The sequence below is a fragment of the Nocardia vaccinii NBRC 15922 genome, assembly GCF_001613305.1.
In the GTDB taxonomy this organism is placed as follows: domain Bacteria; phylum Actinomycetota; class Actinomycetes; order Mycobacteriales; family Mycobacteriaceae; genus Nocardia; species Nocardia vaccinii.
In genome coordinates this window covers 1-55911 of the sequence record NZ_BDCC01000076.1, presented here as the reverse complement: position 1 = coordinate 55911, position 55911 = coordinate 1, and the positions used below count along the sequence as shown (strand labels likewise).

Sequence of the window (55911 nt, the reverse complement as noted above, 5' to 3'; positions counted from 1 at the left end):
TGGGTTTGATCATGATCCGGGTGAGCGCGTTGTGGATGCCGCCGCGTTTACCCTTACCGGGTTGTCTGCCCGGTGCGGCCCAGTCGAATCCGGGGCCGTCGGCGCCCGCGCCGCCGCCGGTGGATTCCGGTCGCCCCTCGATCCGTGGCACGCCCACCGCCCGGTCCTGGGCGTGATACATGAACACGGTGCCCTCGGGCATCCGGTGGCTGACGATCGCGCGCGCGACGACGATGCCGTTGCGGTTCACCGCCTCGATCCAATCGTTGTCCGCCACACCGATCTTCGCCGCGTCCCGGTCCGACATCCAGATCGCCTGCCCGCCGCGGGAGAGGGTCAGCATGTGCAGATTGTCCTGATACGCCGAGTGGATCGACCACTTCGAATGCGGTGTGAGGTACCGAACGGTGACGCCGTTGTCACCGACGGACCCCACGCCCGGTTCGCTGAACAACGCGCTCATGTCCAGCGGCGGGCGGAAGATCGGCAATTGTTCGCCGAGTTCGGCCATCCAGTCGTGGTCGAGATAGAAGTGCTGGCGTCCGGTGAGGGTGTGCCAGGGCTTGAGGCGTTCGGTGTTGATGGTGAACGGGGAGTAGCGTCGTCCGCCGGTCTCGCTGCCCGACCACTCGGGCGAGGTGATCACCGGTACCGGCCGGGACTGGGTGTCGGCGAAAGTGATTCGTTTGCCTTCGTGTTCGGCGGCCAGATCCGCCAGCTTGGTGCCGGTGCGTCGTTCGAGCGCCTCGAATCCCTCCACCGCGAGTCTTCCGTTGGTGGTGCCGGACAGCGCGAGGATTGCCTCCGCGGCGTGGGTGTCCTTGGCCAGCGACGGACGTCCCTGTGCCACACCGGAAACCACGGTGCCGTTCACGCCGGCGAGGTAGGCGACCTCCTCGTCCGGATAGGTCGTCACGCCCTTCGTGGTGACGCCGAGTGACTCGATCAGCGGGCCCAGCGCCGCCATCTTCTCCGCGATCTTCGGATAATCGCGTTCCACGACAACCAGTTTGGGCATGGTCTTGCCGGGTACGGGCTCGCACTCACCGGCTTTCCAGTCCAGCACCCGTCCGCCCGCTTGCGCCAGCGCATCGGGCGAATCATGTTGGAGTGGAACGGCGATGACGTCCTTGCGTACGCCCAGGTGTTTCTCGGCCATCCAGGAGAACCCGCGGGCGATGCGGTGGAACGCCTCGAAATCGGTCTTGGCCTCCCACGGCGGGGAGATGGCGGGGGAGAAGGAGTGCACGAATGGGTGCATATCGGTCGAGGACAGGTCGTGTTTCTCGTACCAGGTCGCCGCGGGCAGCACGATATCGGAGAACAGTGTCGTGCTGGTCATCCGGAAGTCCAGGGACAGCAGCAGATCCAGCTTGCCGGTCGGGGCCTGTTCGCGCCAGCGGAGCTCGGTGGGCCGCACACCGGTGCTGTCGGTGGTCTGCAGATTGGAGTCCGCGCCCAGCAGATGCTTGTGGAAGTATTCGTTGCCCTTACCCGACGAGCCGAGCAGATTCGCCCGCCACACTGTCAGGCAGCGCGGGAAGTTTTCCGGCGCGTCGGGGTCCTCACACGCGAAACGCAATGCGCCCGAGGTCAACTCGTTCACGATATGGTCCGCGGCCGGCTTCCCGGATTGTTCGGCCTCATCGGCCAGATCCAGCGGATTGCGGTCGAAGGTCGGATAGGTCGGCATCCAGCCCAGACGGCTGGCCAGCGCGATATTGTCCGCGGCGGTTCGGCCTGCGAATGCGCCCCGGCCCAGCGGCGAGGCGAACGCCTCCGCGGTGAACGGGTCGTAGCGCCACTGGTCGTTGCTCAGATACCAGAACACCGTGCCCTGCATCTGGCGCGGTGGTCGCTGCCAATCCAAGCCGAAAGCCAGTGTGGACCAACCGGTGACAGGTCGGCACTTCTCCTGGCCGACGTAATGCGCCCAGCCGCCGCCGTTCACTCCCTGACAGCCGGTGAGCAGCGTGAGGGTGAAGAAGGCGCGATAGATCTGGTCCGAATGGAACCAGTGATTGGTGCCCGCGCCCATCAGGATCATCGAGCGGCCGCCGGATTGTTCGGCGTTGTCGGCGAATTCGCGTGCGACCCGCTCGGCCTGGGCGCCCGGAACGCCGGTGATGGCCTCCTGCCAGGCCGGGGTGTAGGGCTGGGTGGCATCGTCGTATCCGCTGGGCCACGCGCCGGGCAGCCCGTCCCGGGCCACGCCGTACTGGGCCAGCAGCAGATCGAACACAGTGGTAACTCGTTTCCCGGCAACGAGTGTCGTCGGGACGCCGCGTAGCACGCTGCCGGGCACGTCGCTGTCGAACCGGGGCAACAACAGGGTGACTGCCTGCGCGTCCGGACGTCCGTGCAATGTCAGCAGCGGGTCCACGCCCTCGAGGTCCAGATTCCATTTCCCGACGTCCGCACCGGTGAAGCGGTGTCCCAGGGAACCGTTGGGCACCACCGGATTTCCCGCGCCGTCGAGCAGGACCATTTTGTGCTCGCTGCCCTCTCCGTCCTGTCCGATGTCGGCGGCGGTGAGGAATTTGCCCGGTAGCATGCCCTCGTCGTGATACCGGCCCTCGTCGTCCCAGCCGCCCGCCTCGTCCAGGCAGACCAGGAACGGCAGATCGGTATAGCGTTTGACGTAATCCTCGAATCGCGGCGTCTGCCGGTCGACGAAGAATTCTTTGAGCACCACGTGCCCCATCGACATGGCAAGTGCCGCATCGGTTCCCGGACGGGCGGGCAACCACTCGTCCGCGAACTTGGTGTTGTCCGCGTAGTCGGGGGAGACCACGACGACCTTCTGGCCTCGATAGCGTGCCTCGGTCATGTAGTGCGCGTCCGGGGTCCGGGTCACCGGGACGTTGGAGCCCCACATGATCAGATATCCGGCGTCGAACCAGTCGGCCGATTCCGGGACGTCGGTCTGATCGCCGAACACCTGTGGTGAGGCCACCGGAAGGTCGGCGTACCAGTCGTAGAACGAGAGCATCGACCCGCCGAGCAGCGAGATGAACCGCGCGCCGACCGCATGGCTGACCATCGACATGGCCGGAATCGGGGAGAATCCCGCGACGCGGTCCGGGCCGTACCGCTTGATCGTGTGAACATGTGCCGCAGCGGCGATTTCGGCCGCCTCCCACCACTCGGCCCGGACGAAGCCGCCCTTGCCGCGCGCGGACTTGTACCGGCGGGCCCGCTCGGGATCCTCGACCAACTCCGCCCAGGCGAGTACGGGGTCCTTCACCCGTGTCTTGATCTCCCGATACATCTCCAGCAGAACTCCGCGCACATACGGATACCGCACGCGCGCAGGAGAATACGTGTACCAGGAGAAGGATGCGCCGCGCGGGCAGCCGCGCGGTTCGTACTCGGGCTTGTCCGCGCCCACCGAGGGGTAGTCGGTCTGCTGCGATTCCCAGGTGATCACGCCGTCCTTGACGTAGATCTTCCACGAGCACGAGCCCGTGCAGTTCACCCCGTGCGTGGACCGCACCACCTTGTCGTGTGACCACCGATCCCGATAGAACTCGTCGGCCTCGCGCCCGCCCTGTTTGTGCAGGGTGCGCTGGTCGGCCGAGATCTCGCCGCGCTGAAAGTATCTGCCGAGTCCCAGCAGCGCGTCTCCGGCGTCCTCGATCCCGATGCGCGGAGCGGGGCCGGATGCCGATCCTCGGGCACGTGAGTTGACCATGATGCCCCTTCGAGCGGATGGCAGGCTGACGAATCCGACTGTAAAGACCCATCCGGAGCAGGTAAAACAGATCTCTCACACCCCATCCCGCCCGCCTGTGCGCTGTGAGGCCGCCGCAACCTACCGGTCACTACGGACCGTGGTGATCCTCGTCACCGCTCACCGGTGAACAGGCCCGACGCCCCCGAATCCCGGAAATCCGGGGCCGCGCCCCCGCCTCGTTCGACAACCGGTGATGGATTGGAAACTGCGCCTTCTCGGACGGTTTACATTAATTAACACGTTCACAGCGGGCTCCGAGCGGCGGATTTCGCCCGGCGCGGCCGAATTCGTCGGTGTCCACCGCAGTGGTGACCGTCCGGCGCGCGCCCGCCTCAGTGGCCGGCCGCGGTGAGACGATGATCTGCCTCGAGCAGCATCCAACCGCTGAGCTGGACCGACAGGTCGCGGCTCAAATTCGCCGTGGGAACGGTCGGTGAGTGCGTGAGCTGGGTGAAGGTGCCCGGGCGGTCCGGCACGGTGACCGGGCGGGTCCAATCCATCCCGAACAGGGGCAGGCCGCCCACCTCGGCGCGATGCTCCCAGGCCGCCCGCGCGGAGGCGTGCACGATATTCGCGGCGGTGGTGTCGCCGAGGGCGAGCGCGGCTTCGGCGAGATATCTGGCGAGGATGCCCATGAACAGCCCGGAGTCGTTCGCGGCGGCCGCCCGGATCACACCGGCGCTCGTGAGCCGATCGGCGGTCGCCGCGATCAGCTCCGCCGCACGTCTGCGGTAAGTCGGATCGCCGGTGCGCGTTGCCAATTCGGTTTCCAGTCCGATGGCCGCACCCTCGCAGTAGGTCGGCGTGGCGTGGTCCACGCGGCCTTCGGGTTCGTGCACGCCGTCGAGGATCAGGCCGCTGCGTGGGTCGCGCAAGCGCGCCTGTAGGAAGTCCGAAAGTGCTGCGGCGCGGGATAATTCGCCCGATCGGGCCATCGCGATACCGGTCGGGCCGATCGCGGAGGTGGAGTAATAGTTGTCGTGCGACCGCCACGGCACAGCACCGATGTCCGGCCGCCATCCGGCGTACAGGGCACTGTGCAGGTCCCCGACGGCCTTGCCGAACCGGACGCCGAGCAGTCGTTCGGCCCGTTCGAGCGCCAATATCAGCCAGGACATGTCGTCGTAGTAACCGTTGGTCCAGCCGGTGAGATTGCGGACCCGGATGCCGCGTGCGAGGGCGAAGATCCTGGCGATGCGTTCGGGGGTGCGGGCACGGACCGCGGCGTCCACCGCACAGTCGAGCAGATGGGCCTGCCACCAGTAACACCATCGCCCCAGCAACAGTTGCTCCCACACCGAAGCGGGCCAGACGAGGGTACCCAGTTGCACCTGCGGCTCACCCCAGAGCGGGCGCACATAACGCTGCACGATCGCCTGTTCTGCCAGGTCGGCCCGTTGCCCGGACTTCGTGGGGCCGGGTGGCGCCTCCCGGGTGATCATCACCGCCTGGGTCGGCTGTGCGGTAGCCGTCAATGCGATCCACGCCCCGGCCGCGACCAGGATGCCGCGCCGACCGATTCTGTTGTTCCGGCGATCCATCCGCTCGGACTCCCTCATACCCAACAACGATCACCGGAGCGGAAATAGTGCATTCCCATCGTATCGGGCAACGATCCGCGGCGCGCGGCGTCCCCGGCGGGCGCGGACCGACGCTCGTCCCTGGTGGCGGCCGGTCCGGATGTCGGTATCGGGGTCGTTGTCGGTCCATTGACGTACCCTCGGCGCGGCACCGATTCAGCGAGAGATCCGAGAGAATGACAGACCTGCCGACATTTCCCCTGCCCTTTCTCGACGCGTACAAGGTGGCGGTCGCGCCGCCCCGGACGCTGCGAGAGCTGCAGATGATGCAGCTGAGTGCCCAGATCCGTTCGAAGCCACAATGGTTCGTCAAGATGAACGACGCCGATATCATCGCCCGGTGGACCGCGGAGGCGGCCGAGCAGGGGCTGACCGAAGCCCAGATCCGTTATGTGCTGGCGGAATTGGCGTATTACGCCGAACTGCGGGATGAACGAACCGGTATCGAGGTGTCCGCCGTCGACGGGGTGTGGCAGTCGGATGCGTTGATCGACGACGAGTTGAGATCCCGGCTACGGGAAGCTGTTCGGGTTCTGGAGGAGGTGCCCGACAGCGAGCTGGACTGGCATCCGGGGTCGAACGGTCAGGTGCTGGATCTGGTTCATCCCTCGCTGTTCTGTCTCGTGCGCGGGGTGAGCGGCGTGGACGATACGGTGTGGCCCGCTCCCGGGACGGAGGGTGCGCGCTACGCGTATTCGGAGAAATTCCAGTGGCTGCCAACGGATCTCGATGTAGGCGCCGACGGCGAGGTGGTGTTCCGTTCGTACGTCGACAATGTCCATCCCGTGACTCATCGTGACCTCGATGCTGTCCTGCCGGACCTGTTCGCCCGGATGCGACCGCTGTTCGAGAAGGTGCTCACCGATCTGCGTCATCCGCGGCCGTTGCGTATCGAGGTCGACCCGTACACCTGGTACGACGACGATCCGGACAAGCCGGCCGAGCCCGCCGGTGACGACGAGGATGCCCGGAACGCCTGGTACGACGCCCTGAGCGACTGGCGCGACACGCGTCACCCGGTCCTGCCGGACGCCCCCGATTTCCTCGCACCGCCGCTGCCCAACGACTCGGCTCGGGTCGATCTGCGCGGTCGTCGGCTACAGGTCATCGTCAAGCTGGCCAATATCCACCTCACCCCCGACAATCCCGAATATGCCGGCGGCACATGGCATGTCGAGGCGATGATGAACGAACGCATCGTCTCGACCGCGATCTACTACTGGGACAGCGAGAACATCACCGACAGCCGGCTCGGTTTCCGTGCCGCATTGGAGGAACCCGAATACGAGCAGAGCGACTACACCGGCGTGGAAGAGGTCTACGGCCTGGCGGACGAGGAGCCGCTGGCTCAGGTCCTGGGCTCCGCAGCCACCCCCGCGGGCCGCTGCCTGGCCTTCCCGAACATCCTCCAACACCGCGTCGCCCCCTTCCGCCTGGCCGATCCCAGCCGTCCGGGCCACCGTAAAATTCTGGCCTTCTTCCTGGTCGACCCTGGCACTCGCATCCCGTCGACGTCCGACGTTCCACCCCAACAACCCTGGGCCCCGACCACAACCATGACCCTCGCCGAAGCGAAGGACTACCGCGATCAACTGATGCACGAACGAAAGTTCTTCGCGGACACCCACAACGAAGAAATCTACGAACGGGAATTCTCCCTCTGCGAACACTGAACCGCGAACCGGGCCCGCCGGTTGTCGCAGGCAGATGGTGTTCACGACGCCGTGAGGCACGCATCTGCGTCGACAACCGTCCTCTCGGCGTGGATGCCCTGCCGGGCCGTGGATGTCGCTGCCAGCGAGGAGTTTTCGTTGGCGAGATCGTGCAATAGGGGCTGACAGATCGGCTCTGCGCCCTGGCTGGCCCCTTCCGTCGGGCACCGGGCCTACGTGGCGGTGAAAGATCCGCCGAGGCTGTGGACGTCAGCGCACGACGTCGACGATGTTCTTCTGAATCCCGTTGGAGTACACCGCCGACTCGACCAGCTTCAGCTTCTGGGCGTCCTTGTCCGACTCGGAGAACAGCCGCTTACCCGCGCCCAGCAGCAGCGGGAAGATCAGCAGGTGGTAGCGGTCGATCAGGCCCGCATCCGAGAGGCTGCGGTTCAGGGAGACGCTGCCGTGGATGATGATCGGGCCGCCCTCGGTCTCCTTCAGCGCGGCGACATCGTCGATGGAGCGCAGGATGGTGGTCTCGCCCCAGTTGGACACCAGGTCGGCGTCGGTGAGGGTAGTGGAGACAACGTACTTCGGCATTGCCTTGTACCCGGTGAACTCCGCCATGTCCGGCCAGACCGGGCTGAACGCCGCATAGCTGACCCGCCCCAGCAGGATCGCCGTGGATTCCTGCTGCTCGCGGCCCTTGATCTCGTAGGCGTCGGCAACGAATTCGATGTCCTTGAAGGTCCAGCCGGAGTTGCGGTAGCCGGGCTCGCCGCCTGGGCCCTCCACGACACCGTCGAGGGAAATGAAGGCGGAGCTGATCAGAGTGCGCATGTTTATCCTTGATATCGGTTGTGTGGGTTGATGGTTCGCAACACTCGGTCGGATCAGCCGAGCAGTTCGGTGAGCCAGTGCTGCCAGGCCGCCTCTGCCCCGGTGGTGTCGGGGCCGAAAAGGTGATGGAACATCACAGACAGTCCGGTGGGAGCGTGGTGGAATGTGTAGAGCCCGTCGGCCGTGCGGATCTCGAACCGCTCGTCGTCGGCCCACGCGATCTCGCCGTCGAGCGGTGCAAGGCCGAGTGGTTCGGCATGCACATGCGCGCCCACGGCAATCGGCGTCGGCAGCGCGAGCGCTCGGGTGAGCCGTGCCCGCATTTCCCGACCGCAGGACCCTGTCGCAACGGCGAATACGGGGACACCGATCCGGCCCGGGAAGTAGGTGAGGTACTCGCGCAGCGTGTTCAGATGGAAGGGCCAGCCGCGGCGCAGTGCATCATATTCGTCCTGCCAGTCGTCGCCGAGCACTCCGCTGTGGACCACGCGCAGCACGGTGCTACCGCCTTCGCGTCCCTCGATCAGGTACTCGAAGGCCATGAACCGGCCATCCTCGTCGGCACCGGTCCGCGTGGCGAAGCGCTTGCCCGCCTCGTAGGCGGTGATCACCGCAGCTTCCCGCCGACCGCCGATCGTCATGGCGGAGACGCCTCCCTCGCAGCCCTCGATCTCGTTGTGCCCCATGAACCAGGAGTCGACTCCCGCGCCGGTCGCGATCGCCTCCCAGACCTGTTCCGGGTCGACGGGCAGGGTGGCCTCGAACTCCATCTCGAAGGGGTGACTCATTCTCAGTTCTCCTGCCCTGCTCCGGTTGCGGTGTCAGGGGCCCGGTCGGGAACCTGATGCATGCCGACGATCACCCGGTGGTTGCGGCCGCGGGGCGTGAATTCATCGTGGTAGCGGCTGACGAGAGTCGTCACCGCCTGGGTGAGCTCCTCGGTGAATGCCGCCCGATCAGCCGCGGAGGCGAATCGCACCTGCGCATCGATGCCGAAGCTCGCGACCCGCCGCTGCGTCCGGGCCGCCCCGGTCAGCAGCGCCCCGACCTCCTGCACCAACCGCGACCCCAGCGCTAGCAGCCATCGCGCCGACAACTGATCGGGTAACCGTGCCGGATCCGGGCTGACGGCACTCAGCGCGCTGGGCGAGATCACGTAGGACGCTGCCGTAGCACCATAGACCCGCTCGGTGACATTGCCCTTGCGGCGTTCCTCCACCAGTTCGACGAGCCCGTGCCGCTCCAACTCCTTGAGATGGTAATTGATCTTCTGCCGCGGCAGCCCCAGTCGCCCTGCCAGCATCGCGGCCGAGCCCGGCTCGACCAGGGCGGCGAGGATCCGGGACCGGATCGGGTCCAAGGACGCCTCGGCCGCAGCGGGTTCTTCGATCACAGCGACATCCAGCACGGCACAAGTCTTTCGCTAGCAGGAAAATTTGTCAAGACAATTTTTATTGTCGGTGACTGCGTATCGCGGGTGCGCCGGATCTGGTTGTGCGCAGGTCCTGGGCTGGATGCAATGCCGCGCAGTCAGGGCCAGTCGCGAAACCAGGCGTAACGTCCCAGGATTTCGAAAAGTATTGTGGTACAGGTGTTTTCGAGGTGACTGTGGCGGGCCTGGCGGCGAAGTTCGAGGCGTTGCTGTCGCATCTGGATGAGCGGCAGCGTCGGCTCGTGCTGGGCGCCGAGGCGCGGATGCTGGTTCGTGGTGGGGGCCGGGCGGTGGCGCGGGCTGCCTGGGTGTGTGAGGCGACGGTGTCGGAGGGCGCGTGCGAGCTGGAGGCGGGTGCATCGGTCGGCGCGGATCGCGAACAGCGGCAGCCGGGAACACCGGCGGGGCCGGTCGTGGTTGTTCGGTGCGAATCGGAAAAGGAGTGGTGATGCTGGCTATCGGTTTCGACGAGCCCGGGGGACCGGAAGTGCTGCGGGCGGTGCAGGTGCCCGAGCCGCATGCGGGGGAGGGGCAGGTTCGGATTCGGGTTGCCGCTGCGACGGTGAATCCATCCGACCTGGTGACCAGGAGTGGGGCGGCACACGATCGGTATCGCGAGGTGATGCCGCCGTATGTGCCGGGATGGGATGCGGCCGGTGTGATCGACGAGGTGGGTCCGGGTTCGCGGTGGCGCATCGGGGACCGGGTCGTCGCGATCACCAAACCTGTGTTGGAAGGGGGTGGTGCGTACGCGGAACGTATTGTGGTTTCCCAAGATTCGGTGGCGTCGATGCCCTCGGGAACCGATGCCGTCGCGGCCGCGACGTTGCCGATGAACGGGCTCACCGCCGCCCTCGCCCTCGATGCCTGCGCCACCGGCCCGGGCGGGACGATCGCGGTGACCGGTGCGGCGGGAGCGGTCGGCGGGTATGTGATCCAGTTGGCCGAGCATCGTGGGCTCACCGTGCTCGCCGACGCCGCACCCCGGGACGAACAACTGGTCGCCGACCTCGGTGCCGATGTCGTCCTCGCGCGGGGCGACGATTTCGCTCGCCGCGTCCGCGAGCGGGTACCCGGCGGTGTCGACGGCCTGATCGACTGCGCGTTGCAGGGCGGCGCGGCGCTGCCCGCCATCCGCGACAACGGATCCTATGTCGCGCTGCGACCGCCCCGGTTGAACGGAGCCGTCGAGTCGGAGCGCGGTATAGGCGTGGATTACATCATGGTCACGGACCGCGTCCACGACTCGGCCACGCTCACGGAACTGAGCCGCCTCGCCTCCGATGGGGTGCTGACTCTGCGTGTGGCCCAAACGTTCCCGGCGACGGAGGCCGCTGCCGCGCATCGCATGCTGGAAGCCGGAGGGGTGCGCGGCCGGATCGTGCTTACCTTCTGAAAAGGTTTGCCGGTGGTAGAGGTCGCATCGAACGCGAGAAACGTGACCGCTCTGGCGATCTCGTCGGGCAACGTCAGGGTCGAGCGTAATCGGTGAGGGCAGAGGCGATTTCGGCTGCCGCCTCGGCATCGCGTGCACTCTCGGGCAGGAAGTACAACCAGTCATCGATGGCTCGGATGAAGGTCCACGCCGCGGCCCGCTCCGGATCGAGTTCGGCGGCGTCCACCACGGCGGCCAGACGTCGGCGGATTGCGGCCGGCCCATTCATTTCATCGAAACGGTTGCGCAACAACGGGATAACGCAGAATTCGGGATCGCCGGTGAGTACTTTCGGATCGATCACCAGCCAGGGTTCCCGAGTGCCGCGCAACACGTTGAGGTAGTGCAGGTCCTCGTTGATCAGCAATGCCCCGGGCCGCATATCGCGACACAGGTCCACGGCGCGGTCGATCATCCCGGCGGGGACGGCATTGCCCAGACGCGCGGCCTCGGCGGGCAGCTCCGTACGCCACCGCTCGGCTTGTTCGGCGAGCGAACGCCGAACCGTCGGCGCGGGAACGCTCAGTCGCCGCAGTAGCCCACCCGCGACGGATATCGCGTCGTCGATGGGTTCGCGAGTCAGATCCCGATTCGAGTCGAGACGCTCGAGCAGCAGCACGAAATCCGCATCGTCGTGATCGAGCAGTTCGACCGCTCCCGCGCCCCGCCAGGTTGCCAGCGCCAATGCTTCGTCCTGCGCCTCGACATGCGGCCACGAGACCTTCAGGACGGCCGCGCGTCCAGCGGACAGCACCGGCGCCACGAGCCCGGAGTACCCGTGCATCGGCTCCCCGTCGAGCCGCAGCTCCCATCGCCGCAGATACCGCTCGATGAGTTCCGGTAGGTCCGCGAGCCAGCGCCGCTGCTCCGGAGTGCGAAACCGTGCAGCGAAAGTGGCTGGGACGGTGATCATTTGAATAATGTACTGCCCGGCGACGCTCAGCGTAGTTGCGGTGGGGTCCAGAGGCGCTGGAGTAGAGCGCGGAGAGTTTCGCGTTCGTCCGGCGTCAGCGGAGCGAGGAATCGATCCTCCAGCTCGTCGGCGAGTTCGTCTGCGCGCGCGGCGATTTCGCGGCCCGAGTCGGTGATTTCGACCGCGTTGCGGCGGCGGTCGCCGGGATCGCCTCGGCGGGTCACATAACCGGCCCGTTCGAGGCCGTCCACCAGGGTCACCACGGTGCTGGCGGCGGCGTTCATGGTGCGGCTCAACTCGTTCTGGGCGAGCGGGCCGTACCGGCGCAGCATGGTCAGGACGCCGTGCGCCTTGGTCGAAAGACCCAGTGCGGCGAGCTCTTTGGTCTGTACGTCGGTAGCCGCCCGGCCGACGACCGCGGTCAGGAAGGTGGTGCGGCGCAGGAAGCGTTCCGCATCGTCCGGTTGGGTGCGCACGACACATCATATCCGAACAATCCATTTCGACAGAGAACAGTTTCTGGCTGCATTGTTCGGCACCGAATTATTGAAATATGAAGGAAGCGGTGACGTGCTCCAAGCCTCCGTCCACCGGGCGTCCGGTCGTGCTGATCTGTGGCGTGCTGACCGAACTGGTGGTACTGCTGACAGCGCTCGACCTGATCGAGGCGGGCATGCGCGTCCACGTCGCGCTGGACGCCTGCGGCGGATTGTCGAACAGCACCGAGGCGGCGGCCCTGCGCCGGATCGAAGCCGCGGGCGGATTCGTCGGTTGTGTTCCGAACCTCGCCGCGGATATGGTGCGCGACTTCACCACCCCGCGTGGCGGGCAGGTGATCGGCGTCCTGCGCGGCTTGTCGGCGCTGCTCGAGTCCGGCCGGATCCCGCGGCGCTCACTCCGCTCGCGCGTACCGGGCCGCGGCGATGACCGCGTCCATGTCCACCAACAGATTCGGATCGTGATCCTGTGCCTCGCGGAACTCGAGGATCACATCGTCGATGGTGGTTCGGCGGCCCAGAGTGGTCAGCTCCTGACGCAGATACGTACTCAACGGGATACCGGCCGCGCCCGCGCGACGGGTGAAGACGACCGCGGCCTCCTCGGCCAGGTCGCCGATCAATGCCGCTGCGTCGCTGTCGATTTCGGCGACCGGCGGGTCGGGTAGTTCGGCATGCAGGAATTCGACGACGTCATCGAGCGGGATACGCGTGCCCGCGAGCTCGGTCAGCTCCACCCGGATGTAGGCCGCGGCGGACATGCCCGCAGCCTGGGCCCGCCGTCGCAGGACACGGGCGGCCGGTTCGGGCAGGTCCTCGATCACGATCGTCGACATGGTGACCACCGTAGGCAGCGATCGCGAGGGATGCCAGCGCCGAGACCGAGTCGTGTCCTTTCGATGAAAGCAACAGGTGCGAAACGCGATTCGCCGAGGCTCGTGCCGAGGCGTACCGGCGTCCGCCGGACTCCCCGTGCTTGCCGTGGTGAGCCGTCCGCGTCATTCGGGCAGCGGCGGCAGCGCGGGACGGTCCAGGCACAGGCGCGCTCGGTCCCGCGGATGAATTCGAACCGGCACGCGCGCACCGACGAAACCGATCTGGGCGCGGCGGGCGGCGGTGCGGAAGCCGAAGCGTGCCGTGGTCGTGTACTCGCTTCCGCCCGGATAGGACACGCGCACAGCGACATTCGCGAGACTGGCCTCCGCGTCCGGCATACCGCGGGAGGGGACGTCGAGGAAGTCGATCCCGGTGATCGTCGCGGTCGCGCGCACGCCCGTGCGATAGAGCTCCTCGGCCTCCTCGGCGGTGATCTGCCGATTGCCGTCGGGGAGCAGGTCACGTCCGTAGCGTCGTTCGACGGCTACCCGCGCCAACTCCCGGATGCCGATACCGGTCACCTCGGGCACGACCGAGGGCTCGAGGCCCAGGCGCATCGCGGCGGCCACTCGCTCGGCGTACTCCTCGTTCCACAACGCCTTCGTGGTCGGCGAAACCTGTTCGGGCCAAACGATTCCGTAACGATCGGGATGTTCGCGGTCGATAGTGGCCGGAAATTCGTCGCCGCATTCGGGCACCCGCTCGCCGGGACCGTAACGCCGGCCGACCCGCAGCGCCCGCGCCGGGGCCTCCGGCCCGGACAGCACACCGGACAGTCGCGCGCTGCCGTAACCGCCCTCGTCCCGGGTGAGGGACACGCCCGTGACCCGGAACGTTCCCGGCACCGCGTCGTGAGAGGTTTTCTTGAACAATCGCCGCAGGCTCACCAGAACAGTGTGGCAGTGAAAGAGTCGGGGGCACAACGAGATCGCCACCGAGCGGTAGGACTCCTGCCCGCCCAGCGCCGCGGGCTCGTCCAGCCGAACCGTATGCGCGCGAGCCTCGACCACGGTGGTAACGGCACTCTCCGCGGCCCCGATGGCGCGGAAGACGGCCGGCGCGTTCGCCGGGTCGTCGGTCACGGCCTGGGCAGTGGCCCGAGTATGGCATCGAGTGGCGTACCCACATCCGTTGTCATGCGGCCGAAGCTATCCCCGGATCGGCCGGGCGGGAGAGTTGGCGAATCCCGACCCTGCGCAGGTTACAGGATGAAATTCGCTGACTGATTGCTGTCGATACCGAAGAAGCCGCTGAGCGCACCCGGTTCGACCGTATGATCGGGGAGTTGTTCCCAGGTCTCAGTAGCTGTCATGGATCATGGCCGTCGAGGCTGGGGCCGTGGTGCGCCTGGTCGTTTGCGGATTGTTCGCTGAAGTTCCGGAGCGTTCGAGGTGTGGCGCGGTGTATCCGATCGTGAATTCGACCTCGGAGGTATCGCGATGAAAGCTCTACAGTATCGAACCATCGGTGCCGCACCGGAATTGGTGACCGTGCCCGATCCGGAGCCGGGGCCCGGACAGGTGTTGTTGAAGGTGTCGGCGGCCGGGGTGTGTCATTCGGATATCGCCGTGATGTCCTGGCCGGAAAAGGATTTCCCGTACCAGCTGCCGCTCACGCTGGGGCACGAGGGGGCCGGGACGATCGCGGCGCTGGGGGAGGGGGTGACCGGATTCGCCGTGGGCGACTCGGTCGCCGTCTACGGTCCGTGGGGATGCGGCTCCTGCCCGCCGTGTGCGAGTGGACGGGAGAACTACTGTGTGCGTGCGGCCGAGCTGAACATATTCCCGCCCGGACTCGGTGCGCCGGGCGCGATCGCCGAATACATGATCGTGGACGATCCGCGTCATCTGGAGCCGCTGGACGGCCTCGATCCGGTCGAGACCGTTCCGCTGACCGATGCGGGACTGACGCCCTATCACGCGATCAAACGGTCGTTGCCCAAACTGGTCCCGGGCTCGACGGCCGTGGTGATCGGCGCCGGCGGTCTCGGTCACGTCGCCATTCAGCTGTTGCGTGCGCTGAGCCCGGCACGGGTGATCGCCTTGGACGTGAGCGAGGACAAACTCGAGCTCGCGCGGGCGGTCGGCGCACACGAGACGGTGATCTCCGACGCCGCGGCCGCCGATCGGGTGCGGGAGTTGACCGGCGGCCGGGGGGCGACCGCGGTATTCGACATCGTCGGTGCGGCGCCGACGACCGTCACGGCCGCGGGATGCGTTGCGATGGAGGGAGATATCACGATCATCGGGATCGGCGGTGGCACCGTGCCGGTCGGTTTCGGTGTGCTGCCCTTCGAGGTGAATGTCACCGCGCCGTACTGGGGCAGTCGCGGTGAACTGCACGAGGTGCTCGATCTGGCGCGGGCCGGTTCGATAAAGGTGCACGTGGAAACCTTCGCCATGCGGGACGCGCCCGTCGCCTACGAGCGATTGCACAGCGGGAAGATCAACGGCCGCGCGGTGATTCTGCCGAACGGCTGACGCATCCGGAAAGGATGATGCCGACCCACGACATCGCGCCTCGCTCGGAAGGTTTCCGGCGAGGCGCGAATGCTGTCGATGTAGTGATTGCCGTCAGTTCTTCTTCAGCTCCTCGGCGAGCATCACGATGATTCCGCTGGGGCCGCGGACGTAGGTGAGCTTGTAGATGTCCTGATAGGTCGCCACGCCACGAAGCGGACGGCAGCCGTGCTTCGCGGCCGTCTCGAGGGCTTTGTCGATGTCGTCGACCGAGAAGGCGACACGGTGCATACCGATCTCGTTGGGCCGGGTGGGCTCCGTGTCGATCGCCTCGGGGTGGATGTATTCGAAGAGCTCGAGGCGACCGTGACCGTCCGGCGTCTGGAGCATGGCAATGTTGGCGTGGTTACCGTCGAGGCCGACGGCGGTGTCGGTCCACTCACCACTGACCGTGTCACGGCCGACGACCGTGAGACCGAGGTCGGTGAAAAAGGCGATCGTAGCTTCGAGGTCGCGAACGGCGATGCCGACGTTCTCGAATTTGATGGACATGCGCTGCATGCTACCGAGCCGGGCTGAGCAGCTCTGCCGGCCGGCAGGGGCTCGATCGGACGAGCCGCCGGGCATTCACGAGCTACTCCGCGCGGTTCACGGCCCGCCCGTGAACAATCTGCGTAGCAGACCCGGGCGGGACTTGGCCGGGCGTGCGCGTTCCAACCAGGCGGGCAACGGTTCCCGCGCGGCGAGCCATTCCCGGGGGATCGCGTCTCTCCCGGTGTGAGCGGCGACGATTCCGCCCACTATCGCGGCGGTGGTGTCGGTATCCCCGCCCGCGGCAAGGCAAGTGGTGACCGCGGCTGGATAGTCGTGTAGATGCGTCGCCGCGATCCACAGGGTGAGCGGCACCGTGTCCTGCGCGGTGACGTGGGAGCCGTTACCCAGTTCGTCGGCGACCTGTTCGACGGTGGCTCCGAGCAGTGTTCGGGCGCGGCGGATTCCGCGGGTCGTCTGGCCGTCACCGAGACGATCGAGCACGGTGGTGATGAATTCCTCTGGCGTGGGCCGCATTCCGGCCATCCGGGCGTGGACCGCCTGCCCGGCCGCGAGCGCCACCGCGACCGCACCGCTGATCCCCTCGGGATGCATATGCGTCACCTGGGCGGATCCGATCGCCTGGGCGACAATCGTTTCCGGATCACCGGCGAAGTGAGCCCCCAGCGGCGCGACCCGCATGGCCGCACCGTTGCCGCACGAGCCCTGATGGTCGAATGCCGCGGCGGACACCTCGCGCCACGGCGCGCCCTTGCGGATTCGGCTCAACCCTCCGACGGTGGAGAAGCCGTAATCGCGATCCGGATCGCAACGTCGCGCGAAGACCTCGGCCAGACGATCCTGATCGATCGCACGGCGAGCGCACAGTTCGGCGACGACACTGCAGGCCATCTCGGTGTCATCGGTCCACCGCCACTGCCCCGCCGGGACCGCCCCCGCCCGCAGCGCATCGACCGATGTGCGCATCACGGGGAATTGCTGCCCGAGCGCATCCCCCACCGACAAACCCTCGAGCGAGTCGAACATCATCTCGACATCCATTGCGGCCGAGTCTAATCGAAGGTCGGTTCGCGCGAGCTCGCACGGGGACGCGGCGGGCGGATGCGCGGAACGCGTGGGCGACTCCCGCGGATCGTGCCGGTCTCGGCTGAACTCCGACGGGCCGGACACGCCGGGGCCGTCGCTGCCCGAACTCGCCACCGTGCCCGTCTGGGACAGATGTGACCTGCATCGTTGCCATCTCGGCGCGGGCAATGGACTATCGAAGGTGGTCGGCCGAGGATGCCCGGCATGTCGGGCTCGCGCTCGGCCGGAGGACGACCGAATCCGGGCGAGAAGGGGGTCCGTCCGCTCACCCGACAGAGCCGACCGGTCGGTCCGTAATGCTCTCCGACCGGCGGACGATCACAGGGCGGCGGACGTGGCGGGCCGGTGGATCCGACACCGAATCAGCGCTGGATTGTGTCACCGGAGAGGACGAATGTGATGGCAGGAACCCTGGTGGATGTGCCTACCGCCTACCGGCAGATCGCTCAGCCGGATCCGGCGGCTGGCGCGCGGCGGGTACCGGCTCGTTCCGGACGCTCCCAGTCGGCGATGATGTGGCAGGCGGCGAAGACCGTCCTGGTCACCCGCGTCGCCGGCCCGCAACAGCTGGTGACGGTGCCGCGACTGGTGGTCCCGATCGGGCAGAACCAGCTCGCTTTCCGCGTCTCCTCCTACGCCGAGGAGGCCGAGCAGCTCGCCCGCGACGGCCGGGTGATCGTGCAGCCCGGTGACTGGCGCGGCAATCCGGCGCTCGGTTCGCATCAATGGCATGGTCAGGCCCAGGTCGTGACCGGAGGCACCCTGCTGCCGTTCGTGCAATCGGAGATCGACGCCAAGTACCGGTGGCGAACCTCCGTGGCGCGCATGGCCCATCGTGTAGCGCGGGGCGCCGCGCCCTACGGCGATGTCGTCGTGCTGGTGACCGTGCGCGAACCCGTTCCCATGCTCATGCCCCCGCAGTGAGGCCGCGCACCGCCGCACGCTGACAGCCTGCGCGAAAGATGCTGCGGCCGAATGTCTTTCGGGATGCATGGGATGGTGCCGGACCGGCCGGTCATGCGTCCGGAGGAGGGACGTCCGCGTCATCGCTCGTCGGCGGGAAATCGGTGGAGTTGCTCACCGCCGCCCACCGCTCGGTTTCCGCGGCGCGGACCCTGCCCGCCTCGCGTGCCGCCGCGAGGGCGTCGCTGCCGAGCAACAGGCGTCGGGGTGGATTCTCGTCGCCGACGACATCGATGATGGCCTGTGCCGCGCGGGCCGGATCTCCGGGCTGGGTACCGTGGCTGTCCTGTCGGTACCGGTTGATCGCGCCCACGGTCTGCTCGTAATCGCGCCCGACCCTGTGCAGGGTCATCGACGAGCCCTGCCAGTCGGTGCGGAAGCCACCGGGTTCGACGATGACGACCTTCACCCCGAACGGGGCGACCTCGCTCGCGAGCACCTCGGAGAATCCCTCCACCGCGAATTTGGCGGTCTGATACGCGCCCATTCCCGGTGTGCCGCCGACCCTTCCGCCGACCGAGGAGAACTGGACGAATATGCCGGACCGCTGTCGCCGCAGCACCGGCAGTGCGGCCCGGGTGACGTTGACGACGCCGAACAGATTGGTTTCGACCTGGGTGCGGAAATCTTCCGCCGTCATCTCCTCGATCGGGGCGCTGTTGGCGTAACCGGCGTTGTTGACCACGACGTCGAGTCCGCCGAATGCGTCGATCGCCTGCCGGACCGCTCGCTCGGCGGCGGCCGCATCGGTGACGTCCAGTGCCACGGCCCGGATCCGCTCGCCGTAGTCGGCCACCAGATCAGCCAGTTGCTCGGGTCGGCGCGCGGTGGCGACGACCCGGTCTCCGGCCGCGAGGACTGCTTCGGTGAGGTGACGGCCCAAGCCGCGAGATGCTCCGGTGATGAACCATGTTCCGGCCATGAGCCGTTTCTCCGTTCCGATCGACTGGCCGCGCCGGGCGGTATCCGTCCGTGCAGGCTAACTGTCACAGTAAAGTAGCAGTTATAAGAATTTATTCCACTGGATCGTGTCTCATATTCGGCGATGAGCGTCACTACCGGATACCTTCGGAGAGGTGAGAGCGGATGCGGCGCACAACCTGGAACTCGTCCTGCGAACCGGCGCGCGACTGCTCGCCGACGATCCCTCGGTCAGCATCGCGGCCATCGCCGCGGCCGCCGGAGTGGACCGTCGCACCGTGTACCGCCGCTTCTCCTCCCGGGAGGATCTGCTCGCCGCGGTGTACCGCGCCCGCTACGATGCGGTCGAAGCGGCGATCGCCGCGGCGAGATTGCGTGAGGCGCCGGTCGGCGTGGCACTGCATCGCTATGTGGAGGGGATCATCGAGGTGAACCGCCGCTGGCCCGTCGAGACGTTCCGCATGCTGTCCGAGGAGACGATTCGCGACCGCCGCGAGGGTTTCATTCAGGAAGTCGAGCACTTCTTGCGACGCGCCACCGACGAAGGGGTGCTGCGTGACGACCTGCCGCACGGCTGGATCGGAGCCCTGCTGCCGTCCCTGCTGCTGCGGGCTGCCGAGGATCTGCCCGAGCTCAGCGCCGCTCAGGCCGCCGACGTCGTGGTGGACACGCTGATCAACGGACTCGGGGTCGGCTCACCCGCGCACCGTCGCGCATCTCGATGAATAGATCTGCGGCGCAGTCGGTCTCAGTATAGATGGCGGACGGCTGTGCAGAACGGCGGCGGTTCTCGTTGCCGCACAGCCGAAACCGGACGCGGCGAAGCGTCGGCCGATCCGGCCGGATCAGTGCGGGTTCGCGGCCATGGCGTCGCGGACCGAGGTCTCCTGGCGGCCCAGGAATTCCGGATCCGGCTGGACCAGCATGGAATACACCGCCTTGGTCGCGGCGATCTGATCGCGCAGCCAGCACTTGTCGTAGGTCGCGTTGTGCGCCTGGCTGTGATCGCCGACCGCCGTGGTTCGGATGCCCACCGACCGGCACAGGGCGATCGAGCGCGGGACGCTGAAATCCTGGGTCACCACGATCGCGTTGCGCACCCCGAAGATTCGGTAGGCGCGAGCACAGGACTGATAGGTGTCGAACCCGGCGTAGTCCAAGGCGATCTTGTTCGCGGGTACGCCCTTGCCGATCAGATATCTGCGCATCGCGTCGGGTTCGTCGTAGGTCGGCGTGCCGAAATCGCCGGTCAGCAGCAGCGCCTTGACCTTGCCCGTATTCAGCAGGGCGCGAGCCAGATCGAGCCGACCGGCCACATAGGGCGACGGCCGGCCGTTCGGGTAGATCTCCGCACCCGGCACCAGCGCGACGTCGGCGGGCGGCACCGACGTCGCCGAGTACTCCAGACCGCTCGCGCGCCATCGGACCACGCCGACACATGCGCCGACGAGCACCATCACCGTGAGCGCGGCCACCGCCGCTACCCGGAGCAGAACCTTCGGCCGCAGCCACGGTCTGAGGAAAGCTCCCACCCCCGAGGGCGTATCACGCGGACTCATGTCCGAGAGTCTGCCCGGTCGGGCGCACGATCCGGAATCTCTTTTCCCGCCCCGTGACATGAAGTAGAACACGTTATAGGTTAGGTGCGGGCTCATCGCCCCACGTCGCGAAGGGAAATGATGTCCGAAACCGGATCAGCCGACGAACTTCTGGCCGCCGTCGAGGCGTCGCCGCGGGCGGTTGCCGCGCACGATCGCGCGGCCTGGGTCGGATTGTTCGCCTCCGGAGCCCGGGTCGAGGATCCGGTCGGATCGCGCCCGCACATCGGGCGGGAGGCGATCGAGCGCTTCTACGATACGTTCATCGCGCCCAACGGCATCGTCTTCCGGGTCGAGCACGACGTGGTGTGCGGTACGACGGTGTTCCGGGATCTGGGCATCGAGACGACCATGTCCACGGGCGTCACCCTGCGGGTGCCCATGCATCTGCGCTACGACCTCGAGCGGGTCGGCGAAGTGCTGAGAATCCGTGAGCTGCACGCGCATTGGGAACTGCCGGTGATGATCGTGCAGTTGCTGGCCGCCGGTGTGCGGGGACTGGGCGCGGCGGCGCGCCTGGCTCCGCAGTTGCTCGGCAATCAGGGCATCGGCGGTGCGCTGGGCTTCGCGCGTGGCTTCGTCCGGGTCGGCTCCGCCGGTAAGCGGGTCGCGACGGGACTGATCGAGGACGCCGCGCGGGGGGATGTCGATCGGGTGCGAGCGGCGCTGACACCGGATGCGGTGCTCGAATGGCCTGCCGGGGTCGCGGTGGATCCGGCCGCCTTCGTCGCGCAGGCCGCCGGAACCGGGGTGAGCAAGCCGATCGCGGCGGGGCGATATGTCACCGTGTCGGTGGAAACGACCGCCGGGCGCGGCATCGCGGAACTCGTGGTGGCGCACGGGGGACGGATATCCGCGGTGCGGGTCTACGTGCCCGGCTGAGCCGAAGCCCGGTAATTCTCGGCCCGGCCGTCCGGTACGTCGGGGCGCCGTCGCCGAGCCGCCGCGCGCGGGATGACGGCGTGACTGTGATGTCGCACAGCGATTCCCGGCAGATTCCCCGTGGGCTCACAGCTGACTCTCACCTGGATCAACAAGCGTTGGCTGCGCTTGCCCGAACACAAACGATGAAGGAAATATGAATTTGGTTTCAGGAGCCGGTCGTTGGCTCGTTCGCGGTGGGGCGGGGCTCGCCGTACTGATGCTCGGATGTGGTGTGGCGCAAGCAGATACGGTTGTCCCGCTACCTGATGGCCGACAGACCTTCACCACCGCGACCGGCGTTCCGGTCGACTTCAGCCGCACCGGTGAAAAGGCCGTCGTCTCGCCGTCGCTGGCCTACAACGGCCTCTCGCGTACCGCAACGATGTCGGCCACGGTCTACGCGACCGCGCCGGGAGCGACCGGCGGCACGCTGGTCACCGGCTATCTGGTCGGATGTCAGGTCGATCTGTCCGGTGGGCTCTCGCTCGGTGGCGACGTCTATATCGCACCCGACTCGGCGTGGCCGGAAGTCGTCCCCAGCATCAATCTGGTGCCGGGTGGTGTGACACAGGTGAAATTCGGTACCAAGAAGATGGATCCGAAAGCGGGTGCGATCGGTGTCGAGTACCACGATCGCGGGGTACAGGTCGACGGCTGCGCCGGATATGCGCAGGCGCGATCGTTCAGCACACTGACGGTCACCAACAGCCGCGGCACCGCCGAGGTCACCCTGTACGGCAACCCGTTCAGCATCGGATGAGGGCGATGAGGTCGAAACCTTCCATGAACACCTGCGCCACAACGACATACGGCCAGAAGGAGCGGAATCGCCCGGTGCGAGGTGTGCTGGGCAGCGCGATCGTCGCGGGTGTGTGCGTTCCGCTGGTGCTGGCGGTCGGCGGGTCGGCCGGTGCGGACACGCTGGTGCCGCTACCGGACGGTCACGCCTCCTACACGACTCACGACGGCGTGACCGTCCGCGTCGACCGCACCGGGGAGAGCGCCACGATCTCCGGATCGATGGCCGCGAGCCCGCTGTCCCGCAACGCGATGGTTTCGGCGGTGGCCACGGTGCAGGCTACGGCCCCCGGCGCGGTGAAGATCACCGGCGGGCGAATCGAGACCGGCTACCTGGTGGGTTGTCAGGTCGATCTGGGCAGCGGCGTGCACGCCAACGGCAGCGGCAACACCGCGGATCAGAACAACACCCAGTCCGGGAACGGCAAAGCGAATCAGCCGGACGGCAACGGCGACGGTAACGACGCCTCCTCCTCCTCGGACCAGAGTTCCGGCGGCGGCGGGGGCGGCGGTAACGGCGGCGGTGGCGGCGGCGGAGGTGGCGGTCTCTCGGTCTCGCCCGGCGACAGCGGTGCGGGTCTGAGCAGTTCGGGTATCACCCCGTACGCCGACCCCTCGATGTCGATCAAGCTCGAGCCCGGCAAGGTCGCCAGCAAGATGATTCAGGTCTACAACTTCACCGGGACCTCCGGTACGACCCAGTACGTCAACCACACGATCTCGGTGGACGGCTGCGCCGGATACGCCGAGGCCCGCGCATACACTACGGTCGTACTGCACGACAACGTCATGGATTCCACCGAGACGTTGTGGGGCAAGCCTTTCGGCCTCGGCTGAGTGTTCCGGCCGGCACGCCCCGCGCGGACCGGTTGGTGAGAACGAGCCGAGTGGGCCCGCGCAAGAGTGCCGCGGGTGTTCCCAGCAGTGAATTCGATCGAGTCGATCGGCTCGTCAGCCGATATTGGCCGGTTCGCCGGGGCAGAATGTGACGGTATGGAGGGCCGGCGCGGGCGGGTAGCGGCGGACCGGCGGGCGAACGCGTCCGCCGGTGCTCGTGTGCGCAAGCGGCACGGGAGGCACTACACACCGGAGCGGTTGGCCGAGTTCTTGGCCGAGCGTCTATTGGAACATGTTGTGCCGCAGGGGAGGTTGCGGATTCTCGATCCGGCGTGCGGGGACGGGGAGCTGTTGCTGGCGGTGTACCGGGCCGCGGTGCGGCGTTTTCCGGGAGTTCCGGTTCAGCTCACCGGATTCGATCTGGATGCCGCGGCGGTCGCGCTCGCGCGGGAACGTGCCGCCGAGCTTCCGGTTACCTGGTTCATCGGTGATTTCCTCTCTGCTGCAGAGGAATTGGCGGAGAATAGTTTCGACGCGGTGATCACCAATCCGCCCTATGTACGGACCCAGCAGTTGGGTGGGGCGACCGCGCGCCTGTTGAGCGTGCGCTTCGGGCTGCGCGGCCGAATCGATCTGACCCACCCGTTCGTCGCCAGCGTGCCCCGATTATTGCGGCCCGGGGGTGCCCTGGGCTTGTTGTGTGCCAACCGATTTCTCACCACGAAGGCGGGCGCGAACCTACGCGCCCTGATGCGCGCCGAACTCACCCCGGTCGAACTCTACGATCTGGGCGACACCAAACTCTTCGAGGCCGCGGTACTACCGGCCGTCACCGTCGCGGTGCGCGCACCGCTCACGACCCCCTGCCGCTATGTCTCGGCGTACGAGATTCCCGACGGTGAATCCACCAGCACCCTCGACCTTTTCGACGCGCTGGCGGCCGCCCGCGAATGCTCGTTGCGTCACGGTGGCCGCCATATCGCGATCGAGGCGGGCACGCTCGACGCTGGATCGACTGTGCTACAGGTTATTTCGCCGAAAGTCGAGCTGCCGGAGGGCGATCCTGGCCGGTCGGGGCCGGCGGATGTCGCGGTGGCGGATGCGGCCACGCCCTGGCGGATGTCGCGGCCGAGTGTGGACGAGTGGTTGCGCCGAGTGCGCGGCGGGACGTGGCGGACATTCGGTGAGGTGGCACGGATCCGGGTGGGGATCAAGACGACCGCGGATCGGGTGTTCATCTCCGATCGGTGGGAACACCGGCAATCGCCGCCGGAACCGGAGTTGTTGTTCGACCTGATCACTCATCACGATCTGGCGCCCTGGCGGATCTTCCGGGAACGCCCGACTCGGGTGCTGTATCCGTACGATGTGAGCTGCTCGCGCCGCACGCCGGTGGATCTGGCCGGATTTCCCTCCGCGGCAGCCTATCTCGCCGAACACAAAGATGTGCTGGCCGCGCGGGACTACCTCACCGCGAGCGGCCGCGAATGGTTCGAGATCTGGGTGCCGCAGCGCCCGCATCTGTGGCGGCATCCCAAACTGGTCTTTCCCGATATCAGCGTCGCACCGCGTTTCGCCCTCGATCGCAGCGGTGCGATCGTCAACGGTGACTGCTACTGGATCTCGGTGCCGGACATCGGCAGCGATACCTTGCCGTATCTGCTGATGGGCGTGGCGAATTCGACGCTGGGCCTGCGGTTCTACGATGCGGTGTGCGGCAATCGGCTCTATGCCGCGCGGCGGCGGTGGATCACGCAGTACGTTGCGCGTCTTCCGGTTCCGGACCCCTCGACCGCGGCCGCCGCCGCACTCGTCGCCGGGGTTCGCGCCGTGGTGGACGAGGGGGCCGTGCCGGATCGGCGGGCGCTGGACGAGCGGGTCGCGGCCGCGTTCGGATTGAGCCCGGCGCATCTGGACGACGAAACGTGTTCGACCACAACGTTGTTCGGCGCTCCGGAAGAGTGAGATCGGCAGTGGGTCAGGGGCGGTGCCCGCCCAGCATCGGCACCAGGGTGCGGCGGGCGAACTCGCGTGCGGCTGCCTCGTCGGCCAGGGGGATCAGTCCGTCCGGGGTCAGCGCCAGGGATTGCGCCAGGCGCGCCATGATCTCCGCGACCAGATCGGCGTCGAAGTCGCGGTCGTTCTCGTCCTTGTGCAATGCGCGCAGTTTGTCGGCGAGATAGGCGCGTCCGACGGCGAGTATCGGTCCGGCCTGGATGGTGAGCCGCGGCAGGATCAGATCCGGTTCGGTGCGCAACAGGCGTTGCAGCAATTCGTTGCGGGCCAGTGAGGTGATGAAGGCGACGAAGATCTCCGCCAACTGATCCTCGCCGTCGGAGATGGCCTGGACACGGCTGTCGATATCGGCGACGAATCGCTGGGCCTCGCGCACGCCCACGGCTTGGACCAGGTCGTTCTTCGACTCGTATCGGCGATACAGGGTGGCCGGGCTGATCCCGGCGCGGCGCGCGACCTCGCCCATACTGGTGCGCTTGATGCCGAAGTCCAGGAATGCCGACAACGCGCTCTCGAGCAGATGCTCACCATCGGCCCGGGGCTTTTCCAGGATGCGGGCCAGGATCGAGTGAACGGTGGGCATCGAGCCTCCAGTCGGTCGGCGGATACCGCGTCGATGCGGGGGGACGTCCCTCATTGTCTCATCGCCGCTGCCGGAGGCCCGTACCATACTCACCGCAGATTCAGTGCGTCCATCTCTCGCTCGATCGCGTTCGCGGCGAAGTCGATTCCGCTGGAACGTAATTCATGGACCCGGCGCTGCAACGCCTCGATGCCCCCCGGCTGGGCCGCGATATCGGCCACACTGATTCGCCCGTTGGATCGGTGCATACCGGACTGCTCGCACGACACCGTGAAACCTCCTTGCCCAACCACGTGCCCGCCGCCAGGGCGATATCCCTTGTGCTGCCATCCGTCTCGGCCGCACGACCCGGACTCCGGGCACGCTGACACGATGCTAGCAAGACCCGGCAACCCGAATTCGAGCTCTGTGTGATCTGTCACACCTCGGTGCCGTCCCGGTGTACGGCCAGGTTGTGCAGGTACACAGTGGCGTTCAGGCGGATCCGCTCGAGCGCCGCCTCGCCGAGTTCGCGGCGCACCTTGCCGGGCACTCCGGCCACCAGCGATTTGGGCGGAATTTGCGCGCCCTCGGGAATCAGCGCATTGGCCGCGATCAGGCTGCCCTCGCCGATCACCGCACCGTTCAGCACGGTCGCACCCATGCCGACCAGGACGTCGTCGCCGATCGTGCAGCCGTGCAGGATCGCGTTGTGCCCCACCGAGACTCCCTCCCCCACCGTGAGCGGGAAGCCCGGATCGGCGTGCAGCACGCAGCCGTCCTGGATGTTGGTCCGCGGGCCGACGGTGATGTCCTCGAGATCGCCGCGCAGCACCGCCGAATACCAGATGCCGACCTCGGCACCCAGCCGCACGCGCCCGATCACCGTCGCATTCGGCGCCACCCACGCGGTGTCCTCGACCTGCGGTGCATGCTCACCCAGCTTGATCATCATGATCTTCAACCTACCGGCCGGGTTTCGGAGGGTTCGTGGCGTGATCGAACCGAGTGAACGCCGGCGGCGTTCGGGCGGGAACAGCACCGGCGCTGATCGGGACAGCGCTTTCCACCCGCTCGCGGGCCGTACGCCGTTGCGATGTACGATATTCGGGCAGACTGGGTTCGTGCGATACGTGATGCGGCAGCGGGTACTGGGCTTCGGCCAGGACTACTGGGTGACCGACGAATCGGGGAACAAGGCGTTTCTCGTCGACGGCAAGGTGTTGACGTTCCGCCGCACCTTCGAGCTGCGCGGGCCGCGGGGAGAGGTGTACGCCGCGGGGCGCAGAAAGATACTGACCCTGCGCAACGCCATGGTCGTGAGCACCGGTGGCAGCCATGCGGCCACCGTGCGCAAGAAACTGTTCAGCCCGTTGCGGCACAGCTTCACCATCGCCCTGGCCGACGGCGAGCGTTGGACCGCTCGCGGTGATCTCATCGAGAAGAACTACACCCTCGAGGGGCCGCAGGGCATCGTTGCCGAGACTTCGCGCAGGTGGTTCCGCATTCGCGACAGCTACGGCGTCGAGATCTACCACCCCGACGTCCCCCTGGCCCTGGCGATCGTCGTCTGCGTCGACGAAATGGTCGCCGCCGCGCGCGAAAGCGGCTAGGAGACCGGGGTCCACGTCGATGCGGTTGTTGCGGCCTGCTTGCGTGAACCAGGTGTGGCCTCCCGCCGCAGCGGGTCTATCCATGCCGCGAACGAACAACGCGGTCGTAACGAGCGACTCCGAAGCTACAGCCGGTGCAGACAGAGCAGACGCCTGGCGCGTGTCGTCGTACGGCGACATCCGATAGTGTCGCCGTACGACGACAGCAAGGACGGATCGCCCCGATCCCCTGGTATGTGCCCCGCGTCGGGGCAGGTTGCCGATGCTGTCACGCAGTCGGGTTGATGATTCGCAACGCGCTTTCACGGAGACGAGCAGATGTGTCGGCCGGTAACATGACAGCGGTGAACGAGGCCGTGGGCGAATTGCTGTCTCCCCTGACCGAGGCACGACGCGCTCATTCGCTGGCTGTCGGGCGGCGGATGGAGAGCGTGGTGAGTCATCTGCCCGTCGAGCTTCGTACCGATGCGGTTACTGCGGCCTATCTACACGACGTGGGTTACGGCCATCCGGATCTCGGGTTCCACCCGATTGACGGTGCTCGGTTCTTGCGCTCTCGCGGATATTCGCTGGCCGTTTGCCATATGGTGGCGTTCCATACTGCCGCGCAGACGGAGGCAGCAGTGCGTGGACTGGATGAGCAGATTTTCGACGAGTTCCGGTCGGCCGGTGTGGAGGGGATGCATGCGGCCGATGACTTCCTCTGGTGGGCCGACCTGTGCACAGGGCCGAGAGGTGAAGTATTCACGTTGGACGAACGGTTGTCCGAAATTCTCCAGCGATATGAGCCCGGCAGTATCGTGTACACGGCGATCACCCGAGCGGAAGTGCAACTGCGGCAGGCATTTCAGCGAGTTTCAGGGTCGATATAAGGTTCGCTCTCATGCAGGGCCCATTCGATGCGGTGACGCTGACTCCGGTCCATCGTCAACGAGTGAATCCGTTCGATCGGCACCCATTCGACTCGAGTACTTTCCACGCTCGTCATCAGCTTTCCGCCGGTTGGCTCGCCGCGGTAGACGATCGTGAATTCCTGTCGGACCTCGTCATTGCTGGTGTAGTGGATTACGTGGGTCGGATCGGTGAAGATTCCGACCAATCCGGTCGCGTGGATCTCGACGCCTGTCTCCTCCAACGTCTCGCGGACTGCGGTGTGCGTCAGGGACTCTCCGGGGTCATGTGCCCCTCCGGGCATCGACCAGTTACCGTTGTCCGATCGGCATATCAGTAGAACTGTGTCAGCTTGGCGGACGAATGCGGCCGCACTGGGTCGTACGCTGTTCGCGGGAGGCGCGGCAGGATCCTGGTGATAATCGATTCGACGTCCCATATGCGTCAGATTACGCTGGGCGTCCTGTTTTCCAGACTGCTTCGAAAGACTCTCGATAGTAGGAGAACAGGCGGCCGCCCGGCACGTTCTGAAGATGCTGAACTGGAGACTTTGCAGCATAGGCGCCGAAACTGTGGGTATTGACGAGCATTGAGTCGTCGAACCGATAGATGCTGTTGTACAAGGGAGTCCGGTGAGTCCTGATGTCGACGGACGGCAGGTCGATCGTCTCGCGGAGATACTCCAGTGTCGACAGACACCGTTGTGGAAGCGACGGCAGACCCTCTTCGCGGCCGCGAGCGAGGACTTCCGGTGAATCGCTCTCGCCCAGCAGAATGCGGATCTGCACACCCGAACTCGCCTTTGCGCGAATCACATTGACGAAGTCGAGGGATTCGACCAGGAACCCTCCCGCATAGACGAGAACATCGATCTTATCCATGGCCTGACGCATAACGGTTCGCCAGACTTCCTGGGGCACCTCGGGACGGGTTGGCCAGATCTGAACCAGCTCCGACAGTGATGCGGCTGCGGATCGTGTGCCTGCAAGCAGTTGGGGCCACAGGTACGTCTCGTCACGGCCCAACGCACGGGCCGCCGCCAATCGGAGGCCGGGATGCGGGCAACGATCCTGGGTGATCCATCGTTCGACGGTCTTCGTGCTGACTTCGAGCCGCTCAGCCAGGGCGTGTTTGGTGAGGTTCGCAGCTGCCATCGCTCCCCTGAGCCGCTCGTTGGTCATGTTGTCAGCCTATGAAGAAGTGTCCCCGAGTGTCCCGATTATCGGGTTAATTCGTCCCCATATGTCGCGAGACTCTTGATCGGCCAGGCATTGCAGATGTCCAACACCCATGAACTGAGAAGTAGGACAAGGAGTTTCGGTGACTTCGTTGGACGCCTATGGATTTCGGTGCGAACCCGCGTCCGGTCCGTTCGCATCCGAGACTGTTCGACCGGGCTGAGGCGCGGTATGGACGCTGTGTATCGCACCGAGGGGAACGGGATGGAAGTCGTATGGCGCGCGACCGGAGACAGAGCGAGGTCGATCGAGATCACATTGGTGCGCAACATGGCCCGTGATGCGGAGGCGGTAGTGTTTCCGATCGGTACCGATCTGGTGGCTGCTCGGGAACGTCATCCGGCATTGGATTGGTTGTGGGACAAGGTACGAGGTGAATTCTGGGCACGCCTATCTCCGGTTGGGCGGCGCGCCGGGGTGGATCTATGACACTTCCAGAGCCACTGGGACATCGGACGTTCGTCCACGCGGACGGTCTGCTGGCCGAGTTCATGTGTCAGGTGCACCTGATCGAGCTGACTAGGGAACGGGCTCGACAGCTGCGGTTCGTCCATCGCCACCATCCCCCGGACGAATGTCTCGTTCACCTGGAGGCGGCATTCATGTTGGCTGTCGACGATGCCTTGTGAGCACATTTCCGCACCTGGTTGCCGGGTGCTCACAGGTACCAGTCGGGCTCCGACTCTTCGGGCAGGTGGCGGAGTTTGTCGGGGTTGCGGACCACGTGGATGGCGGTGATGGCGCCCTGGTCGACGGTGAAGGACATCACTCCGGGGTAGGTGCCGTCGAAGACCAGGAGGCCGGGTTCGCCGTTGACTCGCACCTCTCGGCCCCACGCGCCCGATGTGGCTCGATACCAGCCGAGGAACAGCTTGGCGATCAGTTCGGCGCCGCGCACGGGCTGGCGGACGGCCGGGACCTTGCCACCGCCGTCGGCGGTGAGAACCACGTTGCGGTCCAGCAGGCCCAGCAGTGCGCCCATATCGCCGGTGCGCCAGGCCAGCGCGAAGGCGGAGACCACCTTGCCGTGCTCGTCGGCGCTCGCGGGGAAGCGCGGGGTGCCCTCCTCGACGTGTTTGCGGGCCCGGGAGGCCAGCTGCCGTACGGCCGCCGGGGTGCGGCCGACCACCTCGGCCACCTCGGGGCCGGACATGCCGAACACCTCCTGCAGGACGAACGCGGTGCGTTCGGCGGGGGTGAGCGATTCGAGCACCACCAGCAGCGCGGTGGTGACGCGTTCGTCCTGGGTGATCCGGTCGGCGGGATCGTCGCCCGTACTCACCTGCGGCTCCGGCAGCCACTCCCCGACGTACTGTTCGCGGCGGGCGCGCGCCGAACCCAGCTGATCGAGCGCGAGCCGCCCGGTGACGGTGGACAGCCAGGCCCGCAGATTCTCGATCCGCTCACCCGGGGCGCGATGGTCGTGCCAGCGCTGCAATCGCAGCCACGCCTCCTGCACGACGTCATCGGCGTCGCTGAGGCTGCCCAGCGTGCTGTATGCCAGCCGCCGCAGGTACTGCCGATGCTCCTCGAACTGCCGGGCGAGCTCGGCCTGGTCGATATCGTCAGGGCGTTCGTCGGTCACTGTGCAATCCTCACTCCTCGCCCGCGCCGCGTGGCGTGAGCCGAGCCTATCGGTCACCAGGTGGACGAAATCACCGCTGGATATGTGACACGACGATGCTGCCCGCGCCGGCGATCCGACGGGACGGGATGTCGGCGCCGCCGCGAATCGCCGTCGGGCGACGGTGCGGCGCCGGTGGCGATGAACCCGGTTTGCACCGCGCGGTGACCTGCCACGTTAGTCTCGATCGGTGCGTGAGCGGATGTCGACGGCTGTCGGGTTGGTGCTGGGCTTCGGGCTGGACCGGGTGTTGGGGGATCCGCGGCGATGGCATCCGGTGGCCGGATTCGGTTCGGCGGCCGCGGCATTGGAGTCGGTGAGCTATCGGAACAGCCGGATGTCCGGGGTGGTGCACGAGGTCGTACTCGTCGGGGGGACCGCTGTGCTGGGTGTGGCCGCCGACAGGGTGACGCGAGGAGATCGGACGATCATCCGGTTCGCCGCCGCCGCGGGCCTGACCGCGCTGACGACCTGGACCGTTCTGGGTGGCACGACCTTGGCGCGGACCGGGCGCGCGATGGCCGATGCGCTGGAGGCGGAGGATCTGGGCCGGGCCCGCGCGCTGCTGCCATCGCTGTGCGGGCGCGATCCGGAGGTGCTCGATGCGGATGGATTGGCCCGCGCGGCAGTCGAATCCATTGCCGAGAACACCTCGGATGCGACCGTGGCGCCGCTGATCTGGGGTGCGCTGGCCGGTATTCCGGGCCTGCTGGCCTATCGCGCGGTGAACACCTTGGACGCGATGGTCGGTTACCGCGACGAGCGCTATCGCGACTTCGGTTGGGCCGCCGCTCGTACCGACGACCTGGCCAACCTGCTCCCGGCCAGGGTGAGCGGTGTGCTGACCGCCGCCCTGGCCCCACTGATCGGCGGACGTTCCGTCGCGGCGCTACGCACCTGGCGTCGCGATGCCGCGAAACATCCGAGTCCCAATGCGGGCGTGGCCGAATCCGCGATGGCCGGCGCGCTGGGCGTTCAGCTGGGCGGTCGCACCCGATACCGCTACGGCACGGAACTGCGGCCCACCCTCGGCGACGGCCCCGCGCCGGTCGTCGCGGATCTTCGTCGCGCCGTACGTCTTTCGGAGGCCGTCCAATCGGGCGCCGCCCTCACCGCCGCCGCCCTCGTTCTCTTGTCGCCGGAACCTGTCGCGGATTCGCGGCGGTGATCGTTTGCGCGGGAATCGGCCTGCCGAGTACGCGAATTTCAGGAAGATTGTTGTGGCCCGATGGTATCCGAGGTGAACAGGCTGGAAACCGTTGCCCGGGAACCCGGTTCGGCCAGGACCATTACCTCGTCCCCGCTGAGCAGCAGAGTTTCCGGGGTGACGGTGACCAGGCGTCCGCGCCGGATGATGACGCTCACCCACAGGTCGTCGGAGGGGAGTTCGGCGACCGTGGTCCCGTCGGCGACCGAACCGGCGGCGACGGTGAAACGGTGCAGACTGTCGGGTTCCTCCTCGAAACGGGCGTTCATCGTCCACGGTCGCGGATTCACCGTCTGCAACGGGATGCCGAGCCGCCGCGCCAGGAAGGGAACAACGCTGCCCTGCACGATGACCGAGAAGGCCACCACCACGAAGATGATCTCGTAGGCGCGCTGAGCGTCGGGAACACCGGCTCGCAGAATGTACGTGCCCAGCAGAATCGGCACCGCGCCCTTGAGCCCGGTCCACAGTATGAACAGCCGTTCACCCATGGCCAGGCGCATCCGCCAGATCAGCGCGCCGACCAGGAGCGGCCGCACCACCAGGGTCAGCAGGACCGCCAGCAGCAGCCCGATCCACCACGCGCCGCCGTCGACCACGCCGTGCGGGCCGGTGACCTGGATGGTGAATCCGAGCATCACGAACGCCACGATCTCGCCCAGACTGGCCAGCGCCGAATGGAATCGTTCGATATCGGCGCGATAGGGCGCGCGCTGGCCGCCGATGACGATCCCCGCCACCAGGACGGCCAGGAATCCGGAACCGTGTGCGAGCGTCGTGGCGCCGTAGATGGCGATCACGCACATCAGCACGCGCAGCGAATACAGGCCCGCGGCCGGCAGCGGCACCCGCCGCATGAACCACAGCAACCCCAGCCCGCCGGCCAGCCCGGCCGCCGCGCCGACGATGATCTGCACCGCGAATTCGCCCAGGATCGAACCGATCGACTGCATATCGATCCGGCTCGCACCGAGCAGCACCACCAGCAGGGCGATACCGACCGGATCGTTGGCCCCCGATTCGCCCTGCAGGACGACGCCGCCCCGCCCGGCGATCTGACGACGTCCCAGCACCGAGAACACCACCGCGGGGTCGGTCGGCGACAACGCGGTGCCCAGCAGAAGTGCGATGCGCCAGTCGAGCCCGAAGCAGGTATGCGCGGCGAACGCCACCGCGGCGGCCGTCACGAGTGTTCCTGCCACTCCGATCCAGGTGATGGCCCCCGCATTGGCCCGGAACCGCCGCCAGCCGATCTGCATACCGCCGTCGAACAGGATCACCACCAGCGCCACGGTGACGATCTCCTCGACCACGGTGATCGGGATCCTCCCCAGACTCGGCCAGATGTCCGAGGCCGCCGCGGAGCCGATCAGAAAAAGGGCGGGCGCGGGAACCGGCAACCATTCGCCCAGCCGATTGGACAGCACCGCCACCAGGCCCACGAGCGAGGCGATCAACAGCACGACCGCGAACGGCGTCACGTCATCCATCGCGACCATGCCTCGGGGCCGGACCCGGACGAGACCGCCGGGCGTTTCTACGATGTGGCGTGCGCACTGAAGTCCTCTCCTGAACTCGAGAACGAATTCGTCGACCAGACTTCCCGACACACCTGATACAACTTTAACGGTTTGTTGATCTTCGCCCCCCACGACCCGACGCCGCCATGCGGCGGACCCGATGCGGAACACGGCGACGAACCTCGGGCAATCCAGCCCGATGCCTCGGCGCCCCGTTCAGCGACGCATGCCGCCGTATCGGTCGGCGAGACGTTCGGCGTTGGTGCGGACCTGTGGCACTGGGTCCGGTTCGGTTGTGGCACCGGCCGTTTCCGGAGCATCGTCGGCTGCGGCTGGGGAAAATTCTGCTGTAGTGGGCGGTTCGGCCGGACGCGGGGTCGAAGCGGTCGCCGCGGTCGCGGGCTCGGCGGCGGAGACGGAAATCTGTGGCGCCGTACCACGTTCGCGGCGACGCTCGCGGATCTCGGCATACACGAAATAGCCGAGACCGAGCGGAGCCATGACGCCGAACGCGATCCATTGCAATCCGTAGGACAGGTAGGGGCCCGCGTCGAGTTGTGGCAGCGGCTGGGGGGTGAACCCCCCGGGCTGGCCGTCGCTCAACTGCAGGTAACCGCCCGCGCCGCCGGTCGGGATCGCGGTGAGCGGGGTGCCCAGCACGCTGGACAACTGCGTGGTGTCGATGGAGTACACCTGCCGGTAGCCGTCCTGCGTCATCGGGTCCTTGCCCGGGATGACGCCCTCGGACTTGCGCACCCGGCCCTCGATGCGCTGCTGCCCGGCCGGTGGTTCGGCGATGGCCGGCAGCTGGGCGCCGTCGGCCGCGCCGACCAGGCCGCGGTCGACCAGCAGGGTGCGGCCGTCGTCGAGACGGAATTCGGCCAGGACCCCGTACGCGGGTTTATCGTCCAGGCGTTGCAGCCGCTCGAGCACCGTCGAGCCGGGCACATAGCCGCCGGTGGCCGTGACCCGCCGCCATTCGGTGTCCTCGGCCTTCGGATCGGCCAGGAACCGCCCCACCGGGACGGGCGCGGCGTTGACCGAATCGGCGATCAGATTGTTCCGATGCGAGGTCGAGACGTTCTTGCCCAGCTGCCAGGGCGCGAGCACCGTGAAGCACAGGTATGCGAACGCGACGACCACCACGGCCAGAATCGCCCAGCTCGGCCGGAGCAGGAAGGACAGCCGTCGCAGCAGGTTCATCGGGGATCGCCGTACCCTCGGGTGTCGCCGGCGAGTTCCTCGCCGAGCTGATCGCGCACCCAGTCCAGCAGTCCGGGCATGGCCGCCTCGATCTTCTCGCGGACCATCTCGAAGTCGTGGTCGTCGCCGTAGTAGGGATCGGATACGTCGGGAGCGGGGGCGTGCGGATCGAAACTGCGCAGCAGCCGACGGCGGTCCGCGGGCACCCCGAGCCGGGTCAGTTCCCGGTCGTGGTAGCTGTCCAGGGCGATGACCAGATCGGCGCTCAGGTGGTCCGGGCCGATCATCGCGGCAACGTGGCCGATCGGGTAGCCGTGGCGGGCCAGGACCGTCGTGGTTCGCGAGTCGGCGTCGGATCCGGCGTGCCACGGAGTGGTCCCCGCGCTGCTCACCCGCACACGATCGGCCAGCCCGGCCCGCTCGATGTTCGCCGCGAAGATTTTCTCGGCCATCGGAGACCGGCAGATATTGCCGGTGCAGATGAATGTCACGTGCAGTTCGCCCACGACAGCCATTGTGTCGGTTCGCCGCGGCGGGCGGCCACGTAGGGTGTATCGCTGTGCCCGAGGACACCACGGCGGATCGCGAACGCGAGCCCGAGTCGGGGCCCTCAGCTGGGCCCGCGACGGTGCGGGGCGTGCGGTCCGAGCTGGAATCGGGGCCGGTCGACGCGGTGAAGCTGCGGCACCACGGTGATGTGGACGTGCAGCCCGGGATGCTGGATTTCGCGGTGAACGTGCAGGGGGAGGGGCCGCCCGCCTGGTTGCGTGAGCGGCTGGCGGCGCGGCTGGCGGCATTGGGCCGGTATCCGGGGCAGGCCGAGGATCTGGCGGCGCGCGGGGTCGTCGCGGCGCGGCACGGGCGAACTCCGGACGAGGTGCTGTTGCTCGCGGGCGCGGCCGAGGGGTTCGCGATGCTGCCACGTCTGGCGCCTCGTCTGGCCGCGGTGATCCACCCCTCGTTCACCGAACCCGAACTGGCCTTGCGTGAGGCCGGGGTGGCGGTGACCCGGGTGGTGCTGAACGAGCCCTACGCCCTCGATCCCGCGCTGGTGCCCGAGGACGCCGATCTCGTGGTACTGGGCAATCCGACCAACCCGACATCGGTACTGCATCCCGCCGAGACCATTCGCGCGCTGCGGCGGCCCGGCCGGGTGGTCGTGGTGGACGAGGCGTTCGCCGACGCGGTCCCTCATGAGTCGGAATCGCTTGCGGCGCAATCATTCCGAGATATCCTGGTGCTGCGCAGCCTCACCAAGACCTGGGCGTTGGCGGGCCTGCGCTGCGGATATTTCCTGGGCCCGCCGGACCTTCTCGCGCGGGTGCGGCACGGCCGCGCGCACTGGCCGCTGGGCGCCCTGCAATTGGAAGCCGTTGCGGCGACCGGAGATCCGGTAGCGGTGGCCGAATCGCAGGCGCGTGCGGTGCGCATCGCCGCGGACCGCGCCGCGATGATCCCGCGGCTGCGCGCGCTGGGCATCGAGGTCCACGAACCCGCGCACGGCCCGTTCCTGCTGATCCGGGTGCCCGATGCCGAACTGCTCCGCAAACGTCTCGCCGGTGTGGGCGTCGCGGTGCGGCGCGGCGACACCTTTCCGGGGCTGGGACCAGGTCATCTACGACTCGCGGTCCGTCCGGAAGCCGAGGTGGACCGCCTGGTCGCGGCACTGCGCGAGGTCGGTATATGAGCGCCGCCCGAACACGCGAATCCGGGATCGTGCCGGTCCGCCTCGCGTGCGGGGAGCGAAATACGTCTCGGAATGCGGTTGCGACGAATGACGGCCGAGAGCGCGGCGGGATGATCGCAGTGGAGGAGGTTCCAGGGTGGCGCAGGTGAGTGGGCTCGTGGCGGTGCTGGACGAGGCGTATCCGCCGCGGCTGGCCGAGTCGTGGGATTCGGTGGGGCTGGTGTGTGGTGACCCGGGAGAGGACGTGGCCCGGGTGCTGTTCGCCGTCGATGCCACCGAGGCGGTGGTCGACGAGGCGATCGCTTGGGGCGCACAGGCTTTGGTGGTACACCATCCGCTGCTGCTGCGCGGGGTGGACACCGTGGCCGCGAGTACGCCGAAGGGTGCGCTGCTGCACCGGCTGATTCGTGCCGGGTGCGCACTGTTCACCGCGCACACGAATGCCGATTCCGCCGCACCGGGCGTCTCCGATGCGCTCGCGGACGCGCTGGGGTTGCGGGTGAGTGGCCCACTCGATCCCAAACCTACTGCGGCCCTGGATGAATGGGCGGTCAACGTCCCGCGCGAGCATTCCGACGCAGTGCTGGGCGCGTTGTTCGCGGCAGGTGCGGGCGGCTCGGGCAACTATCGCGAATGTTGTTGGCAGGTACCGGGGATCGGGCAGTTTCGGCCGGTCGCGGGCGCGAATCCGGTGCTCGGCACGGTCGGTGAACTGGAACAGGTGGCCGAAATCCGACTCGAGGTCGTCGCGCCGCCGTCAGCCCGTGCGGCCCTGCTCACCGCCCTGCGACAGGCGCATCCGTACGAGGAGCCCGCCTATTTCGTCACCGAGCGGGCGAGCCTGCCCGCCGGTCTGGGTCTGGGCCGCGTGGGAGAGCTCCCGGAGCCGGAAACGTTGCGGGAGTTCACCGCTCGCGTCCGCGCAGCGCTGCCCGTCACCGCCTGGGGTGTGCGTGCGGCGGGTGATCCCGAGCGACGCATCGCCTCGGTCGCGGTGTGCGGCGGAGCGGGAGATTCCTTCCTGGCCAAGGTATCTCGTCTCGGCGTGGACGCCTATGTCACCGCCGACCTGCGCCATCACCCCGCCGATGAACATCTGCGCGCCGGCGGCCCCGCGCTCGTCGACGCCGCGCACTGGGCCACCGAGTATCCCTGGTGCGCTCAAGCCGAACGCATCGTGCGCACCGCACTGCCCGATCTCGAAACCCGCGTCAGCGCCGTCCGCACCGATCCCTGGACCCTCGGCGCGCTCGACGGCTGAGCTGTCCTGATGGTCCGCCGCAGTCCCGGCGAACTTCTCTCGCGCACCCTGCCCGATGCGCATGCCCGGTGTTGGCGCACCGGGACCGGGATCTGGACCGCCTCGGCGTGGTGTGCCGGCATCCTCCTCGTCGCGTACGTCTTCGCGACCGCCTACCGCCGCAAGATTCCTGGGCCCGCCCGCGGCCGCCCCGGGGTTCGCCGGGGCGGCCGGCGATCGGGAGCCGGGTAAAACGGCGGGGTTGGGGTGTGAGCGGGCGGGTGCGGAGTACGGTTGGAACTTCGGCGTCGGCTGGTCCGGCGCGCTGTCGGATAGTTCCAGAGTGTCGAGGAGTAAGTCCCGCGTTGAATGTCGAACCAACGATCCAGGCCAAGTTGCTCGACCTCGCCGCGGTCGATGCGGAGCTGACGCGTATCGCGCATCGGCGCAAGGTCCTGCCGGAGCAACAGGAGGTGGAGCGGCTCGAGGGCGAGCGCACCTCCCGCAAGGATGCGGCGGTGAAGGTCGAGATCCGGCTCGACGACCTCGACCGTGACATCCGCAAGCTGGAAACCGAGATCGACGGCGTCAGCAAGCGCGAACAGCGCGACCGGAGCATGCTCGAGGGCGGTACGGTCGGGGCCAAACAACTCTCCGAACTGCAGCATGAGCTGGGCAGTCTGGAACGCCGCCGCTCGGTGCTCGAGGACGATCTGCTCGAGGTGATGGAGCGCCGCGAGGCCGCGGTCGCCGATCACGAGCACACCGGGGCCAATCTGACCAAGGCCGAGGAGGAGCTCGCCGAGGCGCAGCGTCATCGGGACGAGGCGCTGGCCGATCTCGAGGTCGCCGCACAGCGCTGCGCGGGCGATCGCGAGCAGTTGCAGGCCCAGTTCCCGGCGGAGCTGTTGTCGGTCTACGACAAGCAGCGGGCCCAGCACGGCGTCGGCGCCGCGCTGCTACAGGCCCGCCGCTGCGGCGCGTGCCGGATCGAACTCGATCGCGGTGAGATCGCGCGGATCGCGAAGGCGGCGCCGGATGCGGTGGTCCGCTGCCCGGAGTGCGGCGCGATCATGGTGCGCACCAAGCAATCCGGCTTGTGAGGCGATCGTGATCGATAGCGTGATCGTCGAGGCGGACGGCGGCTCGCGGGGCAATCCCGGTCCGGCCGGATACGGTGCGGTGGTCTGGGACGCGAACCACGCGCGGGTGCTCGCCGAGCGGAAGGAGTCGCTCGGAATCACCACCAACAACGTGGCCGAATACCGCGGGCTGGTCGCGGGGCTCTCGGCCGCCGCGGAGCTGGGCGCGCGCGAGGTGGACGTGCGGATGGACTCCAAACTGGTCGTCGAGCAGATGACGGGTCGCTGGAAGGTCAAGCACGCGGCCATGATTCCGCTCAACGACCGCGCGCGGCAGCTGATCACGCAATTCGATCGGGTCGATTTCACCTGGATTCCGCGCGCGCAGAATTCCCATGCCGACCGGCTCGCCAACGAGGCCATGGACGACGCGCCGCTCATCGCGGAGGTGAGCGCGGCGCAGAATCCGGAAACCGCCGCGGTGCAGCAAGATCCGGTGGTCGATGTGGAGCCGACGCCGCCCGGCTGGATCGACGAGGCCGCCGATGCCCGTGCGGCACAGCGGAAATCGCAGACCGCTCCCGGCTGGACCGGTGCGCGCGGACGTCCGACCCGGCTGCTGTTGTTGCGGCACGGGCAGACCGAACTGTCGGTCGAGCGCCGCTATTCGGGCCGCGGCAATCCGCCGCTCACCGCCCTGGGCCGGGAACAGGCCGCGCGGGCGGCGAAATACCTTGCGGCCAAAGGGGATATCGCCGCAATCGTGACCTCGCCGCTGGGCCGTGCGCGAGAGACCGCGGGCGCGGTCGGCGAGGCCCTGAACGTCGAGGTGCGGGTGCTGGATCGACTCATCGAGACCGATTTCGGCGACTGGGAGGGGCTTACCTTCGCCGAGGCGGTGCAGGCCGATCCGGAGTTGCACGCACGCTGGCTGAGTGATTCCACGGTCTGCCCGCCGGGCGGCGAGAGTTTCGCCGCGGTACGCGAGCGGATCGAGGCGGCCCGCGCGGATCTGGTGGGACTGTATCCGGGCCGCAACGTTGTCGTGGTCAGCCACGTGACACCCATCAAAACCCTGCTGCAACTGGCTCTCGGGGTGGGCCCCTCGCTGCTGTACCGGCTGCATCTGGATCTGGCCTCGCTGTCGATCGCCGAGTTCTATCCCGACGGCGGCTCCTCGGTGCGCCTGGTGAACGAGACCTCCTACCTGTGATCAGCGCAGGGGGAGGGACATCTCGTATTCGGTGTCCGGCGCGTGTACGCCGGTATTGCGGATCACCCCGGTCGGGGTGAAACCCATTCTGCGGTAGAGCTTCTCGGCAGGGGTATTGCCATCCACCACCCAGAGTCGCAGTTCGGCGTGCCCATCGGCCCGCGCCCAGCCGGCAACCGCGTCGATCAGCTGACGCGATACTCCACTACCTCGTGCCGCGGGCTCCACGAACATCGATACCAGTACCGGAACATCGTGCTCCAGGATGCCGCCCGCACAGCCGATCACATCCGGACCGGATTCGGCCACGAACATGGTGCGGCGGGCGGCCCACAGTCGCCAGTGCTCCTCGTCCCAGCCCTGGGCCTCCGCCAGCAAAGTGGCGAAGGTGCCCGGCGGGGATCCTGCCAATGCGGCCAGGCGGGCGGTCCGGATCGTCTGCCACTCCTGCGGCGGAATCTGTCGCACAGTCATCCGGCGATCGTCCTCCCCTGGCGGGGCGGCGGGCAATCGGATTATGTCGTCGGTGTTGAACCGGTTGCGCGACAAACGGTTACGGGCGCAGAACCGAGACCAGGAAATCGGTCTGGTCGTAGACGGCCTTCTCGAACCAGTCGTCGAAGTAGATGTCGAAGTGCCCGATCGGGTACCGCTTGACGATCGCGTGCTTGGTGCGTTCGGCGGCCTTGAGGGTCGGCTTGATCGGCGCGACCGAGTCGTTGTCGCACAGCGAATACAGCACGGGCACCTTGATCGCCTTGGTGCGCCGCCACGGGGAATCGAACAGCACCTGAAGTCCGAAGCGCGCGGCCACCTTCGGCTGGTACTGCTCGCTCTCCTCGGCCAGGCGGCCGAATCCCTCCGGCACGTCCGAGGCGCTCATCAACGCTGCGGACCGTTTGCGCCCGGCGAGGCGCACCTTGATCGGCTTGCGCACGATCGGTCCGATCAGCAGGTCGGCGGTCGCGACGATGCCGGTCTTGGTGAGACTGATCGGGCCCTTGGCCATCGCCGAGGACCAGCCGCTGGTGAACGGGCACTGGGCGACCACCGCGGCGAGGTAATCGTCCTCGTGCGCGATCGACAGGACATGCCCGCCGCCGAACGAGCTGCCCCACAACGCGATTCGCGTCGCATCGAAACCCTTGATGGTGCGCGCGTAGTGGATCGCGGAACGCCAGTCCTCCCGCTGCTTGCGAATGCTGATCAGCTGACGCGGTGTGCCGCCGCTAGCCCCGAAGTTGCGGTAGTCGAAGACCAGACAACCCATTCCGGCCGCGGTGAACCGGCGTGCGTACCGATCCAGCCCCATTTCCCGATTCGCCCCCAGCCCGTGGCCCATGATCACCAGCGGGCGCGGTTTGGGTGGTCCATCGGGCCTGTAGAGCCACGCTGCACACTGTTCGTTTCCCGAAGGGAACCCCACCTCGACACGCTCCATGGCGAAATACGGTACTTGTTCTGGTTTCGGTCCGCTGCGCTGGATCCCCGGTCATGGCCGGAAATCGCGGCACGAGGCGTGCGGAGGGCAGCACCGGCGGGGCCGTCGAACACCCCATACGGCATAATGCCACCGGACGAGTCGGTCGGGCGACCGCGGCGACGGGAACGGGCACGACAGTGCCGCCGCCCGGCGCCGAGGAAAGTCCGGACTCCACAGAGCAGGGCGGTTGTTAACGGCAACCCGGGGTGACCCGCGGGACAGTGCCACAGAAAACAGACCGCCGGCGCGCAACGCGCCGGTAAGGGTGAAACGGTGCGGTAAGAGCGCACCAGCGCCCCGGGTGACCGGGGCGGCTCGGTAAACCCCGCCCGGAGCAAGGTCGAAGGCCGCACTCCCCGCGAGTGCGGCTGCGCGGGTGTTCGAGGGCTGCTCGCCCGAGCCCGCGGGTGGACCGCTCGAGGTGCCCGGCAACGGTGCATCCAGATGGATGGTCGCCTCCCGGCGCAAGCCGGGAACAGGATCCGGCTTACAGACCGACTCGTCCCCCAACTTTTTCCGCCGGATCGGCGTCGGATCAGCATCCGTTATATTCCGCTATTTTCGCAGTTCAGACAGCCTATTCGGTGTCCCGTGCCCGGACGCGACTTACGCGACTGAAACGCCATCCAACACCAAGCTACGGCTTCGGTGGGGAATTCCTCTGTGCGCCAGCGCCGCACGAGCCGAACCCACAGGTACGGGCCGCACCCGTCGCACGCGGTCTCGTCGTCGCCGACCCACGGCGGCGGAGAGATCACCTCACCGGCCACGAGGTTCACGTCGTCGGTGCCGCCACCCAACGGCGGCACCTCCTGATCAGGGGCGAAGAATCGCCGCACCTGCGTGACGGTCAACCCGATCACGGTCGCTGCCTTGTCCATCAGAACCCCGCCCGAAAGTGCGGACTGGACACCGCGGACGGCGCGGACAGGTGGTGCGGATTCACTCCGGCCACCCACATGTCGATTTCCGGTATCCCGGTCTGCTGCTTGTCGAACAGCGCGGCCGGATCGAACAGCTTCATCGAAACCCCTTGCCGGGATACCGATTCCACGCGCTTCGGCAGGCGGCATTTCCCTTCGCCGGTGCAGGCGTTCCAGAACTCGCGCGCCAACAGGCCGACCATCTGATCGGCCCCGGCTGGAGGTGCGACGCCTTGCAGGTACTCCACCGACCATGTGCCCGGCGACCCTGCCGGTATCCGCAGGTCCTGACCGGGCCAGCGGCCCAGCCGGGTATAGAGCCGGTCGCCCTCGAGCACGTATGCGGTGCTGTCGATCTGCGCGCCGTCGATTGTCACGCTGGTGATTTCGCAGACCGGGCCGGGTAGGTGCACCACACCCGGCCCGGTCACCCGGCACGACGGCCCGCACCCGCAGATCGCGTTGCACCACACACCGGCGTCCAGCTCCGGGAACCACATCCATCCCGGCAACCACGCCAGCGGCCGATCCTCGCTACGAACGCACGGCCGCACGGTGACCGGGCAGCACCCGAACTGTCGGCCGGTGAACGATCACAACACCACTACGGCAGTGTCGATCGCGGCCTGGAGGCGCACCGCGTCCTCCTCCGCTGTCAGGTCGATATCGGACGCAACGAGCCGGAACCGGGACAGGAGCGCGGTTTTCCACAGCAGCGCAAACGACAGTTCGCCGACGATGTCGACGACGGATGCTGCATCAGCGCCGCGCAGGTCCGCGGCGAGGCACTTGTCCCCGCAGAACACGCGGCCGTCACGGGAACGTCTGGTCTGCGGCGGGATCTGCTTGCCGCACCAGTCGCACCAGGTGTCATCGGTTCCGGTCACGATGGCACCCCCGGTATCAGGCCCGCGCGCTGGCGGGTGCGTTCGGATGCGACACTCACCAGGCGCACGATGTCCCGCAGATAGCGGTCGATGCCGTACAGGTGGTCCCACGCGGGCACGATCACCGTGTTCGCGCCGGTCTCCGCCAACGCCTCCATGACCGTGACGAGTGGCCCCTCGAGGGTGGGGGTGATGACCACAACGTCGCCGACCTGGTAGCCGAGTAACCCGCAAATATCGGTCATCGCCTGTTCGTCCGCGGCGCGGTCGGTGGTCAGGTCGGGTCGAATGCACCGGATGGCAAGCGGTTCCGGTGACGTTGCGTCTGTGCTCATGTGGCAGTCCGCCTCGTGTGGGTCCGGTCTGTTGAGGGGGCACCCGCCGCCGGTGGCCTTCGTTGATTTGCTGCGTGGTGTTGGCGGCAAATCAGCGACCGAGAGGGCGGCTCCCGGCAGCGGGGCCGTGTTCCACACTCGCGCTGAATGATTCGCAAGAGAAGATCGCCGCAGGCCACGGTGGTATACGCTCGGTTCACGCTGGTATACGCAAGCCACATAGGGGACAGGGGATTGGGTATGCAGGTCTCGTGGACCGGTGCCGACGCAACAGCTCTGCGCGATGCCCTGCGAATGCCGCAGCCGGAGTTCGCCGCCCGCGCCGGCGTCTCCCTCTCGGTGGTCAAAAAGTGGGCGCGGCGCAAAAGCACGATCGAACTGCAACCGTTCTTCGGCGAACTGATGGACGGCATGCTGAAACAGGCGACCCCTGATCAACGTCGTAGATTCCTTGCCGCGCAAGAAGAGGCAGCGACACAACCAGCCCCGGACCTCGCTGTCCTGGAACCGGACCGCGTGGAAGTCCTTCCCCCGGCCCCGGTCGCGGACATCTGGTCCGGGGACTGCTCGACGCTCACCCACGACATGACACGGAGAGACCTGATGTTGGACCGACGCCGAGTCTCCAAAGCGATCGCTGGCGTCGTTGTCGGCGTGCACCTACTCGAACCGTTGGAACGGTGGCTGCTACGCGATATAGACGATGCCCCAACCGATCCGCCGATCATCGGCACCGGCCTGCAGGAGATCGCCGAGCTGGAGAGCGCCGCCCGCATCTTCCGCGAATGGGACGACCAGTTCGGCGGCGGCCTGCGCCGCAAGGCCGTCGTGGGCCAGCTCGATGAGGTGAACGCGGTTCTGGACGATCCGCACCCGCCGGAGATCAAACGCCGCCTCCGCCGAGTGCGCGCCCTGCTCGCGGAGACCGCGGCGACGATGTCGTGGGACTCGGGCGAGCAGGAGACCGCGCAGCAGTACTACATGCTCGCGGCGCGTTCGGCGAAGGACGCCGGTGATTACGCGTTGTGCGCCAACGCGATTGCGGGAATGGCGCGGCAACTGATGTCGCTGGACAACTACAACACCAGCCCCGAGCGTGACCGCCAGCGCGCCGCCGAGCTCGACCGCCAGCGCGCCACCGACGCCCTCGAACTGATCAGGATCGCTCAGGACCAATTCGCGCCCCGATCGACTCCGACCGTGCGAGCCATGCTGTACACGCGGGAAGCGTGGGCGTACAGCAAACTCGGGCGGCCGTCCGCATTCCGCCGGGCATGCGGCAAAGCGTTCGACGAGTTCTCCAACTCCGACCCCACATCAGATCCGTACTGGATCAACTACTTCGACTCCGCGGAGCTCGCCGGCACCATCGGCGGCCGGTTACTGGATATCGCGCGCAGGGACTCCACGTTCGCGGGCGAGGCCGCCGACTCGATCGCCCGCGCGATCGGCGCGCGGCGGCCGGAGCGGTTGCGCAGCTCTGCCCTGGATCAGCTCGGGATCGTGGAGGCCCACATGATCGGCGGCGAGTACGAGGAGGCGTGTCGACTCGGCTTCGACGCGTTGGATACGGTCGGCAAGACCAGCTCTGACCGGGTGCGCAAGAAACTTCGGAAGGTGTACGACCGGACCGGGCAGCTGGCTCAGGCCGGTCAGGTCGCTGAACTACGCGACCGCATCCGGCCGATGGTTGACGCAACGACGTAGAGGAGTCGAGCCGTGCGAATCGGCGTGACCGGACACATGAACCTCACCGCGGCCACCGTGCCCCTGGTGTACGCGGACATCACCCGCGAGATCACTGCCACCGGTGACGCCGCCGATGTGACCGGCGTGAGTTGCATTGCGCGGGGAGCCGATTCGGTGTTCGCGCAGGCCGTCCTCGACGCGGGTGGCCGGTTGGAGGTCGTGGTGCCCTCACGGAACTACCGGGAGAAGAAGGTCAAGCCAGATCACGCCCCGCTGTTCGACGAGCTGCTGAAGCGAGCCGAGCGCGTCCGGGTGATGGACTTCGATGAGGCCGATGCTGATGCGTATGAGGCCGCGAACGAGGTTGTGGTGGGCTCGTGTGACCGGCTGATCGCCGTATGGGATGGCGAGGCTGGCGAACGCAGCGGCACCGGCAGTGTGGTCGTCCTGGCGCGGGAGCGCGGTGTGCCGGTGACGGTCGTGTGGCCGGAGGGCGCGGTGCGCGGCTGAACGGTCACTCCCGCGTGGTGACAGCGCGGGCGCTGGGCACCACTGCATCACCGGCAGCTGCCCTTTGCCGTCGGCGGTCCACAACACCATCTCCACCAGTCCGAGCCAGCTCCCGTCGGCGACGCGCGCCCACGCGTGCAGTGCCGGTCAATTTCAGCACGCCGCGTTCTCCGGCGACGCCAGGTTCGGACACGCCACATTTTCCGGCAACGCCGGGTTCGTGGGCGCGGCGTTCTCCAGCACCGCCTGGTTCCAGCGCGCCACGTTCTCCGGCGAGACCCGATTCCAGCACGCCACCTTCTCCGGCGAGGCCAAATTCGAGCGCGCCACGTTCTGCGGTGACGTCCGGTTCAGGCACGTCACATTCTCCGGCGAGGCATGGTTCATGGAGGCGACGTTCTCCGACGTCGCCTGGTTCGGAGGCGCCACATTCTCCGGCAACGCCCGATTCGAGCACGTCACGTTCTCCGACGCCGCCGACTTCGGGGGAACGACGTTTTCCGGCACCACCTGGTTCGGGGACGCCACGTTCTCCGGCAGCGCCGGGTTCGTCGGCGCCAGGTTCTTCGGCGAGGCCTGGTTCATGGCGGCGACGTTCTCTGTCGACGCCGGATTCGAGGGGGTAGCGTTCGCCGGGGAGACCAGGTTCGAGCGGGCCGACTTCGGAGCCGAGACCGTCTCGTTCGTTGGTCCACTGCAATGGGGCCCACCGACACCGGTATTCGACTGGGACGAAGACGTCACCCGGAAACCGGCCAACGTCCAACCGGAGAATTGGCCGCCGACCGTCGCGGCTGTTGTCGAGTGATGGTATCGACGTCTTGGGTCGCATCTGCTTTCTACGGTCCACATAGCGTTTCGATGTGAACTACCTCAGGGCATCCTGGCCGGCCCTCGGGGCCTCCGCCGCTCGGCCGTTTCCGCGGTCGGGCGACGCATGGTTACGGCTGGAGCAGAATATCGGCTTCGACGTCCCGACATGCCGGGCCGACCGGTCACGCCGGGCGTGCCAGGCTCTTCAACCTACGGTCGTTCGCGGTGATCGCTGGAGCGGGCCGCGTTGTGCGTGGTGAAACCTTCGGCGGTCTCGACCAGTGCGTTTCGCCGTCTGCTCGGTTTCGGTGTGACGGTTTCCGACCGGTACGACACGAGGAGGTCGATCATGAACATGTCCCGCTCGTCCCGCGCGATCCTGTCAGTTTTCCCCGCCGCCGCGGCTGTCTTCACGATATGGGCCCCAGCGGCCGACGCCGGTCCCGGCGACGCCGAGGCCTTCACCTGCCAGCACCTCGTGGACAACGGTGCCGAACTCCACGGCTTCGTCTGCCGGGGGCAGGGCAAGGTGGACCCCGGTGATATCGGACCGCTGAACATCGTGAACAGCGATCCTCAGCCCTCGGCTGCCAAGCGGTACCACTGTGCTCATGGGGTGATCGAGCCTGATAACCAGCCGGGGCTGGTGGACGTGATCGCCCACGTCTGTGCGCCTACGAGTTAGCACCGCTACGCGAGGGTGCGCCTGAGTGAGGGCGCGCCGAGCGTGATTCTGCGCGGGTCGCATGCCTCGCTGAGCGAACCCGCAGGGCTGCGTGCAAGTCGTGTGTGAGGGTGGTGCAAGCGGTCGTCTGCAGAGTGGGCGCATGACGTGGGATGGCGGTTGTCGCGCCGAGGGGAAGACAGTTCTGGTTACCGGGGCGAGTGCGGGGATCGGGTATTTCGTCGCTGAGCAGCTTGCGGCGGTCGGCGCCACCGTGCTGCTCGGCTGTCGGGACACCGGCAAGGGGGAGGTGGCGGTGAGCGCGATTCGCGAGCGGGTCCCGGATGCTCGATTGGGGTGCGTGCGGATGGACCTGGCGGATCTGGCCTCGCTGCCTGCGGCGGTGGATGCGCTCGGTGTCGGCAGGCTGGACGCGGTCGTGCTCAATGCGGGTGTCGCGCTCGACGGTCCCGACCGTCGGCTGAGTGCCCAGGGACACGAATTGATGTTCGCGACAAACCATCTCGGGCATTTCGCGCTGGTCGCTCACCTGGCGCCGAAGCTGGTCGCGGCGGGGCGCGGCCGGGTGGTCACGGTGGGCAGCTTCGCCGCGCGATCGGAACGGCTGGATCTCACCGACCTTCAGTCCGAGCACGATTATCGGCCCGCTCGCAGCTACGGGCGGTCGAAACTGGCCCAGATGCTGTTCGGCTTCGAACTGGATCGTCGGCTGCGCGCACACGGCATCGATACGGCCGGCATCGTCGCCCATCCCGGCGGCGCATTGGATTCACTGACCCCGTCGCGGCCGCCGTTGTTCGTACGCACCACCACCCAGCGCCTGCGCGGGCTGCCCGCGGCGGTCATGGTGCACGGTAAGCACATGGGCGCGGAAAGCATCGTCCGAGCCGTTGTGGACTCCGAGATGGTCGGCGGGCAACTCTGGGGCCCAAGGGTTTTCGGCCTGCGCGGACAACCGCACCGGGAAACACCGCACGCACATATGACCGATCCCGGCACCGCTGCCGAACTCTGGTCCGCGAGTTCGACTCTCACCGGCACCGATCCGTTCGCAGACGTCACCGCGCCGCTGCGGTCATGATCCGTGCGCCACGATCAGGTCGATGGCGACAGCCAGCCGCTCCAGAAACGCCTCGCGGGTGGTGACCTGCTGCTTGATTCCGATCGACGTGCTGATCAAAGTCTGCGCCACGGCGGTCGACCGGGGTGCGATGGCGGTGTCCGTCGATTCGGCCAGGGAAGCATCCAGGAGCGCGGCGAATCGCGAGGGAAACTCGGTCACGGCGGGCCCGAGCAGGTCCGCGTATTCCTCCGCCATGGTGTGGACCTCGCCGCTCATCACGCCGATGTAGCGACCGGTCCACTGGTCGAACGCGTCCAGGAGCCGGTCGCGGGATGGCCGGGTCGTGTCGGCGAGCACCTCGCCGACCGCGGCGATGCTGCGGTTCAGGGCATCCGTGACGGCGGCGGTGAACAGCTCTTGTTTGGAACCGAACAGCAGGTACAGGCCGGGACGTGAGATGTCGGCGGCGCGAGCGACGTCCTCCATCGACGTCTTTCGATAGCCGTACCGCACAAAGGTGTCGAGTGCCGCGGCGAGCACCTGCTCGCGCCGTCCGCCGTCCGTGGGATGCGGGTCCGGTGTGTCCACGTTGGTGGCGTTCATCTGCACACTCTATCTGGTCATGGACGCACTTTACAAAGTATGTAAAAATTGTAAAGTGCAGTGGCGGCGTCCGCCGTGCCGACAGGAGGATTCCGATGACCCGAGATCCACTCATCACCACACGCTTCGACGGTTCGAGCACCGCCGACGATGTAGCTGCCGGTGTCGACCTACGCGGGCTGCGAGCGGTGGTAACCGGTGCGTCCTCGGGGCTCGGGGCAGAGACCGCCCGGGTCCTCGCGGTCGCAGGCGCGGAGGTCACCCTCGCCGTACGCGATATCTCCGCGGGCGCACGCGTGGCCGACCGCATCGCCTCCCGCGGTGCGCATTCGCGTCCCGCGGTGGCCGCTGTCGACCTGGCCGACACGGGCAGCGTGGCCCGTTTCGCGCGGGGCTGGGACGGCCCGCTGCACCTGCTGGTCAACAACGCCGGGCTGGTCACCTCGGGCCTGGAACGAAACGAGCAGGGCTGGGAGCTTCAGTTCGCGACCAATCACCTGGGCCACTTCGCGCTCGCCCACTTGCTGCACCCCGCCCTGGCCGGTGGCGCGGCGGATCGTGGCGCCGCCCGAATCGTGGCGGTGAGCTCCACCGCGCATATGCGCGCCCCGGTCGACTTCGACGACATCCACTTCGAACACCGGGCATACGATCCGCAAATCGCGTATGCCCAGTCCAAGACGGCGAATTCACTCTTCGCCGTCGAGGCTACGAGGCGGTGGGCCGCAGATCGCATCGTCGCCAACGCGGTCAATCCCGGGGGGATCAGGACCGGGTTGCAGCGGAACTTCACGCGGCGGCAGCGCGAATCACTCGACGCCGCCGAAGCCGCCGGCGTGTTCACGTACAAATCCGTCGAGCAAGGTGCGGCAACCACTGTGGTGGCGGCCATTGCCCCGGAGTTCGAGTCGACCGGCGGGCGCTACCTCGACGACTGCCGCGAGGCGTATACCGTCCCCGACGATGCCGACCTCACCGCCCACAGTCACGGCGTCAAGCAATGGGCCCTGGACCCGGACTCCGCGCGTGAGCTCTGGTCGGTGTCACTCGCGACGCTCGAGCTGTGACCTTCGCCGAATCGGCGCGGGCCGTGCCGGTCGGGCCGCAGACTGGTTTCGTGGCGACCGGCGTGGATCGAGCGTTGTTGTTCCTGGACGTCGACGGGACGGTGCTTCCGTACGATGCTGTCGATGAGCTTGCGGGCGAGGTGGATTGGTCCATCTGGCAGCAGCCGATCAACCCCGCACTGTCTCGGGTCAGCGGTGCTCTCGGCGAACGACTGCTGGCCTTGGGATGTGAACTGATCTGGGCTACGGGGTGGGCCGAGGACGCGAACCTCGTCATCGCGCCGATTCTCGGGCTGCCGCATCTGCCCGTGGTGACCTTGCCCGAGTATCCCGAAGGTGACTATTTTCCGGACGGACTACATTGGAAGACAAGAGCTTTGGTCGATCTCGCGGCCGGTCGCCCGTTCATCTGGATCGATGACGAGATCAGGGATCAGGACGAGAAATGGGTTCGCGGTAATCATTCAGGCCGGGCCCTCCTTCATCGGGTCGACGGTATGTGCGGGCTGTTGGACACCGACTTCGCCGATCTCGCCGATTGGCTGCGCGGCTCCACGACGGCTGGGCACTCGTAACGTCGGGCAGCGCAATGCGATCGGATCGAATCACGGTAGAGGCCCGGCAATGGAGACATGTTCGCCGCTTCTGTGCGAGGACGAGATACATTGCGCGGTAAGTGATGCTGCTCATCAATTCCGGTTGCCACGCAACGTATTCGGGTTACGTCAAGGGATCGGGATGAGGCTCAGGATCGGCCCGAAGCCCCAGTCGAGCATGTGTTGCGCGTCGGACTCGGCGGCTGCGTCGCTGGCGGGGGAGCTGTGCAGGACTACACCGATGAGGGGTTGGCCTGCTCGGACCGTTTCGAACAGCAGGCAGGTGCCCGCGGCGTCGGTGGAACCGGTCTTGACGCCGATGGTGCCGGGGTAGTCCCGGAGCAGGAGATTCGTTGTGCGCCAGATGTGGTCGCGGTTGGCGGGGCCGGCGGGCTGGTGGTAGGTCTGCGTGCCGACGATGCCGCGGAACAGGGGCGAATCCATCGCGTGCATACCGAGTTTCACCAGGTCGGCCGGGGTGGAATAGGTGGAGTAGCCGGTCGGGGCGGGCAGGCCGCTCGGGTCGGTGAAATGGGTGTTCGCCAGGCCCAGGCGAGCCGCGGTGGCGTTCATCTCGGCGATGAACGCGGCTTGGCCGGGGCCGTACGCTTCGGCGAGGGTGTAGGCGGCATCGCAGCCGGAGGGGAGCATCATCGCGTAGAGCAACTGTCTGGCAGTCAGCACCTCGCCGGGGACCAGGCCCGCGGTGCTGCCGTCGTATTCGCGGTCGTAGGCGATGATCGCCTGCGGCACGCTGATGGCTCGATCCAGATCACCCGCCTCCAGGACGACCAGCGCGGTCATCACCTTCGTGATACTGCCCATCGGGGCCCGGGTATTCGGCTGTCGCGACCAGCGCACCGCGCCGGTCTTCCCGTCCGCGAGCTCGGCGAACGGCGCCCGCACACCGTCCGGCTCCGCGGATATGGTGGGCAACCAGGTGCGCGAGACGTTCGCGGCGGGTGCGGCAACAGCCGGGCCGGGTGCGATGAGGAGCAGTCCGGAGGCGGCAGCCAGCATCGCTCGGGCAAATGATCGCATCGGCATATTGTGCCGTTCGGCGTGAGTGCTGGGCGGGATTTCGCCGCTCGCCGTCGCGGGCGTCGCACCGGCCCTCGAGACGTGGCGGTCGTCGTCGATGCTCATGCGGAGCGCGCGATGCGACCCGCGTCCGACGCGGGCTCAGCGGCCCAGCAGTTCCGCGATGTGCACCGCCGGCGCGGCATAGGCGAGGACCAGGTTCGGATCGTGGATACGGCCGGAAGTCGCTGTGCAGGTGAGGAGTTCGGAGCCCACGATCTGCCAGGGCGGCAGCCCGCCGGTGACATGCGCCGATGTCCGACGTGGGATTCGTCGCTTCTGCTCGGAATTCTGCGCAGCCGGCCTTCCAAGGGTCTTAACGGATGTTTGTGGCGGTCCGATGCACGTGCGTCGCCCCGGTGCCATGATCGATGCAGGGCCCGGTCTCTTCCGTGTGCCGGGCGGTTCGCGTGGCGGTGCGATATGGACATCTTGGGCATTTTCGGCGTCGTGGTGGGGGCGGGGGTGGTGCTGGCCGGGATCGCGTTCGGGGCGAGTATGCGGGTGGTCGAGCAGTTCGAGCGGGGGGTGGTGTTCCGGTTCGGGCGGGTGCGCGAGGTGCGCGAGCCCGGGTTGCGGGTGCTGATTCCCGGGGTGGATCGGATGCGCAAGGTGCCGGTGCAGATCGTCACCATGCCGGTGCCGGGGCAGGAGGGCATCACTCGCGACAACGTCACCGTGCGGGTGGACGCGGTCGTGTACTTCCGGGTGGTCGATCCGGTGCAGGCCGTGGTCGACGTGCAGGATTACCTGTTCGCCATCGCGCAGGTGGCACAGACCTCGCTGCGCTCGATCATCGGCAAGAGCGATCTGGACGATCTGCTGTCCAACCGGGAGCACCTCAATCGGGGCCTCGAGCTCATGATCGACAGCCCGGCGCTGTCCTGGGGCGTGCACATCGACCGGGTGGAGATCAAGGATGTGGCCCTGCCCGAATCGATGAAGCGCTCGATGTCGCGGCAGGCCGAGGCCGAACGTGAACGCCGGGCCAGGGTCATCACCGCCGAGGGCGAATTGCAGGCCTCGCAGAAATTGGCCGACGCGGGTGAGACGATGGCGGCCGCACCCGCCGCACTGCAACTTCGCCTGCTGCAAACCGTGGTGGAGGTCGCCGCGGAGAAGAATTCCACGCTGGTCCTGCCCTTCCCGGTCGAACTGCTGCGCTTCCTGGAGCGTTCGACACCGGGCGATGCAGCCGCGGAGCCCGGCAAGTCCGCGGAACCGGACTCGTCCCCGCAGGCGGCGAGTGCCGAGAAAGCCGGCGCGGACCTCGAACAGCAGCCCCGCACCAAGGCCGACACCATCGAGATCCTGCAGCCGGGCCCCGCCCGCGAGGATGCGACTGTTCGGCCCGGGCTCGACGAATGACCCGCCGAAACCTCCTTGACGAGCCGCATATCCGGATGTCATTATTGAAAGAGAAAAGGCATTCGCATTGCGGTGTCTGTATGTTTCTGCCCTCGACATCGAGTCGTTTCGGGTGTAATTTTGGATTTCGCGCCGGGGCGCATGCTGTCCAGCTCTCGAAAATGAATTGACTGCGGAAAGCCGCACTGTCTGCGTGTCGCTTTCCGCCCGTTGGTGTCGAGTCAGGTTAGGTCGGTATCCGGCACGGTGCGCCATGAGGAATGCAGCCCACAGGACGAGCAGATACCGCGACGCCCACGTACGGCGTGGTCGCCGCGAGGTGCTGGAAGGACGTATCTTGGCAGTCTCGAGTCAGACCGAAGTCGATACCGTGCGGCCCGCGGCCCGGATTCCGGGCGCGCCCACACGGGTTTCGTTCGCCAAACTCCGTGAACCCCTTGCGATTCCGGATTTGCTGGCCATTCAGACCGAGTCGTTCGACTGGCTGACCGGCGGTCGGGCATGGCGGGAACGGGCCAGGGCCGCGGGAGAGTCGGCCCTGGGGGGCCTGGAGGAGGTGCTCGAGGAGCTCAGCCCGATCGAGGACTTCGCCGCGACGATGTCGCTATCCCTGTCCGATCCCCGTTTCGAGGAGGTCAAGGCCTCGGTCGAGGAATGTAAGGACAAGGATCTGACCTACGCGGCCCCGCTGTTCGTCACCGCGGAGTTCATCAACAACAACACCGGCGAGATCAAGTCCCAAACGGTTTTCATGGGCGATTTTCCGATGATGACCGACCGCGGCACATTCGTGGTCAATGGCACCGAACGGGTTATCGTCTCACAGCTGGTGCGTTCGCCCGGCGTGTACTTCGACGAATCCGTCGACAAGGCGACCGAGAAGACGCTGCACAGTGCCCGCGTCATCCCGAGTCGCGGCGCCTGGCTGGAATTCGATATCGACAAACGCGACACCATCGGGGTCCGCATCGACCGCAAGCGTCGTCAGCCGGTGACGGTTCTGCTCAAGGCGCTCGGCTGGAGCGCCGAGCAGATCACCGAGCGCTTCGGCTTCTCCGAGATCATGATGACCTCCCTGGAGAAGGACAATACGGCGGGCACCGACGAGGCGCTGCTGGACATCCACCGCAAGCTGCGCCCGGGTGAGCCACCCACGAAGGAGTCTGCGCAGGCCCTGCTGGAGAACCTGTTCTTCAAGGACAAGCGCTACGACCTGGCCCGCGTCGGGCGGCACAAGGTCACCAGCAAACTCGGCCTCCAGCCCGCCGCCGAGGGCGGTCGGGTGCTCACCGAACAGGACATCGCCGCGATCATCGAATATCTGCTGCATCTGCATGCGGGCGATGCGACGATGACCGCGCCCGGCGGACAGAAGGTGCCGGTCGAGGTCGACGATATCGACCATTTCGGCAATCGCCGGTTGCGGACCATCGGTGAACTCATCCAGAACCAGATCCGGTTGGGTCTGTCCCGCATGGAGCGCGTGGTCCGTGAACGCATGACCACGCAGGACGTCGAGGCGATCACCCCGCAGACGCTGATGAACATCCGTCCGGTGGTGGCTGCGATCCGCGAGTTCTTCGGCACCTCGCAGTCCTCGACCTTCCTGGACGAACGCAATCCGCTCGCGAGCCTCACCCAGAAACGTCGCCTCTCGGCGCTGGGGCCGGGCGGCCTGACCCGCGAACGGGCGGGCCTCGAGGTGCGCGACGTGCATTACAGCCACTACGGCCGGATGTGCCCGATCGAGACGCCCGAGGGGCCGAATATCGGTCTGATCGGCTATCTGTCGGTGTACGCGCGGGTCAACCCGTTCGGATTCATCGAGACTCCGTACCGCAGGGTCGTCGACGGCCACGTGACGGACCAGGTCGACTATCTGTCCGCCGATCAGGAGGACAGGCACGTCGTCGCGCAGGCGAACGAGCCGCTCGATGCCGAGGGGCGTTTCACCTCCTCGCGAGTTCTGGTGCGCCGCAAGGATTCCGAGGTCGAGCTGGTCGATCCGGGATTGGTCGACCTACATGGACGTCTCGCCGCGCCAGATGGTGTCGGTCGCGACGGCGATGATCCCGTTCCTCGAGCACGACGACGCGAACCGCGCGCTGATGGGCGCGAACATGCAGAAACAGGCCGTGCCGCTGATCCGTTCCGAGTCGCCGCTGGTCGGCACCGGTATGGAACTGCGGGCGGCGATCGATGCCGGCGATGTCGTGGTGAACGAGAAAGCCGGTGTGGTGGAAGAGGTTTCGGCCGACTTCGTCACCGTCATGCACGACGACGGCACCCGGCGTTCGTATCGGATGCACAAGTTCAGCCGGACGAATCAGGGCACCTGCTCGAATCAGCGTCCGATCGTGGACGAGGACCAGCGGGTGGAGCCGGGGCAGGTGCTTGCCGACGGGCCCAGTACCGAGAACGGTGAGATGGCGCTGGGTAAGAATCTCCTGGTCGCGGTGATGCCGTGGGAGGGTTACAACTATGAGGACGCGATCATCCTGTCGCAGCGCCTCGTGGAGGAGGACGTGCTCACCTCGATCCACATCGAGGAGCACGAAGTCGATGCGCGAGACACGAAATTGGGTGCCGAGGAGATCACCCGGGATATTCC

At 67.1% G+C, this 55911-nt stretch carries 55 protein-coding genes, 1 other RNA gene and 3 pseudogenes (1 of these 59 only partly in view); 29 read left to right on the top strand and 30 right to left on the bottom strand.

The window, feature by feature from the left end; translation table 11 throughout:
* Window positions 1–3694 carry the 5' portion of a nitrate reductase subunit alpha gene (locus NV1_RS37510; protein ID WP_084526451.1) on the bottom strand. 119 nt of this gene lie to the left of the window's left edge, so the window shows 3694 of its 3813 coding nt (coding positions 1–3694); its start codon is at window positions 3692–3694; its stop codon lies beyond the left edge, outside the window.
* A 374-nt stretch (window positions 3695–4068) separates the two neighbouring features.
* The gene (locus NV1_RS37505) at window positions 4069–5295 is read right to left on the bottom strand and encodes a glycoside hydrolase family 76 protein (protein WP_245714134.1); all 1227 of its coding nucleotides are present in this window, start codon (window positions 5293–5295) and stop codon (window positions 4069–4071) included.
* A 197-nt stretch (window positions 5296–5492) separates the two neighbouring features.
* On the opposite strand from NV1_RS37505, the gene NV1_RS37500 reads away from it, so the two are divergent.
* The gene (locus NV1_RS37500; protein WP_067902878.1) at window positions 5493–6989 is read left to right on the top strand and encodes a DUF4246 domain-containing protein; all 1497 of its coding nucleotides are present in this window, start codon (window positions 5493–5495) and stop codon (window positions 6987–6989) included.
* Between the two features lie 249 nt (window positions 6990–7238).
* Here the strand turns inward: NV1_RS37500 and NV1_RS37495 are convergent, their stop codons facing one another.
* From NV1_RS37495 to NV1_RS37485, 3 genes are read right to left on the bottom strand one after another with little or no spacing between them, the layout of a single operon-like run.
* Window positions 7239–7811: a dihydrofolate reductase family protein gene (locus NV1_RS37495; protein ID WP_067902876.1), complete on the bottom strand. Its 573-nt coding sequence runs from the start codon at window positions 7809–7811 to the stop codon at window positions 7239–7241.
* Window positions 7812–7864: 53 nt separating this feature from the next.
* Window positions 7865–8599, bottom strand: coding sequence for an SRPBCC family protein (locus NV1_RS37490; RefSeq protein WP_067902873.1), 735 nt, complete (start codon window positions 8597–8599; stop codon window positions 7865–7867).
* Window positions 8600–8601: 2 nt separating this feature from the next.
* On the bottom strand, window positions 8602–9219 hold the full coding sequence (locus tag NV1_RS37485) for an ArsR/SmtB family transcription factor (protein ID WP_067902871.1): 618 nt from the start codon (window positions 9217–9219) through the stop codon (window positions 8602–8604).
* Window positions 9220–9413: 194 nt separating this feature from the next.
* On the opposite strand from NV1_RS37485, the pseudogene NV1_RS46175 reads away from it, so the two are divergent.
* Both NV1_RS46175 and NV1_RS37475 read left to right on the top strand, forming a co-directional pair.
* Window positions 9414–9605 (top strand): annotated as a pseudogene (locus NV1_RS46175) (ISAzo13 family transposase); the annotation flags it as partial.
* Window positions 9606–9691: 86 nt separating this feature from the next.
* Complete coding sequence (locus tag NV1_RS37475; protein WP_067902946.1) at window positions 9692–10639, top strand: NADP-dependent oxidoreductase; 948 nt, start codon at window positions 9692–9694, stop codon at window positions 10637–10639.
* A gap of 73 nt (window positions 10640–10712) precedes the next feature.
* On the opposite strand, the gene NV1_RS37470 is transcribed toward NV1_RS37475, so the two are convergent.
* Entirely contained in the window at window positions 10713–11591 is an 879-nt protein-coding gene (locus tag NV1_RS37470) for an aminoglycoside phosphotransferase family protein (RefSeq protein ID WP_084526447.1), read from the bottom strand.
* A gap of 26 nt (window positions 11592–11617) precedes the next feature.
* Window positions 11618–12067, bottom strand: coding sequence for a MarR family winged helix-turn-helix transcriptional regulator (locus NV1_RS37465; protein WP_084526445.1), 450 nt, complete (start codon window positions 12065–12067; stop codon window positions 11618–11620).
* 77 nt (window positions 12068–12144) lie between these two features.
* Between NV1_RS37465 and NV1_RS47125 the strand changes: the two are divergent.
* A pseudogene (locus NV1_RS47125) lies at window positions 12145–12348 on the top strand (isochorismatase family protein); the annotation flags it as partial.
* A gap of 135 nt (window positions 12349–12483) precedes the next feature.
* Here the strand turns inward: NV1_RS47125 and NV1_RS46170 are convergent.
* Window positions 12484–12924 carry a hypothetical protein gene (locus NV1_RS46170; RefSeq protein ID WP_067902938.1) on the bottom strand — a complete coding sequence of 147 codons (441 nt, stop codon included), beginning with the start codon at window positions 12922–12924 and terminating at the stop codon, window positions 12484–12486.
* 162 nt (window positions 12925–13086) lie between these two features.
* Window positions 13087–14046, bottom strand: a complete 960-nt coding sequence (locus tag NV1_RS37450) for a hypothetical protein (RefSeq protein ID WP_067902862.1) — start codon at window positions 14044–14046, stop codon at window positions 13087–13089.
* 357 nt (window positions 14047–14403) lie between these two features.
* On the opposite strand from NV1_RS37450, the gene NV1_RS37445 reads away from it, so the two are divergent.
* Window positions 14404–15444, top strand: a complete 1041-nt coding sequence (locus NV1_RS37445) for an NAD(P)-dependent alcohol dehydrogenase (RefSeq protein WP_067902934.1) — start codon at window positions 14404–14406, stop codon at window positions 15442–15444.
* A gap of 93 nt (window positions 15445–15537) precedes the next feature.
* Here the strand turns inward: NV1_RS37445 and NV1_RS37440 are convergent, their stop codons facing one another.
* Both NV1_RS37440 and NV1_RS37435 read right to left on the bottom strand, forming a co-directional pair.
* Complete coding sequence (locus tag NV1_RS37440) at window positions 15538–15975, bottom strand: VOC family protein (RefSeq protein WP_067902859.1); 438 nt, start codon at window positions 15973–15975, stop codon at window positions 15538–15540.
* A 96-nt stretch (window positions 15976–16071) separates the two neighbouring features.
* Complete coding sequence (locus NV1_RS37435) at window positions 16072–17016, bottom strand: ADP-ribosylglycohydrolase family protein (RefSeq protein WP_245714133.1); 945 nt, start codon at window positions 17014–17016, stop codon at window positions 16072–16074.
* 444 nt (window positions 17017–17460) lie between these two features.
* On the opposite strand from NV1_RS37435, the gene NV1_RS37430 reads away from it, so the two are divergent.
* Window positions 17461–17985 carry a hypothetical protein gene (locus NV1_RS37430; RefSeq protein ID WP_157117629.1) on the top strand — a complete coding sequence of 175 codons (525 nt, stop codon included), beginning with the start codon at window positions 17461–17463 and terminating at the stop codon, window positions 17983–17985.
* 91 nt (window positions 17986–18076) lie between these two features.
* On the opposite strand, the gene NV1_RS37425 is transcribed toward NV1_RS37430, so the two are convergent.
* Window positions 18077–18946 (bottom strand): oxidoreductase, encoded by an 870-nt coding sequence (locus NV1_RS37425; RefSeq protein ID WP_067902854.1) that lies wholly within the window; start codon window positions 18944–18946, stop codon window positions 18077–18079.
* A gap of 154 nt (window positions 18947–19100) precedes the next feature.
* Between NV1_RS37425 and NV1_RS37420 the strand changes: the two genes are divergently transcribed.
* Window positions 19101–19670, top strand: coding sequence for a TetR/AcrR family transcriptional regulator (locus NV1_RS37420; protein ID WP_067902851.1), 570 nt, complete (start codon window positions 19101–19103; stop codon window positions 19668–19670).
* Window positions 19671–19790: 120 nt separating this feature from the next.
* Here the strand turns inward: NV1_RS37420 and NV1_RS37415 are convergent, their stop codons facing one another.
* Entirely contained in the window at window positions 19791–20504 is a 714-nt protein-coding gene (locus NV1_RS37415) for a SanA/YdcF family protein (RefSeq protein WP_084526441.1), read from the bottom strand.
* A gap of 120 nt (window positions 20505–20624) precedes the next feature.
* On the opposite strand from NV1_RS37415, the gene NV1_RS37410 reads away from it, so the two are divergent.
* From NV1_RS37410 to NV1_RS37395, 4 genes are all read left to right on the top strand, one after another.
* Window positions 20625–21425, top strand: a complete 801-nt coding sequence (locus NV1_RS37410) for a nuclear transport factor 2 family protein (protein WP_245714132.1) — start codon at window positions 20625–20627, stop codon at window positions 21423–21425.
* Window positions 21426–21621: 196 nt separating this feature from the next.
* A complete protein-coding gene (locus tag NV1_RS37405) occupies window positions 21622–22227 on the top strand; it encodes an MspA family porin (RefSeq protein ID WP_084526439.1) in 606 nt (201 codons plus the stop codon).
* Between the two features lie 5 nt (window positions 22228–22232).
* Complete coding sequence (locus NV1_RS37400; RefSeq protein WP_169813505.1) at window positions 22233–23102, top strand: MspA family porin; 870 nt, start codon at window positions 22233–22235, stop codon at window positions 23100–23102.
* A gap of 156 nt (window positions 23103–23258) precedes the next feature.
* Complete coding sequence (locus NV1_RS37395; RefSeq protein WP_084526457.1) at window positions 23259–25067, top strand: Eco57I restriction-modification methylase domain-containing protein; 1809 nt, start codon at window positions 23259–23261, stop codon at window positions 25065–25067.
* A 13-nt stretch (window positions 25068–25080) separates the two neighbouring features.
* Here the strand turns inward: NV1_RS37395 and NV1_RS37390 are convergent, their stop codons facing one another.
* From NV1_RS37390 to NV1_RS37380, 3 genes are all read right to left on the bottom strand, one after another.
* Window positions 25081–25701: a TetR/AcrR family transcriptional regulator gene (locus NV1_RS37390; protein ID WP_067902835.1), complete on the bottom strand. Its 621-nt coding sequence runs from the start codon at window positions 25699–25701 to the stop codon at window positions 25081–25083.
* 89 nt (window positions 25702–25790) lie between these two features.
* On the bottom strand, window positions 25791–25949 hold the full coding sequence (locus NV1_RS37385; RefSeq protein ID WP_245714131.1) for a hypothetical protein: 159 nt from the start codon (window positions 25947–25949) through the stop codon (window positions 25791–25793).
* A 170-nt stretch (window positions 25950–26119) separates the two neighbouring features.
* The gene (locus NV1_RS37380) at window positions 26120–26635 is read right to left on the bottom strand and encodes a gamma carbonic anhydrase family protein (protein WP_067902922.1); all 516 of its coding nucleotides are present in this window, start codon (window positions 26633–26635) and stop codon (window positions 26120–26122) included.
* A gap of 169 nt (window positions 26636–26804) precedes the next feature.
* Between NV1_RS37380 and NV1_RS37375 the strand changes: the two genes are divergently transcribed.
* Together NV1_RS37375 and NV1_RS37370 are read left to right on the top strand one after the other, a co-directional pair.
* Window positions 26805–27293, top strand: coding sequence for an LURP-one-related/scramblase family protein (locus tag NV1_RS37375; protein WP_067902919.1), 489 nt, complete (start codon window positions 26805–26807; stop codon window positions 27291–27293).
* A 344-nt stretch (window positions 27294–27637) separates the two neighbouring features.
* Window positions 27638–28165, top strand: a complete 528-nt coding sequence (locus NV1_RS37370; RefSeq protein ID WP_169813504.1) for an HD domain-containing protein — start codon at window positions 27638–27640, stop codon at window positions 28163–28165.
* On the opposite strand, the gene NV1_RS37365 is transcribed toward NV1_RS37370, so the two are convergent.
* Window positions 28141–28623, bottom strand: a complete 483-nt coding sequence (locus tag NV1_RS37365; RefSeq protein WP_067902833.1) for an NUDIX hydrolase — start codon at window positions 28621–28623, stop codon at window positions 28141–28143. The two genes, NV1_RS37370 and NV1_RS37365, sit on opposite strands and share 25 nt — an antisense overlap.
* A gap of 10 nt (window positions 28624–28633) precedes the next feature.
* The gene (locus tag NV1_RS37360) at window positions 28634–29365 is read right to left on the bottom strand and encodes a helix-turn-helix domain-containing protein (protein WP_067902830.1); all 732 of its coding nucleotides are present in this window, start codon (window positions 29363–29365) and stop codon (window positions 28634–28636) included.
* 482 nt (window positions 29366–29847) lie between these two features.
* On the opposite strand from NV1_RS37360, the gene NV1_RS37350 reads away from it, so the two are divergent.
* Window positions 29848–30051: a hypothetical protein gene (locus NV1_RS37350; protein ID WP_067902824.1), complete on the top strand. Its 204-nt coding sequence runs from the start codon at window positions 29848–29850 to the stop codon at window positions 30049–30051.
* Window positions 30052–30080: 29 nt separating this feature from the next.
* On the opposite strand, the gene sigJ is transcribed toward NV1_RS37350, so the two are convergent.
* Entirely contained in the window at window positions 30081–31007 is a 927-nt protein-coding gene (gene sigJ, locus NV1_RS37345; RefSeq protein WP_067902821.1) for an RNA polymerase sigma factor SigJ, read from the bottom strand.
* 241 nt (window positions 31008–31248) lie between these two features.
* Here sigJ and NV1_RS37340 point away from each other — a divergent pair, with 241 nt between their 5' ends.
* On the top strand, window positions 31249–32214 hold the full coding sequence (locus NV1_RS37340; protein ID WP_067902818.1) for a cobalamin biosynthesis protein: 966 nt from the start codon (window positions 31249–31251) through the stop codon (window positions 32212–32214).
* 38 nt (window positions 32215–32252) lie between these two features.
* Here the strand turns inward: NV1_RS37340 and NV1_RS37335 are convergent, their stop codons facing one another.
* The 3 genes from NV1_RS37335 to NV1_RS37325 all read right to left on the bottom strand — a co-directional run bounded on the left by NV1_RS37335 (window position 32253) and on the right by NV1_RS37325 (window position 35491).
* Window positions 32253–33743 (bottom strand): cation:proton antiporter domain-containing protein, encoded by a 1491-nt coding sequence (locus NV1_RS37335; RefSeq protein ID WP_067902913.1) that lies wholly within the window; start codon window positions 33741–33743, stop codon window positions 32253–32255.
* Window positions 33744–33989: 246 nt separating this feature from the next.
* Window positions 33990–34967 carry an SURF1 family cytochrome oxidase biogenesis protein gene (locus NV1_RS37330; protein WP_067902911.1) on the bottom strand — a complete coding sequence of 326 codons (978 nt, stop codon included), beginning with the start codon at window positions 34965–34967 and terminating at the stop codon, window positions 33990–33992.
* 5 nt (window positions 34968–34972) lie between these two features.
* Window positions 34973–35491, bottom strand: coding sequence for a low molecular weight protein-tyrosine-phosphatase (locus NV1_RS37325; RefSeq protein WP_067902815.1), 519 nt, complete (start codon window positions 35489–35491; stop codon window positions 34973–34975).
* A 134-nt stretch (window positions 35492–35625) separates the two neighbouring features.
* Here NV1_RS37325 and cobC point away from each other — a divergent pair, with 134 nt between their 5' ends.
* The 4 genes from cobC to NV1_RS37300 all read left to right on the top strand — a co-directional run bounded on the left by cobC (window position 35626) and on the right by NV1_RS37300 (window position 40198).
* The gene (gene cobC / locus NV1_RS37320) at window positions 35626–36663 is read left to right on the top strand and encodes an Rv2231c family histidinol phosphate aminotransferase CobC (RefSeq protein ID WP_067902908.1); all 1038 of its coding nucleotides are present in this window, start codon (window positions 35626–35628) and stop codon (window positions 36661–36663) included.
* A 136-nt stretch (window positions 36664–36799) separates the two neighbouring features.
* Complete coding sequence (locus NV1_RS37315; protein WP_067902812.1) at window positions 36800–37924, top strand: Nif3-like dinuclear metal center hexameric protein; 1125 nt, start codon at window positions 36800–36802, stop codon at window positions 37922–37924.
* A gap of 344 nt (window positions 37925–38268) precedes the next feature.
* Window positions 38269–39006 carry a zinc ribbon domain-containing protein gene (locus NV1_RS37305; protein ID WP_067902804.1) on the top strand — a complete coding sequence of 246 codons (738 nt, stop codon included), beginning with the start codon at window positions 38269–38271 and terminating at the stop codon, window positions 39004–39006.
* 10 nt (window positions 39007–39016) lie between these two features.
* A complete protein-coding gene (locus NV1_RS37300; RefSeq protein ID WP_067902906.1) occupies window positions 39017–40198 on the top strand; it encodes a bifunctional RNase H/acid phosphatase in 1182 nt (393 codons plus the stop codon).
* Here NV1_RS37300 and NV1_RS37295 read toward each other — a convergent pair whose 3' ends face one another.
* Window positions 40199–40672, bottom strand: a complete 474-nt coding sequence (locus NV1_RS37295) for a GNAT family N-acetyltransferase (protein ID WP_157117627.1) — start codon at window positions 40670–40672, stop codon at window positions 40199–40201.
* Between the two features lie 79 nt (window positions 40673–40751).
* Entirely contained in the window at window positions 40752–41639 is an 888-nt protein-coding gene (locus NV1_RS37290; protein WP_067902800.1) for an alpha/beta hydrolase, read from the bottom strand.
* Window positions 41640–41776: 137 nt separating this feature from the next.
* Between NV1_RS37290 and rnpB the strand changes: the two genes are divergently transcribed.
* Window positions 41777–42187: RNase P RNA component class A (gene rnpB, locus NV1_RS37285), an RNA gene on the top strand.
* Window positions 42188–42226: 39 nt separating this feature from the next.
* Here the strand turns inward: rnpB and NV1_RS37280 are convergent.
* From NV1_RS37280 to NV1_RS37270, 4 genes are all read right to left on the bottom strand, one after another.
* The gene (locus NV1_RS37280) at window positions 42227–42562 is read right to left on the bottom strand and encodes a hypothetical protein (RefSeq protein WP_067902798.1); all 336 of its coding nucleotides are present in this window, start codon (window positions 42560–42562) and stop codon (window positions 42227–42229) included.
* A complete protein-coding gene (locus NV1_RS37275) occupies window positions 42562–43104 on the bottom strand; it encodes an SET domain-containing protein (RefSeq protein ID WP_218027335.1) in 543 nt (180 codons plus the stop codon). Before NV1_RS37275 ends, NV1_RS37280 begins: the two co-directional genes overlap by 1 nt.
* Window positions 43105–43197: 93 nt before the next feature.
* Window positions 43198–43491: an eL24 family ribosomal protein gene (locus NV1_RS45315; protein WP_218027334.1), complete on the bottom strand. Its 294-nt coding sequence runs from the start codon at window positions 43489–43491 to the stop codon at window positions 43198–43200.
* Window positions 43488–43826, bottom strand: a complete 339-nt coding sequence (locus NV1_RS37270) for a hypothetical protein (RefSeq protein WP_067902796.1) — start codon at window positions 43824–43826, stop codon at window positions 43488–43490. The genes NV1_RS45315 and NV1_RS37270 overlap by 4 nt, the downstream gene beginning before the upstream one ends.
* Before the next feature lie 240 nt (window positions 43827–44066).
* Here NV1_RS37270 and NV1_RS45310 point away from each other — a divergent pair, with 240 nt between their 5' ends.
* From NV1_RS45310 to NV1_RS37245, 5 genes are all read left to right on the top strand, one after another.
* On the top strand, window positions 44067–45533 hold the full coding sequence (locus tag NV1_RS45310) for an NsdA family TPR-like regulatory protein (protein ID WP_218027333.1): 1467 nt from the start codon (window positions 44067–44069) through the stop codon (window positions 45531–45533).
* A gap of 12 nt (window positions 45534–45545) precedes the next feature.
* Window positions 45546–46025, top strand: a complete 480-nt coding sequence (locus NV1_RS37260) for a hypothetical protein (RefSeq protein ID WP_067902793.1) — start codon at window positions 45546–45548, stop codon at window positions 46023–46025.
* A gap of 64 nt (window positions 46026–46089) precedes the next feature.
* Window positions 46090–46833 carry a pentapeptide repeat-containing protein gene (locus tag NV1_RS37255; protein WP_067902791.1) on the top strand — a complete coding sequence of 248 codons (744 nt, stop codon included), beginning with the start codon at window positions 46090–46092 and terminating at the stop codon, window positions 46831–46833.
* Between the two features lie 354 nt (window positions 46834–47187).
* Entirely contained in the window at window positions 47188–47523 is a 336-nt protein-coding gene (locus NV1_RS37250) for a hypothetical protein (protein ID WP_157117626.1), read from the top strand.
* A gap of 142 nt (window positions 47524–47665) precedes the next feature.
* Window positions 47666–48604, top strand: a complete 939-nt coding sequence (locus NV1_RS37245) for an SDR family NAD(P)-dependent oxidoreductase (RefSeq protein ID WP_067902784.1) — start codon at window positions 47666–47668, stop codon at window positions 48602–48604.
* On the opposite strand, the gene NV1_RS37240 is transcribed toward NV1_RS37245, so the two are convergent.
* A complete protein-coding gene (locus NV1_RS37240; protein WP_084526426.1) occupies window positions 48599–49189 on the bottom strand; it encodes a TetR/AcrR family transcriptional regulator in 591 nt (196 codons plus the stop codon). The genes NV1_RS37245 and NV1_RS37240 overlap by 6 nt on opposite strands.
* Window positions 49190–49284: 95 nt before the next feature.
* On the opposite strand from NV1_RS37240, the gene NV1_RS37235 reads away from it, so the two are divergent.
* Window positions 49285–50256 carry an SDR family NAD(P)-dependent oxidoreductase gene (locus NV1_RS37235; protein ID WP_067902781.1) on the top strand — a complete coding sequence of 324 codons (972 nt, stop codon included), beginning with the start codon at window positions 49285–49287 and terminating at the stop codon, window positions 50254–50256.
* Entirely contained in the window at window positions 50253–50831 is a 579-nt protein-coding gene (locus tag NV1_RS37230; RefSeq protein ID WP_245714130.1) for an HAD domain-containing protein, read from the top strand. Before NV1_RS37235 ends, NV1_RS37230 begins: the two co-directional genes overlap by 4 nt.
* Before the next feature lie 150 nt (window positions 50832–50981).
* Here the strand turns inward: NV1_RS37230 and NV1_RS37225 are convergent, their stop codons facing one another.
* The gene (locus tag NV1_RS37225; protein ID WP_245714129.1) at window positions 50982–51998 is read right to left on the bottom strand and encodes a D-alanyl-D-alanine carboxypeptidase family protein; all 1017 of its coding nucleotides are present in this window, start codon (window positions 51996–51998) and stop codon (window positions 50982–50984) included.
* A 432-nt stretch (window positions 51999–52430) separates the two neighbouring features.
* Between NV1_RS37225 and NV1_RS37220 the strand changes: the two genes are divergently transcribed.
* Window positions 52431–53300, top strand: coding sequence for a slipin family protein (locus NV1_RS37220; RefSeq protein ID WP_373864704.1), 870 nt, complete (start codon window positions 52431–52433; stop codon window positions 53298–53300).
* 319 nt (window positions 53301–53619) lie between these two features.
* Window positions 53620–55911 (top strand): annotated as a pseudogene (rpoB, locus tag NV1_RS37215) (DNA-directed RNA polymerase subunit beta); the annotation flags it as partial.

Bases quoted from the DNA above. Each gene is read 5' to 3' on its own strand.
- NV1_RS37245 (WP_067902784.1), top strand. From the start codon at position 47,666: ATGACGTGGGATGGCGGTTGTCGCGCCGAGGGGAAGACAGTTCTGGTT.
- NV1_RS37275 (WP_218027335.1), bottom strand. From the start codon at position 43,104: ATGTGGTTCCCGGAGCTGGACGCCGGTGTGTGGTGCAACGCGATCTGC.
- NV1_RS37250 (WP_157117626.1), top strand. From the start codon at position 47,188: ATGAACATGTCCCGCTCGTCCCGCGCGATCCTGTCAGTTTTCCCCGCC.
- NV1_RS37270 (WP_067902796.1), bottom strand. From the start codon at position 43,826: ATGAGCACAGACGCAACGTCACCGGAACCGCTTGCCATCCGGTGCATT.
- NV1_RS37365 (WP_067902833.1), bottom strand. From the start codon at position 28,623: ATGGGACGTCGAATCGATTATCACCAGGATCCTGCCGCGCCTCCCGCG.
- NV1_RS37295 (WP_157117627.1), bottom strand. From the start codon at position 40,672: ATGACTGTGCGACAGATTCCGCCGCAGGAGTGGCAGACGATCCGGACC.
- NV1_RS37350 (WP_067902824.1), top strand. From the start codon at position 29,848: ATGACACTTCCAGAGCCACTGGGACATCGGACGTTCGTCCACGCGGAC.
- NV1_RS37400 (WP_169813505.1), top strand. From the start codon at position 22,233: ATGAGGTCGAAACCTTCCATGAACACCTGCGCCACAACGACATACGGC.
- NV1_RS37505 (WP_245714134.1), bottom strand. From the start codon at position 5,295: ATGAGGGAGTCCGAGCGGATGGATCGCCGGAACAACAGAATCGGTCGG.
- NV1_RS37440 (WP_067902859.1), bottom strand. From the start codon at position 15,975: ATGTCCATCAAATTCGAGAACGTCGGCATCGCCGTTCGCGACCTCGAA.
- NV1_RS37390 (WP_067902835.1), bottom strand. From the start codon at position 25,701: ATGCCCACCGTTCACTCGATCCTGGCCCGCATCCTGGAAAAGCCCCGG.
- NV1_RS37335 (WP_067902913.1), bottom strand. From the start codon at position 33,743: ATGGATGACGTGACGCCGTTCGCGGTCGTGCTGTTGATCGCCTCGCTC.
- NV1_RS37380 (WP_067902922.1), bottom strand. From the start codon at position 26,635: ATGATGATCAAGCTGGGTGAGCATGCACCGCAGGTCGAGGACACCGCG.
- NV1_RS37225 (WP_245714129.1), bottom strand. From the start codon at position 51,998: ATGAGCATCGACGACGACCGCCACGTCTCGAGGGCCGGTGCGACGCCC.
- NV1_RS37445 (WP_067902934.1), top strand. From the start codon at position 14,404: ATGAAAGCTCTACAGTATCGAACCATCGGTGCCGCACCGGAATTGGTG.
- NV1_RS37280 (WP_067902798.1), bottom strand. From the start codon at position 42,562: ATGGACAAGGCAGCGACCGTGATCGGGTTGACCGTCACGCAGGTGCGG.
- NV1_RS37475 (WP_067902946.1), top strand. From the start codon at position 9,692: ATGCTGGCTATCGGTTTCGACGAGCCCGGGGGACCGGAAGTGCTGCGG.
- NV1_RS37490 (WP_067902873.1), bottom strand. From the start codon at position 8,599: ATGAGTCACCCCTTCGAGATGGAGTTCGAGGCCACCCTGCCCGTCGAC.
- NV1_RS37415 (WP_084526441.1), bottom strand. From the start codon at position 20,504: ATGAGTCCGCGTGATACGCCCTCGGGGGTGGGAGCTTTCCTCAGACCG.
- NV1_RS37495 (WP_067902876.1), bottom strand. From the start codon at position 7,811: ATGCGCACTCTGATCAGCTCCGCCTTCATTTCCCTCGACGGTGTCGTG.
- NV1_RS37385 (WP_245714131.1), bottom strand. From the start codon at position 25,949: ATGCACCGATCCAACGGGCGAATCAGTGTGGCCGATATCGCGGCCCAG.
- NV1_RS37235 (WP_067902781.1), top strand. From the start codon at position 49,285: ATGACCCGAGATCCACTCATCACCACACGCTTCGACGGTTCGAGCACC.
- NV1_RS37430 (WP_157117629.1), top strand. From the start codon at position 17,461: ATGGCAGGAACCCTGGTGGATGTGCCTACCGCCTACCGGCAGATCGCT.
- NV1_RS46170 (WP_067902938.1), bottom strand. From the start codon at position 12,924: ATGTCGACGATCGTGATCGAGGACCTGCCCGAACCGGCCGCCCGTGTC.
- NV1_RS37290 (WP_067902800.1), bottom strand. From the start codon at position 41,639: ATGGAGCGTGTCGAGGTGGGGTTCCCTTCGGGAAACGAACAGTGTGCA.
- NV1_RS37470 (WP_084526447.1), bottom strand. From the start codon at position 11,591: ATGATCACCGTCCCAGCCACTTTCGCTGCACGGTTTCGCACTCCGGAG.
- NV1_RS37360 (WP_067902830.1), bottom strand. From the start codon at position 29,365: ATGACCAACGAGCGGCTCAGGGGAGCGATGGCAGCTGCGAACCTCACC.
- NV1_RS37340 (WP_067902818.1), top strand. From the start codon at position 31,249: ATGTCGACGGCTGTCGGGTTGGTGCTGGGCTTCGGGCTGGACCGGGTG.
- NV1_RS37405 (WP_084526439.1), top strand. From the start codon at position 21,622: ATGAATTTGGTTTCAGGAGCCGGTCGTTGGCTCGTTCGCGGTGGGGCG.
- NV1_RS37325 (WP_067902815.1), bottom strand. From the start codon at position 35,491: ATGGCTGTCGTGGGCGAACTGCACGTGACATTCATCTGCACCGGCAAT.
- NV1_RS45310 (WP_218027333.1), top strand. From the start codon at position 44,067: ATGCAGGTCTCGTGGACCGGTGCCGACGCAACAGCTCTGCGCGATGCC.
- NV1_RS37410 (WP_245714132.1), top strand. From the start codon at position 20,625: ATGTCCGAAACCGGATCAGCCGACGAACTTCTGGCCGCCGTCGAGGCG.
- NV1_RS37500 (WP_067902878.1), top strand. From the start codon at position 5,493: ATGACAGACCTGCCGACATTTCCCCTGCCCTTTCTCGACGCGTACAAG.
- NV1_RS37425 (WP_067902854.1), bottom strand. From the start codon at position 18,946: ATGGCCGGAACATGGTTCATCACCGGAGCATCTCGCGGCTTGGGCCGT.
- NV1_RS37220 (WP_373864704.1), top strand. From the start codon at position 52,431: ATGCGGGTGGTCGAGCAGTTCGAGCGGGGGGTGGTGTTCCGGTTCGGG.
- NV1_RS37395 (WP_084526457.1), top strand. From the start codon at position 23,259: ATGGAGGGCCGGCGCGGGCGGGTAGCGGCGGACCGGCGGGCGAACGCG.
- NV1_RS37435 (WP_245714133.1), bottom strand. From the start codon at position 17,016: ATGGATGTCGAGATGATGTTCGACTCGCTCGAGGGTTTGTCGGTGGGG.
- NV1_RS37240 (WP_084526426.1), bottom strand. From the start codon at position 49,189: ATGAACGCCACCAACGTGGACACACCGGACCCGCATCCCACGGACGGC.